We start from the raw sequence: 57,671 nt of genomic DNA, 5'->3' as shown, positions 1-57,671 counted from the left end.
TCTAGATATTATATGTCGTTCTATGTAAATATCATGAGCTTAATATTAGTTTTTTAAATATTTATAGTCAAAATGTAGTTAAGTTAATGCCAGTTCATTAATTTAAAAACACCGAATATATTTATGTATAGGTATGTTGTATTGAGTCAATAAGCAACTATTGAAAGCAAAAAACGATAAGTACAATTTATTAAACTGTAAAAACCTCCCAATTTTTCAAGGATAGATTATGAAACAGTTATATCGTGTACTTCCTATTGTACTAAGTGTGGGCTTATTTGGTTGTGGCAACTCTAATAATGCAGGCAATACAACTACGCAAGAAAACGCAACAACGACCAGTCCAACAGTGGCAGAAAACAAAGATACTTTTGTCAGCAAATTACCAGATGATGCTCCAGTAGTTAAAGTAGCAACGACAGGGACCATGCCTCCGTTTTCCTTTCAGGATGACTATGGAAATATGCAAGGTATTGATATTGATGCTATCCGTGCTATTGGAGAAGAGCAAGGTTTTAAAGTCGAGTTTTATAAAGAAACTTGGCAAGACATGTTTGATAGCGTAGAGACTGGCGGTCGTGACTTGGCGGTATCAGGTATCTCTTATAAAGACGATCGTAACGTAAAGTATGGCTTGTCCACACCTTACTTTTTTAACCCATCAGCCATGATGTACTCAAATAAAGACTTAGACTTGAAGCGTTTAGAGGACTTAGGAGGATTACATGTTGCTGGTATGGAAGGTGCAAAACCTGCAGAGCAACTAAAAGAAATTGGCAAATATGGTGAGCTTTCTACAAGAACCACAGCCTTTTTACTATTTGAAGACCTACTGCAAAACAAGGTCGACGTTATCCTACATGATTTGCCTATTTTGCAATACACCGCTAAAACCCATCCAGAGTATGACGTTACTATCGTACCGTATGAAGGTGAAGATACACCTTCAGCACAGCAGGTTGTACTAATGGCAAAGGATAACACTCAGCTTATCGACACTGTTAACGAAGGTATCACCAAACTTAAAGCAGAAGGGACCTTTAAGACAATCGAAGAGAAATGGTTAGGTGAAGCTCAATCTGACGCCCAAACTACTGAGCAAGCAAACTAAAGGACTTTCAACATGGCAACCACACATAATGTCGATAATAAGCGTTATCAAGGTCTGATTATATCAATTGCATTGTTCTTGTCGTTGATCGGTGCTTTGCTTGCGTTTACATTTTATACCTCAAGCTTATTAGAAAGAAACACAGTATTAATTGATCAAACCAACCAAGTTGCCAACAGTGCGCAGGCGGTGATCAAAGACTTGTTTGACTTGGATAATAGCTACGGTGAGGATACCAACTCTCCTCATATGCAGCGAGTTTTTGAGCGTTTAGAGCAGAATACTGGATTGATTACTAACTCTATTACGGCTATCGGACAAGGTGGTACGATTACTGATATCGATGGTGATACTTATGATTTACCGCAAGTTGATAGTAAGGCACAAGCCAACATCGTAGCAGCTAGTGAGCAATGGCAGCTTTTAGAACCTAAAATTCAAGCGTATCTAAAAGATGCTGATAATATTATGGTTGACTCTGCTGATGAGTTAACGCAAGCAGTCGAACAGGCAAAGACATCAAGTTTGCTTATTAACGACTCTTTAGACCAATTGACTGATGATGTATTTACGAGTGCTGAAAACCAAGCCAATACTATTCGTCTGGTTCAGATACTTGGTGTTGCAGCAATCTTTGCCTACTTTTTGATCTTTGTATTCTTCTTTGTACGTCGCCTACGTGAAACAGATGCTGAAGCATTAGCAGCACGTCGTGAAACCCAAGAGATTATGCAAACGGTTAATACCGGCCTGTTCTTGCTTGATAAAGACTTAAATATTGGTCAGCAGCATTCAAAGGCACTCAATAAGATTATTGGCTCTGATAGCTTAGCAGGAGAAAACTTTGCCAGCGTACTACGCGGCCGTATTTCTGATAAAGATCTAACGACCACACGCCAGTTCGTTGAGCAGCTATACAATCCACGTGTTAAAGAAAAACTGGTTAACGATCTAAACCCCCTACACAAAGTATTGCTACATAACACCACTAGTGAACAGGGTTTGGACAGCCGCTTCTTAGATTTTAGATTTTCACGAGTTTATGAAAATAAAGACATTGCTCGTATTTTGGTCAACGTTAACGATGTATCAGACGCTGTTCATCTAGAACAACGTTTAGAGAAAGAACGTTCACAAAATGACATGCAGATTGAGATGTTAACAACCATCTTAAATGTAAATCCAAAAATCATTAATGAGTTCATCACTAACACCAAAACGCATATTGAAAAAATCAACAATATCTTAAAAAATCCTGGCAGTACGCAATATGAGCTTGAGGTTAAATTAAACGCTATCTATCGTGAAATGCATAGCTTAAAAGGTGAGGCCTCAGCATTAAAGCTACACAGCTTTACTAAGATTGCATCAGAAGCAGAAGATCAGCTCAACGTGCTACAAAATCAGGGCAAGCTATCTGGTAATGACTTCCTGCCTTTAGCAGTACATTTGGATGATTTGCTCAGCTTGTCTAACACTATCGAGACATTGGGTGAGCGTATCAATCGTACAGCGCCAGCTAGCGCAGCATCAGATGTACATGAAGCAGTAGTCCAAAATCAAGCAACAGATCTGTCAATAGATGGTTCAGAAATTGCAGGCAATGAGATTGACTTGGATGAAGAAGCTGACGGTCATTTGCTCGATTATTATCATGATTTTGCACAAGATATCGCAGCAAGACAAGGCAAACAAGTACAACTTGATAGTGCTACTTTGGGACAAATCAAGATACCAGAGCACCTTAAAAAGACGGTAAAAGAAATCAGTATCCAGCTGCTACGTAATGCTGTGGTACACGGTATTGAAACGCCTGATGTGCGTCAATCAGCTGGCAAGTCTGCTGTCGGTACAATTGGTCTTGAGATGCAAAGTAGTGGTCAAGATTTTATTGTGACCTTACAAGATGATGGTCAAGGTATCGACTATGATGGTATTCGTGAAAAGTTAGTCAAGCAAGGTCGTTTCGATGTCGAAGAGGCAAAACAACTTGATCGTAATGGCCTGTTAAAACAGCTGTTTTCTTCTGGATTTTCTACGAAAGAAGATGCTGACGAAGATGGTGGTCGCGGTGTTGGTTTAGACATCATCAAAGCTCAAGTAAAAGAATATGATGGTAAGCTCAATGTAAATAGTGAGCACGGTAAGATGACACGTTTTGTCATTACGCTGCCTAACGCTTAATTAAGGATAATAAATACGTTATGTATAAACTAATGATTGTTGATGATTCCAATATCATTCGAAACCGCATCCAGCGGGCTTATGACTCAGGGAACTTTATGTTGGTTGCGTCGGCAACCAGCGGTGTTCAAGCTATTGAGAAGTTCAATACGCATCGTCCTGATGTCATTACTATGGATTTAACCATGCCACAGATGGATGGTCTTGAATGCATTGAAAAGATCATCGCTATTGATCCTGATGTACGAATTTTGGTGGTATCGGCATTGTCAGATAAATCTACGGGCATCGAAGCATTATCGCTTGGTGCTAGTGGGTTTTTATGTAAACCTTTTTCAGAAGAAGATCTCGTAGAGTCTTTATATGAGCTGGTGCAAGACTAATATCACCTAACGACCTAAGCAGATGTCATTATGAAAGAACAAAAGCTACAGATTTTTTTGAACATTATTAGTAACTATTTTAATCAGTTCGGTGGTTCAGAACTCATCGCTGATACGCCTTATTTGTTAGAAAACAAACAGCCAAAAGTTCACGACTATACAGGTGTGATTGGAATATCAGGCGTCCAAAAAGGTGTGGTGTATTTTTCAGCAACACGCGAGTTACTGACTTCTTTATTAAACAGTATGGGCGAAACTGAAAATAGTGAAGAGATTTACATGGATCTAGCTGGCGAAGTGGCTAATACTATCGCCGGTAATGCACGCAATGAGTTTGGAGCCGAGTTTCATATCTCTGTCCCATTCGTATTTAAAGGCGCACCGCAAAGTATTGTATTACCTAGCGATGAACGTTCCTTTATTATTCCTATTACTTGGCTATCGCAAGTTGGCGAAATTGTAGTTTGTCTGCAGGATTAATTATGTTGCTGACATGTGTTGGATATGGACAATAATATATTATGGTTAAAGTAGAAAAGTTAGGTGTGTTCCTAAGTTCGATTAATGCATTTTTTGCACAAATTGATGACGCACAAGTGGCTATTAACACCCCTTATTTGAATAACAACAAAAGCACTATCGGTTATGATTATAGCGGTGTTATCGAAATATCAGGTCCTCTTGAAGGCTGCGTTTATGTGAGCGCTCCCAGCAATATGCTGCGCCAAGTGATCAAAATAATGGGTGAGCCTGACTCATCGATTACAATGATGAAGGACTTACTTGGTGAAATGGCCAATACGATATCTGGTAATGCTCGTACCGAATTTGGTCCAGAGTTTATTATCTCACCGCCTCATATTGTTCAAGGTGCACCAAGTGTGTCTTATTTGCCAAAAGAGCGTCATAGTTATATTACCAATTTTACATGGCGTGGTTATGAAGCAGTCATAGGTATTTGTATCGCTTAAGCTAATCAATAAATTGGCCATCATCAAAAAACGACGTATACGCGTCGTTTTTTTATGCTTGTTTGATTTTTTGTGTTCTCTTAATAAGTCATTGGTTTTATTGTCTGTTATTTAAGTATGTAACACATATCGTCAAAGTAATTGTTTATAATTGATAGGCAGTTATGATAAAATACAGCGCAGCTATTTTTAGAATATACTTTTTTTAAGTAATAGCTTAATTTTTAAATCAACCAATGACACACACATCATGGTAAAAAATTACTGGGTGTTTGGTGACTTGATTAATTTGCATACAGTGGAGTATTACGACGTTGCATTGATATAGTGTGTAACGTAAGCAAATGCGTGTCGCTAAATAGGTAGTTTTTGTGATGTGGAGGCATAACCCAACCAATAGGATATTTAACATGGCTACAAACAATCCAACCAAAATTGAGATGCGCGACTTATTACAAGCTGGCGCTCACTTCGGTCACCAGACACGTTTTTGGAATCCAAAAATGGGTCCTTACATCTTTGGTGCACGCAACAAAATTCACATCATCAACCTAGAGCATACTGTCAAAGCATTTAATGAAGCATTGACTTATGTAAACGGCTTAGCTGCTAAGAAAAACAAAGTATTGTTTGTTGGTACTAAACGCGCTGCTAGCGGTATCATTCGTGAGCAAGCTAGACGCGCTGGTATGCCATATGTTGATCACCGCTGGTTAGGTGGTATGTTGACTAACTGGAAAACACTACGTCAGTCAATCACTCGTCTAAAAGAGCTTGAGAAGCAAAGCGAAGACGGTACGTTTGCTAAGCTTACTAAGCGTGAAGCGTTAGAGCGTACTCGTGATATGGAAAAACTTGAGCGTTCATTAGGTGGTATCAAAGATATGGGCGGCCTACCTGATGCAATCTTCGTCGTTGACGTCGATCATGAAGCGATCGCGATCAAAGAAGCTAAGAACCTAGGTATTCCAGTTATCGGTATTGTTGATACAAACTCTAATCCAGACAACGTTGATTATATTATTCCAGCAAACGACGATGCTATTCGCGCTGTGACTTTGTATGTATCTTCTATTGCTGATGCGATTATCGCTGGTAAAGAGTATGCACAGACTCAAGCTGGTGGCAAAGCTGACCAAGAGCAAACTGCACAGCAAGCTTCTACAACTGAAGAAGCACCAGCTGAAGATAACGCAGACGCTACAACGCCAGCAGAATAAATGACTGCTCGTTAAGGTCTAACGTTGAAAGGATATTTTGATAGTGTATCTGTCTATATCCCTATATTCATATCAGGTTATTAACAACATATAAGCTTACAATAGGCATGATGCAGTTTGACTCGTCATGCTTTGTTGTTGATGGATAGCTCTTTCACAACTAAGTATAACTGTCTATGTTTCCCTTGTTATACATAGCTCGTAAATAGTAAAACATCAGCGACGTTAAGCTCCTCATACATAACAATACTAAGGTAACTCTTATGTCAGAAGTAAAAGTATCTGCCAAAATGGTAAAAGAATTGCGTGACCGTACTGGTCTTGGCATGATGGAATGTAAAAAAGCCCTGCAAGAAGCAAATGGTGATGTCGAAGTTGCTATCGATAACTTGCGTAAGTCTGGTCAAGCGAAAGCGGCTAAGAAAGCAGGTAACATCGCAGCTGACGGTGCTATTATCATTGCTCAAGGTGACAAAAAAGCATTTTTGTTGGAAGTGAACTGCCAAACTGACTTTGTAGCAAAAGATGATAGCTTCACAGCGTTTGCAGAAAAAGTTGCAAACCTTGCTCTAGAAAACAACGTGACTGACGTAGCTAAAATCTCTGAATTGCCTTATGGTGACGGTCAAACAGTTGAAGAAGCACGTGTGTCTTTAGTACAGAAAATCGGTGAAAACATTCAGGTTCGCCGTGTTGAAACTATTGAAGGCGACAATATCGCATCATACCGTCACGGTCTACGTATCGGTGTTGTGGTATCGTATGAAGGCGGCAATGAAGAAACTGGCAAAAACCTTGCCATGCACATCGCAGCGTTCAACCCTGTTGCTGTCAATGATGAAGACGTCTCAGCTGACGTACTAGCACGCGAGAAAGACATTATCGAAGCAAAAGCTAAAGAATCTGGCAAGCCTGATAACATCGTTGAAAAAATGATCGAAGGTGGTCTACGTAAGTACCTAGACGAAGTAACCTTACTACGTCAACCATACGTCATGGACAATGACAAAAAAGTAGGCGATGTACTAAAAGCTGAGGGTGTAAAAGTACTTGGCTTTAAACGTCTAGAAGTTGGCGAAGGCATCGAGAAAAAGCAAGAAGACTTTGCTGCTGAAGTTGCTGCGACCCAAGCTGCTAACAAGTAAGCTTTAAAATATATTACAGGTCGAGGTGGATGCTAAATAAGCAATAAGTTTGTATTTAGCATCCACCAACTGACTGTATTTAGATCCTAAAATAAAAAAGCCCGCTAATAGATGAGCGGGCTTTTTTGTGTACAGGTTTTAATATTTAAATATATGTCTTATTTTTAACATCAGCGCAAAGCGGCGTAGGCGGAATTGGCATAACTGGCACTGCCACTGTTGTTGCTAGTGCCGTAACTGACAGTTTGTATCCCACCACTATTGTTGTTGCTATTAACAGTAGCATTATTAGCGCTCATAGTATTATCAGACAGACCTGAGTCGTTTTTATATAAGCTATGGTAACGACTCATCACTTTTTTGACGTAGTTGCGAGTTTCTTTAAAAGGTGGTATACCATTGTATTTATCGACGTTACCTTCTCCAGCATTGTAACCTGCTATCGCAAACTCTATATTGTTGTTAAAACGGCGCATAAGCCAAGCAATGTATTTAGCTGAGCCTTCAATATTGTCAGCAGGATTCCAAGGATTGCTGACTTTGAAGCGACTGGCAGTAGCAGGCATCAATTGCATAAGACCTTGCGCTCCCACAGGAGAACGAGCATTGGGATTAAAAGCTGACTCAGTGTGCATCATCGCTTTCATTAGGCCTGGATCAACGCCATGCCGAGTAGCAGAGGCACGAATATAGCTATCATAAGCATCGCGACTACCACTTTTGCTAGCAGAGCTACTGCCATAGCTATTACTACTACTATCACCGTCATACATCTTTGAATCTTTATAATAAGTCACTTTTACTTTTTTAGTAAACTTATCAAAATTACCAGTCGGATTGACGTTCGTAAGTAGAACTTGGCCACCCTTATCTTTATATATGTACATGTTACCAGCTTGAGCGGTAACCGAAAGGGTAGATAGAGTGATAGCAGTCAACATAAAAGGAGACAGAAAACGGTTAAATAGAGGGGCAATTTTTATCATAGAAAATATCACTTTTTATCGAATAACAGCAAATTACTCTGCTTATAGGCGTAGTGTTTTATTTAATAAGGCCATTATTAGTATCTAAAGATTGTCACACCAATGACTGCCATAAATAGCCAACAAAATTACGTCTAACCAAAATCACTTGCAATAGATACAAAAGATAATAGTTGCTTACTATATCATAAAATAACTTTTAACCCTATAACCTTGATCTAGAATAAACACTAAATATTTTTAATAAATATTTAGAAAAATCAAACATTAACGTTATCTTTATTTTGAATGAAACTGATAAATACGTTTACTTATAATCTGATTACAAGGCTATAAGGACAAGCGAAAGACAAACAGTTATATAGGTTTAGTCATTTCTGATAGACATAAGTTTTTAAGAATAAGACACATATCGGGTTTGCGAGTGACTGGTTTTAAAAGTGACTGAGTTTAAGGTTGATTAACCTTATATGCTTTATAAGCACCAAAATTTAGATGCCTAAGGCACTGATAAAGATAGGCACCCAAACTGCTGTTAGTAAACCGTTGACTGCCAGTCCAAAAGCAGCATAACGTCCAGCGGTATGACTGATTTGCCAAGCTTCTACTGTACCAAACGCATGAGCGGCCAATCCTAATGCTAAGCCTTTAGCACGGTCATCGTCTATACCACGAAACAAAAACCGAGCCAGCATGCCGCCTATTAAACCTGACACAATGATAATTAAGTTGGCCATTGCTAAAGGCGCTTTTATCAAATCTGCCACACTAAGGCCAATAGGGGTCGTTACAGAACGGGTGGCGAAGGCTAATAAGGTGTCATGGCTTAACGAAAATAGATAAGCCAATGACATGGGTAGGAGGGCGCCGACCACACTAGCGATGATTACAATGATGGTCAAGCTTTTAACAGGTAACCCTTTAAAGCTCATAGCGGCTAGTGGCACAGCCAACAATACGGTGACGTAACCTAATAAATGGTCAAAGACAGGTTTGGCAACACTATAATAATCATTGTAATTCCACCGTGAAATAAATAAAAATACAATGACTAAGACGAGTGCAGTAATGACCATTGGTAACCAAGATATCTTCCTTGCTAATACGCGAGCAATAACGTGTGCGGCTAAGGTGAGTAATATCGCTGCCAAGGTAGCCATCAATACACTATCAAAGCTCATGCTGTCTCTCCTAAGCCTATTATGGCTTTTTATGCTCAGTAATAGTGTCGTCATTGATACTTACATCACGACTTAACCAACGATTGGCAAGTAGGCCAAGCCCCCAAAGAGGTATCAGCGTACTAATCAACATGGTTAGCATGACCCCCCATAGCTCATCACCTAACGCAAAAAGCAGTAAACCTGCGCCAGCTGATATTGGCAAAAATGCAAAGCCACTATCAACCAGTAGCGTGTTACTGGCTCTGGTCAGCCAGTTAGGTAAACCTTTGAGTATCCGCCATGCTACAAGAATAAAAAACATCGCTACCAAGCCGACTATATTGGCTGCTTTTTCAATACCCGCCCACTGACAAACAACAACGGCTGTTTCACGGACAATAATGACCATAGATAGTGTAATTATTAATGCAATCCATGGCGGCATAGACGAGGAGTGGGTAGCTTTCATAAACAATCCTTGCCAAAATAGCAATCAGTCAGTGTTGGCAATAAGGTAGAAGTTGCATTGTTGGCACAGAAAAAAGCGTTATAGCATAGAGCAGTAAGTACTATACAAAGATAACCAGACGCTTTATTGACTTTGCGATTGATTATATACATATTGAATAAACTAATAAACCTCGCTGAATGCACAGATTTAACTGGTAAGGTTTGAGCACATTAATAAGGCAAAAATACTTGTTCGCCAAACAATAAAAATGACTTAAAAAGGCCTGTACACGCAAACATCGCAGATACAGGCCGTTTTTAGTCCAAGTCTACATACCTTGTTTAACTGGCTAAGATGATGAATCAGTCGTTGAGGAGTCATCAATATCAACAGGCTCATTGATATCTTGACCATCCGTATTTCCAAAACCATCATCACTATTAATAGTCGTTGCTTGCTCAGCGTTAATAGCTTCTTCAAATGGCTCAAGCGTAGGCATCAGCAGGGTTGCTTGTGCTAACGGTAAGACATCGATCGGTGACAAGTTTGCTTGCCCTAATATTTGCTTGAGCCTATCACTTGGCAGACGAATGGTTAAGCATTCATGTCCTGTATCATCGTAGCTTTCTGCTTGAATAACTCCCAACTCATAGAGTGTGTTTTTGAGCTGACCGGCATGATAAGGAAGCGTCAAGTCAAACGTTGTCAATGTGCCCGTCAATAGCTGTTGCACAGCAAGTGACAGCTCTTCCATACCTAAGTTATCTTTTGAAGACACATAAACGCGGTTGGGTTTACCTTCAGTTGCATAACCTATATGGGCAGGCTCATCGGTTAAATCGATCTTGTTATAAACATTGAGTACAGGAACATCGTTATCAATCTCAGCCAAGACATCTTTGACAGCTTGAATTTGCTCATGCATATCTTCGCTAGAGGAATCAATAACATGTAATAACAAATCGGCCTCTAGCGTCTCCTCTAAGGTTGCATGAAACGACTCTACTAACTCATGCGGCAGATGACGAACAAAACCTACCGTATCAACAAGCACGACCCGACCAACACCTTGCCAGTCTAAGCGGCGCAGCGTAGGGTCTAGGGTTGCAAAAAGCTGATCTGCGGCATAGATGTTTTCATCAACCAAACGGTTAAACAAGGTCGACTTACCGGCGTTGGTATAGCCAACCAAAGAGATGGTAGGTACATCCGACTTTTGACGTTTAGCGCGACCTTGAGCACGAGTTTGCTTTACTTTATCGAGCTTATTTTTCAGCTGATTGACGCGCGTCTGTAACAAACGGCGATCGGTCTCAAGCTGAGTCTCACCTGGCCCGCGCAGACCAATACCGCCCTTTTGGCGCTCCAAATGCGTCCAACCGCGTACCAAGCGAGTAGACAAGTGGTTTAACTGCGCAAGCTCCACTTGCAGCTTACCTTCATAAGTACGCGCACGCTGAGCAAAAATGTCTAAAATTAAACCCGTACGATCAAGGACGCGGCATTTTACTAGGGTCTCAATATTACGCTCTTGCGAGGGCGATAAATTGTGATTAAACAGGACAATATCAGCATCGTGTTCACGAACCAGCTCAGCGATTTCTTCAGCTTTACCGCTGCCAACGAAGTATTTGGCATCGGGTCTTGAACGTGACCCAGTGACTAGGGCCAGTCGATCAGCCCCTGCCGAATCTGCCAACAACTCAAATTCGCCTAGATCATCAGGATCTTGGATTTGACGAATGTCTAAATGTACGATAATGGCACGCTCGCCACCTGAGTGTCTTTCAAAATATTCCAAAAATTCTCACCTCTGAATAGAGTAAATAAACCGCTACTATTGTATAAAAATATAGCATGTCAGCAGCGTTCAGTTAAGGTCTATATGTGGTCTGATGTCTTGATATTAAAGCGTATAAAAATAATTAGCGATGATTTTATGTTACAGCGCTTTTAGGATGACTTGCTATCGATGATATTGTTATCTCAACTTTTTTAGCAATAAATATAAAAACGGCTGATAAAATGGTATTAAATCTTGAGAAAACGAAGAACGTACTGGTTCCAAAGTAGCATAAGAAGACTGAGTGAACAAATCGTCACTGACTCACAAAACTTTGTTATACTTACCTCGTTTTTTGGCTTAAGTTTGTCCTTCATATAAGGGTATTAATCTTTAGGCTGAATCAACATTTTCATTTATCTAAGTATTAATTTGTTCAGGTAATTGTTTAAACCGTTATCTAATCATGAGGGGCACAGATGAGCCAATCTAAATCAAAGTTTTCGCTCAGAAAGCAAGTGGGCCGCGGCAAAAAAATAGCTGGCATGACGACGACTATCGCAGGCGGTATGCGTACAGCACAGCGTATTGGTGCTTTTCGTGAACCACCACGTGAGACGCTACCACGCTATATTCAGACTTTTTGTCGCAAGATGGCAGGCTCTTTCGGTGTCAAGATTGTCCAGGTTGAGCCTGTGCCGCAGTATCACGGCCTATGGGTATCTAACCATGTTTCGTGGATGGATATCCCTGTAGTTGGTACAGTGAGTCCCGCTTTCTTTTTGTCAAAGGCAGAGATTGGCGATTGGCCTATCTTTGGTAAGCTTGTCCATGCAGCAGGCACAGTGTTCATTAAGCGTGGCTCTGGCGATGTAGGCTCAGTAACAACGCAAATTGCCAGTTTTTTAAATGAAGGTTTTTCAGTTATATTCTTTCCTGAAGCGACCACCACTGATGGCAAAAAAGTGAAGCGTATTCACGGTACTTTATTACAAGCAGCAATCGACGCGGATGTACCGATTCAACCGCTTGTACTATGCTATGTTAATCAAGATGGTACCTTAAGTGAAGCACTGCCTTATTATGGCAAGCTTACGATGAAAGACAGTATTAAACGGGTCCTTGATAGTAAAAACGTGACCGCTTATGTACTACCACTTGAACCATTAGATCCAAACGGCTGCAGTAAGAGTGAGCTGACCAACGAGCTACAAAAGCGTATGCAAGAGGGTTTGACTGAATTACACTCAAGAGTACTTAGCACGTCACCTAACGCTTAAGACTTTATGTCTAATCTTGATAGGGATAGCATAAGAAAAGGCGCAAATCGCCATCATTATAGCGATTTGCGCCTTTTGATGTCAGCGATAGATAACATCATATTAGTAGTGTAAATACTAGTATAAGCGGTTTATGGAGACGGATTAGGCTGACGCGTCTGTACCGCTTCTATGGCATCTAGTACATCAGTGGTTAAGGTCAAATGAATACTGTCAATATTTGACTTTAGCTGCTCAAGGTTGGTGGCCCCAATGATATTACTAGTGACAAATGAGCGTGAGTTAACAAAGGCCAGTGCCATCTGTGCCATATCTAAGCCTGCATCTGCGGCTATCTTAGCGTACTGGGCGGTTGCTTCTTGTGCTTGCTCATTAACATAGCGCTCAAAACGATCATATTTCGTCAGACGAGCGCCTTCTGGACGTTTACCATCCAAATACTTACCTGATAGGACGCCAAAGCCAAGCGGAGAGTAGGCGAGCAGACCAACGTTTGAGCGGTGTGCAATCTCCGCCATGCCTACTTCATATAAGCGGTTAAGTAGGCTGTACGGGTTTTGTACCGTAATCGGCGCTTTTAGTCCATTTTTATCCGCTTCCCATAAATAGCGCATTAGACCCCAAGCAGTATCATTCGATAGCCCATAAGCACGAATACGACCTTTTTTAATTTCATCATTTAAAGCACTGATGGTTTCCAAAAACGGCGTGAGGTCTTCTAGTGGCTGCGCTGCCATATCTTCAGTATAACCACGCTGTCCAAAGTAGTTGGATTGGCGTTCAGGCCAATGCAACTGGTAGATGTCGATATAATCTGTTTGTAGACGCTCAAGATTACTATCAATCGCGCTACTGATTTGCTCAGCATTAAAACGCGTTTGACCGTCACGCAAAAAGCTCATCGGTGACATTTTGCTGGCAAGTATGACCTTGTCACGCTGTTTGGTTTGGTTAAACCACGTACCGACGTAACGCTCTGTGTCACCTTGCTTATCTTTGTCTGGTGGTGATGGGTACATCTCAGCTGTATCCCAAAAGTTTACCCCTTCGCTGAGCGCCATGTCCATTTGCGCGTGTGCTTCAGTTTCAGTGTTCTGTTGGCCCCAAGTCATCGTACCTAGACAGATTTTAGAGACTTGTTCATCGATTTGTGGAAGCGTCTGATATTGCATATAAATGTCCTTTTGAAGATTGTTTTTGTTCTCTAGAGTACGTTTCATTATTACATTAGTTGGACGCCAGTCACCCCAGGTGGGGTAACTTTAAAAACTTTGACCTTAAACAGCACGGATTGACCAGCAAGAGGATGATTGAAGTCCACCTCTATCTCATCGTCATTGATGGTACTGATCGTACCTGGCAAGGTGTTTTTGCCTTTGTCTTCAAATTCGACCAACATGCCAACTTCTGGATTATCAGTGACTAAAGCGAACTGAGTGCGTCTAAAGAGCTGGATGTTTTCAGGATTCCATTCACCAAAAGCCTGCTCAGGCTCAAGATGGGCTGAGCGAGTGTCACCTGCACGTAGATTCATCAGTACCTGCTCAAAACCTGGCATTAAACTCTCATCGCCGATGGTAAGCTTGACAGGTGAATCACGATGAAAGGTTGAGTCAACGATGGTACCGTTCTCTAGAGACACTTCAAAATGAAGCTTAACAAGGCTGCCGTGAGTAATACGTGTGTCTTCATTTGGATTGATAAATTGGGAGTCAGTCATAATCAGGCGCCATTAGTCATAAAAGTAATGAGGAATTATTTGATGTGTATAGTGTAAGAAATGATAAGACAATTAACCATTAATGTAAGCGTTAATAATGTAACCTAAATAGTGTACAATATTTGACTGTTTAATACAGAGGCAAAAACAGATGGCAGATAGGCAACAGGGCACGATTAAAAAATGGCAAGACGATAAAGGTTTTGGCTTTATTAATACTGATAATGATGAGTCCGTATTTTTTCATATCAGTGAATTTAAAGCACAGCGTCGCCCTAAGATTGGTGAGTCTGTCATCTTTACGGTCGGGCAAGACGACCAAGGTCGTATGCAGGCAAGACAAGTACAAGAGCTTGAATATTTACAACAACAGATGGCGAAGAAAAACAGTCAAATCCGTAAACGTAATCAACAACGCACGGCACAAGCTGAGTTTGAGGATGGGCAAAAAAAACGTTTGCTCTTGGGTATCGGTTTTTATGGCGTGCTTATACTACTTGCATTGACCAGTGAGATAAGTTGGCTGGTGGTTGCATGGTATATAGCACTAGGATTTATTACTTATATAATGTATGCCAAAGATAAAGCCGCAGCCCAAAGTGGCGATTGGCGTACGCCTGAATCAACGCTGCACCTGCTTAGCATGCTTGGTGGCTGGGTCGGAGCGATGGTCGCACAGACGTATTTGCGACACAAATCACAAAAGCCTGAGTTTCGTATGACCTATTATCTGACGGTCATTATCAATTTAGCAGGGCTGCTCTTTGTCATCATGGGCGACAGCTTAGAGTTTTTAACCGAGTTATTGTAGAGCGTTGGTTTAAATTTGCGCCAGTATTCGCTCATAAACGGCTGCATCTGAGGCTGAAAAACAGCAAAAAATCACTTCACGTATTGAAAAATCATCCAGTGGTTCTAAACCGTTTTGCGCGTACTCTTTGACCGTATCAATTGCGACTTTGGCCGCTTTATCAATGGGGTAACCGTAGACGCCTGTACTAATAGATGGAAAGGCAATACTGGTGAGACCTTTTTGAGTTGCCAATTCTAAAGATTTTCGATAACAGCTGGCAAGTAGTGCTTGTTCGTTACTACGACCGCCATGCCAAACAGGGCCTACAGTATGAATCACATACTGGGAGGGCAAGTCAAATGCTGGACTGATTTTAGCATCGCCAGTCTGGCAGCCATTTAATGTACGGCAATACTCAAGTAGCTTAGGTCCCGCTGCCCGATGAATTGCACCATCGACACCGCCGCCACCAAGCAAACTTGAGTTGGCAGCATTAACAATGGCATCGACGTTTAAGGAGGTGATGTCCGCCTGTAATACTGACAAAGTCACAGCATTAGAGGGCTCAATATTAGGATTTTTAGAAGCAGAAATTTTCTTTTGATAAATAGGTCTTGATTGAGTGTTTGACATAGAAAAAACCTTTTTATTAGTTCAATAATATTATTTTATAACTTATTCTAAATTATTTTCCATCGTTTGCTTGTATGTTATATGGTTATAATAAGTTGTATTTTATCAGCTCAATTCTATAGATCTATAAACAACGAAACAGATAAATGGACTTTAATCATAACAAGGTAGATTATAATGATTACTCTGTACAAATATACTCAGCCAAGTCGAGCAGAGACTGTGATTTGGGCACTAAGCGAGCTTGACCTAGATTATGAAGTTAAAGAGATAGATGCCAAAAAGAGTGAACAAAGAAGTCCTGAGTTCCTAGCAATCAATCCTTTTGGAAAAATCCCAGCATTAATTCATAATGACAAAGTATTTACAGAATCTTTGGCTATCATTGAATACCTTAATGACTTGCATCCTGATAAACCACTCACACCTAACAAAGACGATGAGAGTTACGCAGAGAAAAACTATAAACTGCGTCAAGTCATCTCCTTTGGCATGATTGAGCTGGAAAGTTATCTATGGATATTGACCAAAATTAAAGTTTTACAAAACTTTGAGAGCTGGCCTGAGGGTACGGCTGATAACTGCATGAAGTGTATCCAAAATGCGCTACCCATTGCTTACGCTTGGTTAGACGGGCAGGACTATATAGCAGGGGACAGCTTTACGCTGGCAGACATTTATTATCATCAGCTGTTTTCATGGGTAAAAATGTTGGGAGGTGAATTACCCGAGCATATCAAGGCTTATCTTAAGAAGTTATCAAAGCGGGAAAAGTTTCATGGTAGGTAAAATAATAACGTATAGCAAGAGCAGCTCCAACACCTTAACTTATCGAAAATAACAGGTAAAAGAAAAGGTGGGTTACGTACTCGTAAACCCACCTGCCAAATCTAAAAACTATCTACGATTATAATTGCTAAACTTCACGCTTCTTTTCTAAAAACAGCATATCAATGACAATCAATGCCACGCCAATGCTAATACCCATATCAGCAATGTTAAATATCGGATAATGCCAGACATCCGCATTATGCACATGGATAAAATCAATCACATGACCATGTAGCAAGCGATCGATTAGATTACCAACCGCACCGCCAAGTACCAGTGCTAGACCTGTAGATAGCAGCTTGGCTTGGCGTGGGGCTTTTATCAGGTAGCCGATTAAAAACAGCGACATGATCAATGCAAGGCCCGCAAAAAACCACTTTTGCCAACCGCCAGCATCGGCCAAAAAGCTAAAAGCAGCGCCATAATTGTATGCTAAGGTCCAATTAAGAAACGGCTCGATAACGGGTACGGGCTCATGGAAAGTCAGCTTAGTTTCAGCTAGCCATTTTGTCCATTGATCAACGACAAGCACAGCAAGCGACAGCAAATACCACATAAAGGCACGACTGCCATTTGCGATAACTTTTGGTGTTTTAGTCAAGCGTCCTTTGGGCGTTGATGAACTACCCGTAGTTGCATGTGCAGGTTTGGGTGATCCGTCGGCCTCAACCTGTGGCGACTGGTTTTCAGTTGAGTCCGTTGGATTAGGCATAGTGACGCACCTCGCCATCGCCTGCGACGTTGGTTACGCAGCGCGCACATAATTCAGGGTGTGCTGGATCTGTACCGATGTCATCACGGATATGCCAGCAGCGCACACATTTTGTGCCAGTAGCCGCGCTCACATTGACAGTCAAGTCGGCTGATGAGCTGTCTTCTGTTTGCTTAGCATCGTTAGGCGCTTTAGCTATCGGAGCCAAAGTCGCTTTACTGGTAATCAATACAAACCGCAATTCTTCACCAAGTTTTGCTAGGCTCTCATGCATCGCGCCATCGGCATACAGGGTGACGTCAGCGGACAAATTAGCATTAATGATCTTATCGCCGCGTGCAGTCTCGATGTTTTTATTGACCATGTCTTTGGCTTGCATGATACGTTGCCAGTCCTCACTACTGATGGCACTGAGCTCGAATGCTGGGAACTCGTACCATTCTTGGGTAAACACATAGCCGGCGTCTTGCCCGTTTTTACCTTGCAATACTTCCCAAGCTTCTTGAGCAGTAAACGACAAAATCGGCGTAATCCAGCGAATGAGTGCATGAGCAATATGATAAATAGCGGTTTGCGCAGAGCGGCGCGGCTGTCCGTCAGTTTGAGTGGTGTACTGACGGTCTTTAATAATATCTAAATAGAAGCTGCCCAAGTCTTGCGAACAAAACGCGGCAATATGCTGGGTGACTTGGTGAAAGTCCATGGCATCATAAGCACTGACAATTTGTGCTTGTACCGCTTGCGTACGTTTAATAATAAATTTATCAAGGCTGACCAGCTCGTCCATAGCAATGCTATTAGTCTGAGGATTAAAGTCGTCGGTATTGGCAAGCAAAAAACGCAAGGTATTACGGATACGGCGATACATGTCGATTGCGCCTTTAAACACCGTCTTACCTGCGCTCATCTCATAGCGATAGTCGCTAGAGGCGATCCACAAACGCAGCATATCTGCGCCTGTTTTATTAATCTCGTCTTGTGGCGTAATGATATTGCCAAGTGACTTACTCATCTTGCGGCCGTTTTCATCAACGACAAAGCCGTGGGTCAATACTTGCTTAAACGGTGGGCGCTCGTACATTGCTTCAGACGTTAATAGTGAAGTCTGGAACCAACCGCGATGCTGATCAGAGCCTTCTAGATACATATCAGCGGGGTTGGTCAATTCATCACGCTGTTCAAGTACCGCAAAATGCGTCGTCCCTGAGTCAAACCAAACGTCTAAGGTGTCAGTAGACTTGTCGTAATCAGCAGCTTCATCGCCTAGATAGTCTTTACAGCTGGCATCAAACCAAGCTTCAACGCCACCTTTGGCGATGTTTTGTGCGGCCATCTCCATCAGCTCAAGCGTCTTTGGATGCAGCTCGCCTGTTTCTTTATGAGTAAAAAAGGCAATCGGTACGCCCCAGGTGCGCTGACGTGAGATGCACCAGTCAGGGCGACCTGTCATCATAGATTCAATGCGGTTTTGCCCCCAAGCTGGCGTCCAATTGACTGATGGGATATCGGCAAGCGCTCGCTCGCGTAAACCTTTGGTCTCCATGTTGATAAACCACTGCGGCGTTGCGCGAAAGATAATGGGCGACTTATGGCGCCAGCAATGCGGATAGCTGTGTTCAATCTTGGTATGACTAACGAGATGACCGTTGTCATGCAAAGTGGCGATGATCTTTGGATTGGCTTTATAAATGTGCTCACCGGCGAATACCGCCGCGCTGTCCAAATACACGCCCGTACCGCCCACTGGGTTTTCAACTGGTAAGTTATACTTAAGGCCCACGATATAATCGTCAAGACCGTGACCAGGAGCAGTATGTACCAGACCTGTACCACTATCGGTAGTCACGTGATCGCCTAAGATAAACGGTACTTGACGATCTACAATCAAGGGATGCTGAGCACGCAAGCCTTCAAGCTCGCGTCCTGATACGGTAGCCAATACGCCTTCATCACTGAGTTTAAGCTCGGTTAATGCGGTTTCAACCAGATCAGTCGCGAAGAGAAAATTACCTTTTTCAGTTGCGACTATACTATAGTCATGCTCAGGATGTACTGAAATCGCTTGGTTAGCAGGTAGCGTCCACGGCGTGGTTGTCCAAATGACAGCGGCAATGTTGCCATCAATTTCACTTAGCGCCGTAACCTTTTCGGTATCCAAAACATCAAAGCTGACATAGATAGCGTCAGAGACTTTATCTTGATATTCAACTTCTGCTTCAGCTAAGGCAGAGCTACAATCCAAGCACCAGTTCACAGGCTTCATGCCGCGGGTCACATGACCATTGTCGTATATTTTAGCCAGTGCGCGTACGATATTAGCTTCTTGCGCAAAGTTCATGGTTAGATAAGGGTTATCCCAATCACCAAATACCCCTAGACGCTTAAAGTCCGCTTTTTGCAATTCAATCTGCGTGCTTGCGTATTCACGACACAGACCACGGAATTCAGTGGCAGAGACTTTTTGTCCGACTTTACCGATTTTGGCTTCCACCTTTTGCTCGATAGGCAAACCATGACAGTCCCAACCGGGCACATAAGGCGCATCAAAGCCTGATAGCGTTTTTGATTTAACGATAATGTCTTTAAGCACTTTGTTGACTGCATGACCTAAATGAATCTGACCGTTTGCGTAGGGAGGGCCATCATGCAAAATATACTTGGTTGCGCCTATACGTGCTTGACGAATTTTACCGTACACATCGTCAGCTTCCCATGCTGCAAGCCAATCAGGTTCACGTTTGGCAAGATTTGCACGCATGGCAAAAGGTGTGTCAGCAAGATTTAGTGTGTCTTTATAGTCGATAGATTCGGTCATAGTCTTCGTCTTTGTCTCTATTTATACAGTGGAAAGATAAGGGTTGGGATGGAATATATTATGTGGTGACTTATAAACCAGCAGACAGGTTTAGCAAAATCAAAGCTACTCATTATAGGGTAAAAGAGGGACTAAAAATAGGGGCTATCATGCATGGGGCTAACCGACAACATCAAGCGATTATTAGGACAAAAATGGTGTGAAGGCTTGAGTTATAGTTAAGTATCTTGCCATGACAATAGGCTAAAAGGTTAGATTTCGGTGTAGCTTACAACAGAATGCCAGTATAGACCGCGCAGTCAGCAAACTGTTGTATGAATAGAAGAAAAGGTTTGGCATAAGAGACGGAGAATACCTGCAATATTATCATTTGGCTGTATCACAGGCTTTTTTATTCCTTCAAACAGGTATGATGGTTAAATGCTCTGCCAAATTGAAAAAAGGTTTTGTAGAAGTTTTAAAATCAAGTCCAGCCTCTAAATGATTTAAGTGCTGGTCAATCAATAGCAACAGACGTTCTTCATCTTTATCTTCAATAGCTTGAACTATCTCAAGATGCTCATCTTCAGCACAGTGGGATGAGCCAGCCATGTTGTACAAGCCGATAATTAGGGTGGTACGTAACGTCAGCTCACTCAAAAACCGCTCTAAAACTTGATTATCAGCGATCATCGCCAAACGCATGTGAAACGTACGTGATAAGCGCAGCTCAGCAGGCTTGTCTCCATTTGCACGTGCTTTGGCTTCAGTAGCTATGATAGCACGCATATCAACAATATCATCTGGCGTAATATTTTCGATCACTTTACGTGCCAGCATACGTTCAATCATTCGACGCGCTTCAAAGACATCACCAGCTTCTTTGGGCGAGGGCGTTGAGATAAATGCTCCTCGATTGGGCTGCAATTGCACCACATGCATCGTAGCAAGCGTAGAAAGTGCTCGCCTGACATTGGCTCTATTACAGTCAAACAAATCGCTTAGTACCTGTTCACCCAGCTTTGTTCCAGCAGGCAGCCGCTGCTCTGATACTGCCGCAGTGATTGAGTTAATAATCGTTTGCTCTGGCATCTCATCGATCCTAGAAGCTGTTTTTTCGGTTTTTATAACATTCATAGGCGCAATTATAGTGTGCTGCTGTTAGCTCTACAACAAATATTATAATTTTTTGATTGTTTTGTTAACAAAAATAGTTAACAATGTTTGTTAACAACTATTATTGTATACAAGCGGACAATAAAACACGAAAGCCAATAATGAAAAATGAAACCAATAGCAAAACTTACAGATAGGGAGTCGCTATGAAAATCTTAGTTATGAACCCAAACTCTACAACGTCTATGACAGACAAGATTGTAGAAAGCGCGCGTCAAAAAGTCAGCGTCGGCACGACCATTATTGGTGCTTCTGGTACAGATGCACCGGCTTCTATTCAAGGGCATCACGACGAAGCGATGTCTGTCCCTGGTTTAATCAGACGTTTGCAACAAGCAGAAGCAGAAGGCATCGATGGCGTAGTGGTTGCCTGTTTTGATGATCCAGGCATCGGCGCTTGCCGCGAAGTCTTTTCAGGACCAGTACTGGGAATCTGTGAAGCAGCAGTTAAGGCGGCAAGTATGATTTCGACATCGTTCAGTGTCGTAACCACTTTGCCGCGTTCAGTACCTGTTATTGAAGATCTTATCCATGGTTATGGCTTATCACATCGCTGCCGCCGTGTACGCTCGGCTGCCATACCAGTACTTGCGCTTGAAGAGCCAGGCTCTGGCGCGCGGGAAAAGGTCCGTGATGAGATTTTACGTGCGGTACATGAAGACAATTGTGAAGCTGTTGTTTTAGGCTGTGCAGGCATGGCAGATCTGACAGAATGGCTAACAAAAGAGACTGGCGTCCCTGTCATTGATGGTGTCACCGTGGCTACGCGCATGGTTGAGGCTTTGGTTGGCTGCGGTCTAAAAACAAGCAAAGTTGGCGCCTATGCGGCACCGATTCAGAATTAAAGAACTCACAATGAGTTAACCTACGATTAACCAATGAGCTTTCTCAAGGAAGGAGAACGTAATGGAAAATGCAAAAGCTACCGTCGCTGCGGCAGGAGTAAAAACCCTCGATACTAAAGCAGTTGGAGAGGAAAGTCTTGCACCGCAGACCACACGTATTATGGGGTCTTGGTCTTATTTATTTGCATGGTTGGGGGGATGTGTCTCCATTGGGACATTCACCGTTGGTTCAGGCCTGGTTGGCACGTTGAACCTGCTACAGGTGGTGTTGGCCATTGCCATTGGTTGTACTGTTATTGGGGCTGCGCTGATGATTAATGGCCGAGCGGGCCACAAATACGGCATACCGTTCATGGTTCAAACTCGCTCTGCCTTTGGGTTTTCTGGTAGCCGTATTCCGGCATTGGTACGGTCGGTACCAGCAGTTGTCTGGTTTGGTTTTCAAAGCTGGATCGGCGCTGGCGCTCTAAACTTAGTATCCGACACTTTGTTTGGCTATAACAACATTGTCGTATTCTTCGTAGGCTTTCAATTTTTACAAATTGGTTTATCTGTTCTTGGGTTCCATGGTATTAAATGGCTTGAAAACATCGGTTCGATTTTTATTATCGGTTCACTCGCTTATATGTTTTTTAGTGTTATTAACAAGTACGGTGATACGATTTCGACTAACCTTGTCAATGTCGAGGGCACATGGGGTACGCCATTTTGGGGTGCCACGATGTTGTTTTTAGGGGTCTATAGTACAATGATGCTCAACGTATCTGATTACTCGCGCGAGCTACGCGAAAATGTTGGGCTATTTCGTCAAGTTGTCATCTATGCCAACTCAATTTTGCCTGCAACGTTATTTATGGGGTTAATTGGTGTCATGGTTACCAGTGCGACGGGTGAAGTTGATCCTATTCAGGTATTTTCTAGCGCTGTCGATAATAAGCCTTTATTGATTATCACCATGCTTTTCATCGCTTTTGCGCAAGTCACGACCAATATTTTAAACAACGTCATTCCACCTGCTTATGCGTTAATGGACATATTCAACATTAAGTATAAAACCGCGGCTGTTATTGTAGGTTTACTAGCGTTCTGTACTTTCCCTTGGGAGCTGGTAAAAGACGAATCTGCTGCAGGTTTGAATCTATTTATCCAAACCTATTCAGCATTTTTAGGTCCAATATTTGCAATCTTGGTAGTAGATTTCTATTTCTTGCGTAAACAAAAACTCAACCTTGACAAGCTATATGATAAAGATGGGCCTTATAAAGGTGTGAATATGGCCGCAGTCATCGCTATGGTCATCGGTATCGTAGTCGCTTTGATGTTTTCGAGTATCTCTTGGTATGCAAGCTTGATTCCAGCAGGAGCTATCTATTGGATATTGATGCTTAAGATGCCTGCCGCACAGCGCTTTATGTCATAGTCAATGCGATTGATGTACTCAGTCTTTTTATATAAATCGTTAAACAGCCCCTATAGTAGAGAGCTCTATTATAGGGGCTGTTGCGTTGGGCAGTGAGTTCCTGCATGATAACCTTTATGGTTCATTGTTAGGCTGTATTTATAACACTGACCCTGTACCACTTATTTTCTATAGTTAAATACACCACTCTACTGTCATCAAGGAAGATGAAATTATGAAAATAGGAATTCCAAAAGAGATAAAAAACAACGAAAATCGGGTCGGCTTAACGCCAAATGGAGTCAGTGTCCTAGTCGATGATGGTCACGATGTGCTCGTTGAAAAGGAGGCTGGCATAGGCTCACAGTTTACTGACGATGATTATAAAGAAGCGGGCGCGACCATCGTTGATGATGCGGCAACAGCATGGGACGTAGAACTGGTTATCAAAGTAAAAGAGCCGCAAACAGATGAGCATCGATATCTCACCCAAGACTTAATCCTATTTACCTACCTGCATTTAGCAAATGAGCCTGAGCTTGCCAAAGTATTAATCGACAACAAAGTGACCGCGATTGCTTATGAGACAGTCCAGCTAATGGATAATTCATTGCCACTACTCACACCGATGAGTGAGATTGCTGGACGCATGAGTACACAAATTGGTGCGCAGTTTTTGCAAACTTTTTATGGTGGTAAAGGGGTGTTACTTGGCGGAGTCCCTGGCATTCAAAAGGGCAGGGTAACTATTATTGGTGGCGGAGTATCTGGTACGGAAGCTGCCAAAATTGCCGTTGGGCTACGTGCTGATGTTACTATTTTAGACTTAGATCCTCAGCGGTTAAAAGAGCTATCCGAGATGTTCGGTAATAACGTACAAACTTTAGTATCTAATAAGGTCAATATCGCAAAGAGTGTCAAGGTGAGTGATTTGGTCATTGGTGCCGTATTGATTCCAGGCGCAGCGACCCCCAAACTGGTGACTGAGGAGATGATCGAATCTATGGACGATGGCGGTGTCATCATCGATATTGCAGTCGATCAAGGCGGGGTCTTTGAAACCACAGATCGTATCACCACTCATGACAGTCCCACATACATAAAGCACGGTATCGTCCACTATGCGGTGGCAAACATTCCTGGCGCTGTTCCACGTACTTCTACCATGGCATTGTCTAACGTCACCTTAACATACATACAAGCACTTGCTAACAAAGGCTATCAAAAAGCCTGTCTTGATGATGCAGCTTTGGCAAAAGGCGTCAATACCATGCAAGGCTATATGACCTATGAAGCGGTTGCTAAGGCGCTAGACTATGAGTACAAAGCGCTGGATGAGCTGATTGGTTAATTTTTTAAGAACATGGTGACTGTTATACTCATTATGTGCCGCACTGCAATATAAAAAATCAGTAATTTTAATAATGTTTTCAGTGATTTAAATTGACGTCAAATATTCGTTATTATATGGTGGATGATAGAGACTAATCAATGACACCAACCAGTAAAAGGATAATAGGCATGGAGCTTTACGATTTAGAGGTATCAGGGAATTGCTACAAGATTCGGCTGTTCTTAGCATTGATAAAACAACCTTATACGCTGCATTCAGTAGATTTTTTGGGAGGTGAGCACAAGAACGAGACGTCTATTGAACGAAATGCGTTTGGTGAAGTGCCAGTGTTGATCGATGGTGATTTGACTCTCAGAGATTCGCAAGCCATTTTGGTTTATCTTGCTAGAAAGTTCGATAGAACAGACTGGTATCCAACAACGCCTGCTGAGGAGGCCAAAGTTGTTCAATGGTTAATGGTCGCTGAGAGTGAGATTGCAAGAGGCCCCAATGATGCACGGCTGCATGATAAGTTTGGTTACGAGCTTGATATTGATATGGCTCGGAATAAGTCAGCTCGTGTTCTAGATATTTTAAACAAACATCTATCAGACCGTGATTGGTTAGAGCTTGACCGGCCAACATTAGCAGATTTAGCGTGCTTTCCTTATGTGGCACTTAGCGAGGAAGGCGGCGTATCATTGAAGCCTTATCCGGCAATAACAGACTGGATAGAGCGTATAAAAGCGCTACCAGATTTTGTCAGTATGCCTGGAATATAAGGCGACACTTTTTATAAGAACAAACTATTTACGTAGGGCTACGGGTATAAATAAGTTAAATCCTCATAAATAAATACAGGCAGCTTTGGTCAAAAGTTGGTGCTAAGCCACAACCTTAATTTAAGAGACCAAAGCGGCTGAATGCCTGTCAACCCTTGCGTCATCTCGCCATCTTTTAAGACCACATAAGAGGGCGTTACTTGTCCTTGCCACTCGGCAAAAATATTGCCGTCTTGGTCATTAACCGTTGTAAAACTATAATCATGCTCGTTAAGGTAGCTGTCAAGTTCTTGATTAGAACCTGACTTAATTGCGACAGTGACTACTGGATAGTCATTAGACGCTGCAAGTTTGTCTATCGTTGGCGAAGTCACACTACAAACCGGACACCATGTACCCCAGAAATATACCAGTGCTGGCTTATCTGCACTCATAGCAGCCAAATTAACGGGTTGGCCTTGATAGTCCGTCAATTGTAGCTGTGGGTTGGCTGGCATGACGGGCTGTCGCCACCAGTTAATCGCAGTATAGATGACCAAAAAGACAAAACCATATAATAATACGGTTTTGAGTACGGATAATAACCTCTGTTTTGGAGTCTTTTTAGGTTTTATTTTGGTCTTTTTAACATCTGTAATCATAGTGTCTGCTTATTACATATTTACTTAAATAGAGGGCTTAAACAACAGGCTTTTAAAAAAATATTTAGACAAAAATAAACGGCTGTATAGTCAGCCGTATTATTCAAATAATAATGATTAAATTAAAGTAGCAATTTATCAATATATACAGTGGTTTGTTGACGCTACTGAATGGCGTTAGTGAGATTTTTTCGCACGTCCTTGCAGTGCATCGCCCAATAATACGCTACCAGAATTTTCATGACGTTCGTCGTCGCTCAGTTTACTGGCAGAAACTTTCGATTTTCTCTTCCATTTTAAGCTAAATAAATCATCACGGCGATCGATTAAGTTGTGTACTGAACCTTCATTACGCACGTAAGTAAGCTTATCCAAGTTCAAATCAGAGAAGAACACCATCTCTGTGTTTGGGGTGGTCTCTGCCATAATCGCATCGTGAGGGAACGCAAAATCTGAAGGCGAAAAGATAGACGACTGAGCATACTGAATATCTAGACTTTCAACCTGTGGCAAGTTACCAACTGAGCCGCAAATCATAACGTAACATTCGTTTTCGATTGCACGCGCTTGAGCGCAATGACGTACCCTTAGGTATCCGTTTTGGGTATCTGTCCAAAACGGTACGAACAAGATATCCATATCATCAAGCGCCATCAAGCGAGCAAGTTCAGGAAATTCAATATCGTAACAGACTAGGATACCGATACGGCCAGCGTCGGTGTCAAATACTTTGACCTCATCGCCACCTTCAATAACCCAAGCACTACGCTCATGTGGCGTAATATGGATTTTGCGCTGCTCTTCAACGGTGCCATCACGGCGACATAAATAGCTGACATTATATAAAGTGTCATTTTCATCGAGCAATGGCATCGACCCACTAATGACATTGACGTTATAACTGACAGCTAAATGCGAGATCTCGTTTCTAAACCATTCGGTGTAACCGGCCAAAAACCGGATAGCGACGTTTTGATCTGTTGATTCGCATAATCCCATCAATGGCGCATTAAAAAACTCTGGCAAGCAAGCAAAATCAGAGTTGTAATCTGCCATTATATCGACGAAGAACTCAACTTGTTGTAATAGCTCTTCTGGTGACTCAACTTCACGCATCTGCCACTGAATACCGCCAATACGTACCTCAGATTTGCGCGTATTAGGCTTGTAGTCTTTGGGCTCATAATAAATATTGGCCCACTCAAGTAAGGTTGCAAAACCTTTAGATTGCTTATCATCTGGTAGATAAGCAGTCAAAATACGCTTGACGATAAAGCCGTTAGACAACTGAAACGATAACGCTGGATCATGAATCTCACGTGATTCAACAGCATCAATATATTCACCAGGGGTGAGGTCTTGATGGTCATGGTATTTTGGAATACGACCACCCGCCAAAATGGCACGAAAGTTGAGCTGACGACACAGCTCTTTACGAGCGTCATATAACCGACGACCCAAACGATAACCGCGATACTCAGGATCGATTAATGCATCTAAACCATAGATAGCATCGCCTTCAGGGTTGTCTTTGATGATTTCTTTTTGTCCGATCAAATCATCATAAGTATGCGGGTTAGAAAACTTAGCATAATCAACACGCATAGATAGTACGATACCGATCAACTGATCATGATCAAATAACGCAATCTGCCCTTCTGGAAAAGCATCAATCAAGGTGTGTATCGTGGTTTTTGACCATGCGCCGCCTAAATTTGCATAGACGCGATCCATTAACGCTTTTAATTGGGAGTAATCTTTTTTCTTAATTTCGGCAATCGTTAAATGAAAGTCGTCTAGTTTTTCAATTTTGCTCATAATATTCCTGTTTTGGATATTTGGGATGTCAGATAATAAGTTTTACAGATGAATAAGGCTTTAGAATATTGATAATACTGAATTTTTGTGTAACAAAACTCATAAAAACATACCTATTGCTTCGTTTAATCGTTACAATATTTAATTGTCGTACTTACAACGAGTTATTATAGCCACAGTGATTATTTGGTATGCTTTTTTGCGGTAGCATGTTCCTTAAGGGATGTCATTTTATCAACTAGGATAACTAATGACAGTCTGGCATGGTAAATATTTACTACGTTTTTGTGAATTGTATGATTCGGCTCATTTAAATGTGAGTTTTGAATATTTTACTATCGATACAAAAGCGCTATTTTTAGGATTTTGCATGTCTTTGCAACAGGGTGATACAACTGATTTATTAGAGAATATAGAAGAGTCAGCACTTATTCAGCTGGTGTATGTGAGTAGCATCACTTTTAAAAGTCGCATAAATACTCTCATATTTGATGAAGTAGAAAAGCACGCGCGCGATCACAACGAAGACCATGGCATCACTGGTATCTTATGTTATGGCAATGGTCAGTTTTTACAATGTATTGAAGGTAGCAAAAAAGAAGTACTCAGTTTACAAACCCGTATTTTTGCAGACTTGCGACATAAAAACGTTAAAGTCCTCTTAGTTCAAGCTATTGATAAGCGTAGCTTTATGGATTGGCGTATGCGCTTATTGTTTTTAGAGCGCTGGTTATGGTCGCCTGCAACCAAACAACAAGCTGCGCTGTTAGCACCATATCTGCCTTTTAGTCCGCATGGTTGGTCTCCCAAGCGCACAGAGCAATTCTTACAAATTATCAGAAATTTTGATACCCCGCCTCATATCAAAGCGGCAGGCATTACTTATAATGCGCTGGGTAATATGGTTCAACACATTGCAGCGCCTCATCAAGCATTTTTGATTGTCCAAAGCTTCTTGTGCGTACTGGTCGCTGCAGCGCTGATACTTTTGTATTTGTAAGCTACTGTATTCGTAAAAGGCTGTAATTATAAAAAGCGAGCAGTTACATATCGAAAATCTTACCCCGATTCATAATATTGTTTGGATCGAACACTTTTTTGATTTCTCGCAAGTAGTCAATCTCAGTCTCGCTGCGACTATAGTGAAGATAAGGTTTTTTGGTCATGCCGACCCCATGTTCAGCAGATACCGAACCGCCATATTTTTGTACGGTCTCAAACACATATTTATTAACAATCTGACATTCATTAAAGAAGTCATCTTTGGTCATATTCTCAGGTTTGAGGATATTGAGATGCAAATTGCCATCGCCAATATGACCGAACCAACACACTTCAAAGTCAGGATAATTGCTGCTGACAATATGATCAATCTCAGCGATAAAATCAGGTACATGACTGATTAATACCGATACATCATTTTTATATGGTGTGAATACGGAGATGGTCTCAGAGATATATTCACGCAGTTTCCATAACTCTGCCGCCTGTGCCATGCTTTGGCTCATGACCCCATCAACGACCCAGCCTTGCTCCATGCAATGCTCAAATATCGCCATCGCTTTATCCATAATCGGTTCATAAGGCGCTTCAAACTCAAGCAGCGTATAAAACTTGGTACGCGACTCAAACGGCTCTTGGACCTGACCATGTGCCATCAATTTGTCCACTGCCACATCATCAAAGAACTCAAAGGCAGTTAGATCAATCTTCGCTTGAAAAGCAGACAATACATTCATCACATCGTTAAAGCTGTCCATGCCAAGTACCATGACGTTCAACTCTTGCGGCAGACGCTCAAGTTTGATCTGTGCATGAGTGACTAAGCCTAGCGTACCTTCACTACCGATAAACAGCTGGCGCAAATCATAGCCAGTGGCGTTTTTGATCATACCGCGGTTCAACTGCAAGATATCACCTTTGCCTGTGACAACAGTCAAGCCCATAATCCATTGACGAGTCATACCATAACGAATAACCTTGATACCGCCAGCATTGGTGCCGATATTACCGCCCATTTGACTAGAGCCTGCTGAAGCAAAGTCAACGGGGTAGTATAGATCTTTTGATTCGGCAAATTGTTGTAGCTGCTGAGTGACTACGCCCGCTTCAATTTCGACCAGACGATCAGCAGGATAGAATTGTCCAATTTGGTTCATCTTATCCATACTAACGACAATCTCACCGTTGGCCGCGACCGCGCCAGCAGACAATCCAGTCCGTCCACCACTTGGCGTTAGCACGACGTTGTGCTCATTGGCAAGTAGTACGACGGCTTGTACTTGCTCAGTTGTTTTTGGAAAGACAATAGCGGTTGGGGCAGGCGCAAAATGCTTGGTCCAGTCTTTGCCCCAATGCTCCAAGCTTTCGCTATCGGTTTTAATTTGAGTGTCTTCGAAATTGTGCTCATTTACCAAGCTATTCAGAATGGTCTCGAGCTTATCAGTATCGGTAACAGTTGTAGTCTGAGATGCAAATGGCGTCATAGTGAAGTCTCTGTATAAACGTTAGCGCTACACCTTTTTTCTTAACCATAAGCCTTTTAGATAGATCGGTTAAGTATAGACAGGCAATATTATGGGCGCTTAAAGGCGGTAAGTAGTAAGTAGAGCAGTGTAAATAAGGTTCAAAGAGTAACGCTCACTATAGCATAAAAAGTTTTCAGGCTTGATAAGTAATAATTCATCTAATCAGCTAACATCACCGTTAAATTTTGTGTAAGATAACCGGACTGTTTACGTTTCTTCTAGCATAGATTATTTTTAATAAGACAATCATAGGACAGTCCTCATATGGCATTATCATTACAAAAAGACAAAATCCGGTTTTTATTACTTGAAGGTGTACACGAGAACGCCTTAAAGGTTTTAGACAATGCCGGTTATAAAAATATCGACTATCTTAGTCATGCGCTCGATAAAAATGAGCTGATTGAAAAAATCAAAGACGCCCATTTTATTGGAATTCGTTCACGTACGCAGCTGACTCGTGAAGTCCTTGAGCATGCCGAAAAGCTGATCGGTATTGGCTGCTTTTGTATCGGTACCAATCAAGTCGATCTTGAAGCAGCTCGTGAATTTGGTATTCCAGTCTTTAATGCGCCATACTCAAACACACGCTCGGTGGCTGAGCTAGTATTGGCAGAAGCCATCATGCTGTATCGCGGCATCCCTGAAAAAAACGCTACCGTCCATCGCGGCGGCTGGGGCAAGTCTGCCACCAACTCACATGAAGTGCGTGGTAAGACAATCGGTATCGTCGGCTATGGCTCTATCGGCTCGCAGCTGTCTGTGTTGGCTGAAAGTTTCGGTATGAAAGTTATCTATCATGACGTAGTGACCAAACTGCCGCTGGGTAACGCGCATCAAGTAAGCAGCTTAAACGAGCTCCTGTCTACTGCTGATATCGTGACTTTGCATGTGCCGGATGAGCCAAGCACACGCTATATGATGAAAGCTGAGCAGTTCGCGCAGATGAAAGAAGGTAGCTACTTTATCAATGCGGCACGCGGCACCTGCGTTGAGATTGATGATCTGGCTGCAGTACTTGAATCAGGTAAAGTCTTGGGTGCTGCTATTGACGTATTCCCAAAAGAGCCAAAGTCTGCTGATGAAGAGTTTGAGTCGCCATTACGTAAATTTGACAATGTCATTTTAACCCCGCATATCGGTGGTTCGACGCAAGAAGCTCAAGCCAATATCGGCTTAGAAGTGGCAGACAAGTTTGTGCGATACTCTGACCAAGGGGACACCATCACGGCTGTGAACTTCCCAGAAGTTTCTATTCCCTTCAAAGAAGGCACACATCGTTTGCTACACATTCATAAAAACGTGCCAGGTGTCCTATCGCAAATTAACCGTCTATTTGCAGAAGCTCACATCAACATCTTAGCGCAGAGTCTGATGACTGAAGGTGATGTAGGCTACTTGGTAATGGATGTTGATTACAATGATTCTGATGCTGCTCTTGATCAATTAAAAGATGTAGAAGAGACCATTCGTATCCGTATCCTATTTTAGTATTGGTGCTTTTTAGATATAAGGTTATACCGCTTAGATAGACTAAACTTGTATCTAACCTTGTTGGTTAACGCTGTAGCAAATAGCAAATGACTCTTTTGAAGTTGTTTGCTATTTTTTTTATTTGTTTGGTAATGTTAATGTTGGTGAGGTTACATCCAACATACATGTTCACTTGAAAATTAACTTTTTCTTTACAATAGTTTTAATCTGACAATTTATACTATACAGCTGAAATCGTAATTGAACTTATCATTTTAAGATCAATGAAGTTTTTTATAAAATCGATTCATTACACATCGTGGTCAAAGCATTAAAAGAAATAGAAGTTTTATTCAATTAATATCGTAATTACTTTATAAATGAAGGAGAGGGTATGAAAATCAACATGGTAAAAGCAGCAGCATTAGGTGGCGTATTAGCCATGTCAGCGACGGCAAGTTACGCTGCAGCTGACCAAGAGAGTTATCAGTTATCAAGTCACATTTTAGATATCAGCACTGGTAAGCCTGCACCAAACGTCAATGTGAAATTGATGATGCAAGATGGTGGTAAGTGGAAAGTGCTCAATGAACAAAAAACGGATAATAATGGTCGTATTGGTAATTTCTTACCTAACGCAGATAATGCCGATCATAAAGGAACGTATAAACTGCTTTTTGAAACTAAGCCTTACTTTATGAACCAAGGTTTAGAGACTTTCTATCCTTATGTTGAAGTCAATTTTAATATTGAAGACAATAACCATTATCATGTGCCAATCACGCTATCGGCCTATGGTTACAGCACTTATCGTGGTAGCTAATAAAAATGCTAACAACAAAAAAGAGGCCAATTGAGCCTCTTTTTTTGTTATGAGCTTTACTGACAGAGCATTTAACCTAACTTGTCTGAATCAGCAGAGTCTGACGAATGACGCGCTTCAGTCTTAGCCACTTTACGTTTTTCAATCACCTCAATGACATCACTACCAATATGGGCTTCACCGCGTTGTTTCGCTAACTGCATCTGATGCTCACGCTCACGAAAACGCGCTCTTTGCTCATCGGTCGCTTTATCAATACAGTGCGGACATGACTCACCTTTGATATAGGCGATGCTTTGCATATCATCTTGAGTAATAGGCATACGGCAAGCAAAGCATTGCTCATATTCGCCTTTTTCTAGGTTGTGATTGACTGAGACGCGGTTGTCAAAGACAAAGCAGTCACCCTTCCACATAGAATCGCTGGCGGGTACTTCTTCAAGATATTTCAAAATACCACCTTCTAGATGATAGACCTCTTCAAACCCTTGCTCACGCATATAGGCGGTGGATTTTTCGCAGCGAATACCGCCAGTACAAAACATCGCCACTTTTTTGTGTTTGGCTGGGTCGAGCTCTTTCGCTACGTATTCCGGAAACTCTCGAAAAGTCTCGGTGTTTGGATTGATTGCATTTTGAAAAGTACCGATTTGTACTTCATAGTCGTTACGGGTATCGATTAGGATGACATCAGGGTCTGAGATCAGCTCATTCCATTCACTTGGCTTCACGTAGCGTCCAACTGACTGTAATGGATCGATATTTTCTACGCCCATCGTAACGATCTCTTTTTTTAGCTTGACCTTGGTGCGGTAAAAAGGCTGCGTATTGGTATAAGACTCTTTAAAAGTAAAAGTGCCGATTGCTTCGATACTACGCAGATAGTCTAGGACAGTATCGATACCTTGGCGGCTGCCAGAAATCGTACCGTTAATGCCTTCACTTGCGAGCAATAGTGTGCCTTTGACGTCGTTGTTAAGCATGGTATTTAGAATTGGCTCACGGTGTTGCTCAAAGTCATCAAAGCGTGTGAACTTATAAAGAGCAGCTACGACGATATTGTTAGTCACGCTATCGTAGGCGGGCGCTGACTTACTATTGTCTGTAGTGGTGTCTTGGATAGTACTGTGTTTGGTATTGCTATCTTGAGTGGTACTCATGTGTTTCTCCTGCTGGCTAGGTCGCAAACCTAGTGCAATAAGGTAGATTTAAATTGTGATGGTATAACACTAGCAAGATTGTGGAATTGGCTAGTGCGAGCGTAGTGTAGCAAATTTGACGCATATTTTGAACGTTTTATAAAGCTAAGTGATATAAATTAAGAGAGCTTTTACCTACTTATTACCCAGCTATAGAGGTAGACTACTTAGATACAGCTATCACATAATGTCAATGGAGATGACACATGAATAATCTTTCTACCAATTCTACTACTAGTTCTTCCGTAAACTTGCCTATTAGTCGCTATCCAGTACCATCATTAGAGAGCCTGCCTACTGATATTTTAGAACGCATTCTTGCGGTGCAAGAAAAAGCCAAATTTATTCCCAATGTGTTTTTAGCGTTGGCGTATCGCCCAGCAGAGTTCAGAGCGTTTTTTGCCTATTATGATGCTGTCATGGAGCGAGAAGGCAGCACGCTAAGTCCAGCTGAAAAGGAGATGATCATCGTCGCAACCAGCGCCGCCAATGGTTGTCAGTATTGTGTCATTGCCCACGGTGCGCTACTGCGTGTGTTCTCTAAAGAACCACTACTGGCAGATCAAATAGCAGTCAATTACCTGCACGCGCCCATCAGTCTGCGGCAAAAAGAGATGCTAGCGTTTTCGATTAAGCTCTGTCGTACACCAGAGCTTATTCAAGACTCAGATTATGCAGCACTCAAAAAGCATGGTTATGATGACGAGGACATTTTAGATATCACGGGTATTACCGCGTTTTTTGGTTTATCTAATAGAATGGCAATTGTAATGAACATGCAGTCCAATGAAGAGTTTTATACGATGGCTCGCATGCCGAGGGAGTAGAAGCTATCTAATTTACTTAATTATTTATTGTTAGGTAGACACAAAAAATCCAGCTTAAAGGCTGGATTTTTTATTATCAACTTTTTATCTGTTGAAGTTAATTATCTTATAGCTTATTTGCTTTGGAACCAACGATCGGCTTGACTGCGAGCACTAGCAATGTCTGAGCTTGATAGGTTTAATGCTAATTGACCAATTTTACCACGAGCTTTATTACGTACTTTTTCGTCTAGCATGCCATCACGAGCAGCCAAATCATACCATTTATAGGCATCGACCAGATTTTTTTGCTTCTCATCTAGCAGTGCAAGCGTATAGCTGGCACGATTGTCGCCACGCATCGCGGCTTTCTCTAACCATACACGAGCCTGTTGTAAGTTTGGCTTCACGCCTTCACCGCGCAAATACATGATAGCTAAGTTTAACTGAGCAGGAGCAACCCCTTGCTGAGCCGCTTTGGTGTACCACTGAATTGCCTGCTGGGTATTTTGAGCAATACCTTCACCTTTTTGCAAGCGCTTGGCCAGATAAAACTGGGCATGATCGCTACCTTGAGCGGCACGGTTAGACAGCTCGCTAACAGGCATTAGCTCAAAACGTGACGTATCAAGTGGTACGTTTGAGATTAGCTCAGCGTTAGCCAATCCGGCACAAGAGAACAAAGCAGTAAACAAGGCGGCTTTTAATAATTTCATAGCAGCTCCAAAATTGGGCAGTTGATAAGCAGTGGATAAAGTTTATCGCCAACACTTATGTTATAAGGCGACACTATCGCAGATTATATTTTGCAGTATGAACTTACCTAGTTGTTAGCAAAGTTATATCAACCATGGATATAAGCTTTATCGTTTACGCTAAATCAACAGATAAGCAGTTGTAATAGGGGTGTCATCGACACTATTTTGCTAGCTTACCACCCAAAGTTACGAAACTCAAATACTAATTACTCATTTTAACGTCGTTTTGCGCATTATAGAATGTAACAAAATCATACGGTTATTAAGCTGTAAGAATGAATATACAGAATAAAATACTTATTTAGCTACTAATAAACTGAATTACAGTCCTTTAATATAATAAATTTAAATAGATTTTTGTTTGGTTACTCGGTAGATGGCGACATCTGCTAACAAGTTAGGCGCCTGTCTTATTAGAGTTGACATTAAAGGGGAGGGGCCTTTATCTGAGTCACTAACAGCAAAACGGCTAAGAATATGAATATCATGTTTGGCACACAATTGCTCAAAATCTTTGAACGTGCATAGATGAATGTTTGGTGTATCGTACCATTCATAAGGTAGGGCTTCTGAAACTGGCATTAAACCTTTGAACCCCAAATGAATACGGTTTTGCCAATGGGCAAAGTTGGGGAAGGTAATCACAGCTTCACGTGCGACCCGTAGCATGTCAAGTAATAGTACATCAGGGGCTTTGACCGCCTGTAACGCTCGTGCCATAACAACAGTGTCAAAACTGTTATCAGCGAAACGAGCCAGCCCGTCATTTAGGTCTTGTTCGATAATGGACAGACCTTTACTGATAGCATCGTTAATCTTATCTTCGTCAATCTCAAGTCCGTAGCCAGTAACGCTACGTTTTTTTTGTAAATGAGCAAGTAGATCGCCATTACCACAGCCCAAATCTAATACATGTGAGTGGGGCGAAATCCAGCGCTCAGCCAACTGATGATCCATTCTCATAAGCGCTCTCCTTTGGTTATCGAGTTGCTCGTTATAAACGGTGCCGTTAAAAAGCCTTTGACTGCGCCCATGTAACGTGGGATATCAAATAAAAACGAATCATGACCGTGCGGCGCATCAACGTCAATATAACTGACTGGTTTGCCCGTGGCCATTAATGCATTTACAATCTCTTGTGAGCGTTCAGGGGCAAAACGCCAATCGGTAGTAAATGATACGACCAAGTATTGACATTTGGTATGAGAAAATGCTGCTTTAAGAGCGGTAAGTTCTTGATGATTGCCACTCTCACTGCCATCTTGAGAGATAAGATCGTCTTCAACCACGCTTTTAGTAGTATCGATAGATGCCGCAATTGAATCTTCAAGCTGTACTGTCGACGCCAAATCTTGCGGTTGTGTTGATGGATAGTCGCGCGTTGGATCAAAATAATCTAACGCTTTGGTCATAAGTAAGTAGGTGTTGGCATCGAAGTTTTTACTAAAGCGCTCGCCTTGATAGCGCAAGTAGCTCTCGACCTGAAACTCGACATCATAGCCATACATAAATTTGCCTGATTTTAGGTCTCGGCCAAATTTGGCTTTCATGGCATCTTCAGTCAGATAAGTAATATGACCCACCATTCGTGCAAGGATAAGCCCGCGACGAGGATAGGTGCCTGCTTGTATATAACGGCCGTCGTTAAAATCAGGGTCAGAGAGGATGGACTGACGAGCGACTTCATTAAAAGCAATATTTTGCGCAGATAGCTTTGGTGTACTAGCAATAACGACGCAGCGTTTTAGTCTGTCTGGATAATCAACTGACCATTGTAGCGCCTGCATCCCGCCCATAGAACCACCGACGATAGCGTGCCAAACATTGATGCCTAAACGGTCTGAGAGCATTGCTTGAGTTTTTACCCAGTCTTTGATAGTGATTAGTGGAAAGTCAGGGCCATAGACTTGTGGCTCACTGCCATCGGCTTGATCAAGAGTATCAGGGTTGATGGTCGTTGGGCCCGTGGAGCCAAAACAGCTACCGATGTTATTGACACACACCACAAAAAACTGGTTGGTATCAATGGCTTTATTAGGGCCAATCATATTGTCCCACCAGCCCGATTTTTTGTCGTCAACGCTATAATAGCCCGCTGCATGGTGACTGCCTGATAGGGCATGACAAATCAAAATGGCATTTGATTTATCCTTATTAAGTGTGCCATAGGTCTCGACCATTAAGTCAAAAGACGGCAGGGTACGATTGCATTCTAAGGTAAGCGGTTCGGCAAAATGGAATTTTTCGGGTGTGACGATTCCTACTGAGCCAACCATGTCGACTGAGCGATTCGAATCGAATTTATCCTTGGGAAGTTGGTCACTGGTACTATCAGGGCGTGCGTTCAAAGCTACCTCGCAAGACAACGATCATCAATAAAAAAAAGACAAGATGAAGACTATTTTTCTATACTGTTTTTAAAATGAGCTTGCCTATTGTATGGCGATGCGCGTAGGAGTACAACCTCCATGCGCCGTCTTTATTTGACGCGCGTAGCAAATTGTATAAAGGCCGCCTTTGCTATGCGTTTTTTTACGATAAAATGCTACACTAATCAGATATTAAATAAATATCGTCTTAACAATCCTCCTTTATTACTTATGAATAACATACAGCCTTTATGAAACCTAAACTGCCGCCACGTATCGCCGTCTTATTAGTCAACCTTGGGACACCTGATGAGCCGACAGCGCCTGCTGTCCGTCGTTACCTTAAACAGTTTTTATCTGACCCTCGCGTCATTGAGATTCCTAAGTTTTTGTGGGCCATCATTCTCAACTTGTTTGTCTTGCCCAGTCGTCCTAAGCGCGTGGCAGAAGCTTATGCCAGTATTTGGGATGGCGACTCGCCTATGCGCAACATCTTAAATGAACAAGTCGCTAAGCTTGAGCCGCGCTTGGCAAAAGACGCGGCGCCGTATCGCGTATCTGTGCATTCAGCGATGAGCTACGGCAATCCAGGACTGCCTGATGTCATGGATAAATTGCGTGCTGATGGTGTCGACCATTTTGTGATGTTGCCGCTATTTCCACAGTATTCAGCAACTTCAACAGGTGCAGTCTATGATGCCATCACAAAATGGACGCAAAAACAGCGCAATTTGCCCAATATCACGATTGTCAAAGACTACTTTGCTCATCCTTTATATATTAAAGCCTTAGCCGATAGCATTCGTCATTTTCAGGCGACACATGGCAAACCTGAAAAGCTGATGTTTAGCTTTCATGGTATTCCGCAGCCCTATGCTGATAAAGGCGATCCCTATCCAAGCCGATGCAAATGCACCGCCGCGCAGGTGGCGCAGGCGTTGGGTCTTGCCGATGATGAATGGATCATAAGCTTTCAATCACGTTTTGGTAAGCAGGAATGGGTGAAGCCGTATACCGATGTGGTACTTGATGAGTGGGCGAAGTCAGGAGTCAAATCGGTACAGATTTTAAGTCCCGCATTTTCAGCTGATTGCCTTGAAACCCTAGAGGAGCTGGCGATTGAAAACCGTGATAACTTTCTTAATGCAGGCGGACAAGAGTACCATTATATTCCAGCGCTAAACATAGATGAGGCGCACATCGACTTATTAGAAGCCATGAGCGCACCTCTAGTTAAAGGCTGGGCGGGTACGCTTGATGGTTGGGTATAACCTAAATATCCCAATACAAAGACAAAAAAATACCGGACATTGATACTGTTCGGTATTTTTGACTGAGGTTTGCTCGTTATAGATCATCACTATTGCTGTGCTCAGCAGCATCTTTATCAGCGATATCGACGATATCAGGATAGTCACCATCATCTAGATTGTCTTGTACAAGGACATTATCAATAGTGGCTTCATCAACGTTTTGACGATGTATCGGAGTAAGCCCTTCAGTTGCCGCGCTGCCTACTTCAGTATTACTAAAGCCTGCTTCGTTATCAATCACATCGTCGTCGTCAAAGGTATGCAGCATGGGATTGTCCATATCCACTTGCTGATTATTGTCACCATCAATGCGATCTTGTGCGTCTGGAAGTGGGGTTTTTGAATTATCCATAAGTCATTCCTTAATTTTTTATGATAGGTTGAATGTTGTCAATATTGTGCAGCTTTAAGAGGTTTACTGCCAGTAGTAAGGTGTCACAGCATGTTCAAAAAATGTAAGGTAAGCCGACTGATGAGATCGTCATGATGAAAAACAATAAGCGACCAATAATAGTAGCGTTGATAAGTGCCAGCGTCAGTTTGGGCGCTTGTGATCGCCTGCCTACTAGCAATATAACAGCTGTAGACGATACTGACGAGTTTGCAAAGCAGTCAATCGTGATTGATACCAAGCTACCTGCCGCGACCACTATTATAGATTGCGCGCAATTGACACCCAAGCAAACCGTCCATGTAAAAGATCATAGTGCTTTAAACCAAAGCTGTGATCTAACAGAAAAATCAGTACGTTTCGTCCTTAGTCAATCAGACAGCTCACTTGACTGTCAGGGAGCTGCGCTTAGTACAATGGCTGATGATCAATCAACAGCCAGTGCAATTACGATTAAACCTAAGACGGATAATGCTATCGAAGATATTGCCGTTGCCAATTGTCATGTAGATGGCTATGGTCATGCGCTACATATTCGCCAATATAGCCAACCAAATCAGCGCTACGTTCGCGGCTTTATCGATCCTGCTGCCAATCGGAGGCTTGCTCCAAGAAATATTCGTGTAATCAACGTTACTAGTCGCAACAGTATTAACAGTGGTATGTTCGTCGGCGATCACGTACATGATGTCACTTTTAATAAAGTACATATTCAAAATGCAGGCACCGTGGGGTTATATTTAGAATTTGGTAGCCGCGATAATGTGATTAAAAATTCTGTGTTTATCGGTAATGGTTTTCGCACGTTTAAGCCCAATCGTGAAGCCATCGCGGTGGATTCTTCAAGCAATAATCGCATTGAGAATAATCGATTTATCCATAATGGCGCAGGCAGTATATTGCTGTATCGCAATTGCTTTGAGCATGCTGATGATCCAACGCGGGGTAATCATTTTAAACGTACAGAATCGAGCCGTGACAATATTATTCGCGGTAATGTTTTTCAAGATGAACCAGTGGGCATATGGGTGGCATCAAGGCAGTCGCGTAATCTTAAAGGTTTTGCGTGCGGTGCATATTTGATTAAAGAGACGCCTTTTGCCAGCTATCACTTAGACAGTGCTAAAAACAATCAGATTATCAATAATCGTTTTGAACAAGTCGAGAAGGGCGTTGTTGTGGAGGATGATGGCACGCTTATTAGTAGTAATCAATTCGCCGCTGACGTTACTTTGCCTATTAATATTGGCTCAAAAGTTCGCGAAGACAGCGCAGCAGGGCCAACCAAAAACACGCTTATTAAAAACAATACCTTCACCGATAAAACCATCGAGCAAGCAGTTGATATTCGAGCGGCAAGCAAAACGGCCACTCAGATTGAGTAGCCGTCAGGATAATACGATAAGCTGTTGGTAAATGAACTATGCTCTATTTGGCACCCACTTTGGTATTTACCCAGCGTATGATTGGGTCGGGCGTGACTTGTGAGAGTGCCTGAAAGACTTTAGCTGGCAAGCCAACAGCATAGTGCGTACCTTTTATTTTACGATTAGGGCTGGTGGTTAACTTGCACAACGTTTTTGCCACGTCATTGACGTTTAGATTGATACCTAAGCGATCAATGCTTGTCACCTCAATATCTTTTGTCATATCAGACTTAACCCAAAGCGGCATGACGTCTATGACTTTGATACCGAGCTTTTGATATTCAATATTAAGGCCTTCGGTGAGACCACGGACAAAAAATTTACTGGCTGCATAATTGGCAACTTCAGGCTGACCATAAATAGCAGACGCTGAAGACACATTGACAATTTTACCATTGTTGCTATCAGCCAAATAAGGCGCAAGCTTATGACAGCCAATGAGTACGCCTTTGCAATTGACATCGATTAAAGACAGCTGCTGCTGCAAATCAGTCGCGGGCAAAGCACCACTGACCAGCACACCTGCGTTGTTGATTAACGCGTCAATACTGCCAAAATTATCAATCATTTGACTGATGACGTCTTCCCATGAGTCAGGCTGGGTCACGTCAAGCTGACCAGTTATGATACGTTTTTGTTTCATTGCTTTTTTAAAAGCTTTATCTTTGGTTGCGTCTTCAAGCGTATTAGTATTGGTTGCAAATAGACCAACGCTATGACCTTTTGCTGCCAGCTTTTTGGCAGTGGCCAAACCAATACCACGCGATGCACCAGTGATTAATATATTCATAATGAGTGACTTAATAATGAGCAATAATGAGTAAAGCGAGGTACAACGCTAAGTCACGATATTTAGCAACACCCTTAGTATAGGTATCAATAAAGTCGGCACCGTTATAAACACTGCTATTGTCCCTCGAGCTTATATTGAGTATAGCAAATTAATAACCAAAGTTAATCGCTAAGGTAGATACCACGGTCAACTCTACTTGCTATTGTCTTGCGGTTTTTAAATCTAGGTTTTCTGCTGTCTGAGTTTCAAAATCGGCTAACTTAAATTTCCACACATAAAACAAAGCAATACCATAAATAGCAGTTTCTGCTAACTCTTCAATGATACCGCCAACGGCATAAGGGAAAACAATCGCATTCTCGCCCATATACTGTATTATCGCCAGTATGACTACGAAGACATATAATGCTACATCGACATCTTTTAAGACGGCTTTGAGATAACGCCATGAATAAACGAGCAACCCAACGATGACAAGATAGACAACGGTCAGCACACCATCTTCCCACCAGTCATAAGAATGACCAAGCAGCGAAAAGTCGCTTGAAATAAGCAGTTCTGGTAAGTAGTTTAGCTCTCGGCGAAGCACAGCAAAAAATACGAGCACTGATGCGAGCCAAAAATAACGACTTTGCTTGCTCTGACTTTGTACTACATACTGGGCAGAGCGTAGCAAGCAGACAATAATAAGTATAAGACCGGGTATTTCGATGATGCCATCTGTAGCCAAAATAAAGGGCTCCTGGTTTTGCAAAAAATAAAAAAGTGAACCCAAGGGCTCACTTTAGACCATCAGTTATAAAAACGTAGGTGAAGTATATTATACGTTCAGCTAATAAAAAACAGCATTTCAAAATATAACTAACTGGTCACCAGTCATTTTAGGACTCATCTTATTAAAGATCGACTTTCACTAGAGCAAAAGCTTGATGCTTAAAAGAGTAGAAAAATAATGGCCTTTATCTACAGGTAGTGATGTTAGTTTTGATGTAAGCTGGTACGCTCGCGCAAAGTGTTATTCTTCTACCAGTTCCCGCTGTCTAATAATCACCCGTTGCATCAACGTATTAAACTGTTTTTGTTCTTCCTCAGTCAAGACTGACAGCGACTGTTGGTTGACCTGTCTGGCACAATTAATGGCTTTGGTTTCAAGCGACCTAGCTTTTTTCGTCAGCAAGATGTGTTTAACCCGTGCATCTTTTTTATCCGCTACACGCGTGATCAATCCATCGCGTTCCATTCTATTGAGAGTATTGGCAATTGTCGCCTGCGCTAAATTACCTAGCTGTACCAAATCATTTTGCGTTATACCATCTTGTTGCCACAGCTCAAGCAGAATGGGGAAGTGAGCTGTACTAATACCTAACGGTTTTATCTGTTCATTGAGCAAAATGGCGTACAACCTAGCAAGATGATTAGCAAGATACCCTGTAGATTCAGTTTTGAAGGTCATGATCTATTCTCTATATAAGTATATTCTGAACAAGATATTTTCTAATATGATATAAACATAGCTTGCTATGTATTTATATAGCATGCTATGTTTATATTCAATTATGAAGCGATTAGATTGAGTTTGCGTCTAAAAGTTTAGAGCTTTTAAAGTGTTGTTAACGCTATTTGGTAAATAGTTTGTCGCTAACGCCATGCTACTAAAAACACTGCTGGAGAATAACAATGGATCGTCGATATTTAGTCAAAATTCATGCTACCACTGGTTTTTTAGGGTTTTTCTTTATTCTAAGCTTTTGGTTAAGTACGCTTATCAGTGAGCTATTTATGTCTTATGAAACCATTGCTATGGTGAAGCAAAGCATTCTCTACGCTTTCATCTTTTTTATTCCAACCATGATAATTGCAGGCGTGTCGGGTAGCAAGCTTAGCGTCAAAGTGAAACATCCCAATGTATTGGCTAAGAAAAAACGCATGCCATTTATTGTTATAAATGGACTGATTATACTATTACCGTCGGCATTTTATTTAAGCTATTTGGCAAGCTTGGGCCGCTTTGGTAGCACGTTTTATATCGTACAGGGCATCGAGCTGATAGTAGGAGCCGCAAACTTGACGCTTATGGGGCTTAATATCCGTGACGGGCTTGGTATTCGTAGAAGAAAAAGAGCGGTGTAAGTCTGTCTATGTTAGTGAAGTGGCCTTTAGAATATACGTTCTAAATTTAAATGTATCAACGAGTAGAGTAAATGGAGTGGTTTGTTCAGCTTTTTCTACGAGCACTGAACAAACCAACTGATCCTCTACCAACATTAAACTCTAATGCGCCTCATCCCAATTCTGACCACTATCAGTCTCAACTAATAACGGCACAGCAAAGTCTACATGCCAACCCTTTTCAACCGCAGTGGTCGTCAAGACATCTTGCATGGCATCAGTAATGAGTTGGCTAATCTCTTCTACCTTATCGCTATCTACTTCAAACACCAGTTCATCGTGGACTTGTAGTAACATTTTTGCCTGCTCTTTAGGCAGTACTTTATCGACAGCAATCATAGCGAGTTTAATCAAATCAGCAGCTGAGCCTTGGAGTGGCGCGTTAATCGCAGCACGTTCGGCGCCTTGTTTGACCATGCGGTTGCTATGATTGATATCAGGCGTATAAAGTTTACGACCCAGTATAGTCTCGACATAACCACGATTGACAGCACTGGCACGTGTATCAACCATATATTGCTTAACCCCCGGATAGCGATCAAAGTACATATCGATATAATCTTGTGCCTCACCGCGGCTCATTTGGAGTTGTTTTGCCAGCCCAAAGGCGCTCATACCATAGAGTAGACCAAAGTTAATGGCTTTGGCATTGCGGCGCTCAGTGGCAGTGACATCAGCGACATCTTTGCCAAGCACCTCCGCAGCAGTCGCAGCGTGAATATCCAGCCCTTCTTTAAAAGCGTGGGTTAAGTTGGCGTCTTCTGAGAAGTGTGCCATGAGGCGCAGCTCAACCTGTGAGTAATCCGCTGCCAAAATAACGCGTCCTTTTGGGGCAATAAAAGCTTGGCGAATCAAGCGACCTGTCACCGTACGAATTGGTATGTTTTGTAAATTAGGATCAGTTGATGATAGACGTCCGGTACTGGTCAATGCCTGATGGTAGCTAGTATGCACACGATCAGTCTCGTTATCGGCTACGGCATCAAGTGCATCGGTATAGGTGCTTTTAAGCTTAGATAAGCCGCGATATTCTAGTACGATTTCTACTAATGGGTGATCAATCTTCGATAATATAGCTTCACCAGTAGAGTACTGTCCTGACTTGGTTTTTTTACCACCAGGGACGCCAAGCTTATCAAATAGCATCTCACCGAGCTGCTTTGGTGAGCCTAAGTTAAATTCTTCGCCAGCAATTTCATAAGCGCGTTTTTCTAGAGCGATAATTTCTTCATCAAAACGTTTTGATAGCTCATTCAAGAATGAACGCTTAATCAAAATACCGTTTGCTTCCATTTGACAGAGTATTTGGGCTGTTGGAATCTCTAGCTCGTACAGTAGTTTGGCGTTGTTGTCATCCTCAGCAAGTTGCTTATGAAATAGATCAAAGAGCTGATAAGTAATGTCGGCATCTTCACAAGCATAATCGCTGGCAATATCAATGGCCACTTGATCAAAGCTAACTTGCTTAGCGCCTTTGCCAGCGACATCTTCATAACTGATGGTTTGTGTTTGCAAATAGTGACGTGCAAGATCATCCATACCATGACGAGTAACCGCAGCATTGATAACGTAGCTTGCGAGCATAGTATCCATCGCCCAATTATTGGGTGACTCATGTAACGCACCGACCAGATCAATATCATAATGACTCAGGATATGCGCGTCGTATTTTAGATGTTGACCAATCTTGCCAATGTTTGGATTTTCTAAAATGGGTTTAAGTCGCGACAGCACCGTATCGCGATCAAGTTGCTTTTCGATCAGCTCATCACCTTCTAAGCGATGCGTGAGCGGGACATAATAAGCCTCATGGGCCTGCATGGCAAAAGATAAGCCGACAATTTCGGCTTGTCGCCAATAAATACTAGTCGTCTCGGTATCGATAACGAAATGCGCTGCGTTTGTAAGCTGCTCAAGTAGGCTCTCAAAAGCGGGCATGTCGAGAATGGTATGCCAGGCTTTGTCATGGCTTTTACTGTCTTTAATGTTTTCAATTGTGCTTGATTGCAGTGATTTTGCGACTTGCGCTTGCGACTCAGCATCGGCCTGACTGTCAGCGATGCTTGCGCTACCATTGGCAGGATGGTTTGGGTGATCAAGAGAGGCCAACTCATTTTTAAATTCAAGCTCACTATACAGCTTGCGCAGCTCATCGATATGGGCGCAGGGGTCAGTATTTATTATAAGGTCTGTCCAATCTTGTCCGATGGCCAAGTCGGTCACAATGGTCGCAAGCTTTGCATTGAACGGAATATCATCGGCATATTCGACCAAATTTTTACCAGCGCGGCCTTTAATTTCAGCAACGTTTTTGAGCATTGTATCGATATTGCCGTATTTATTAAGCAAGTCTTTGGCGGTTTTTTTACCGATACCTGGCACGCCTTTGATGCCGTCTGATGAGTCGCCCATCAAGGTCAAAAAGTCAATCATCTGATGAGGCTCAATCCCGAACTTCTCTATCACGCCTGCACTATCAGTGATTTTGCCTGTAAAGCTATCTTCCAATATCACACAATCATTGATCAGCTGCATCATATCCTTGTCACCAGTCGAGATGACCACGTGATGGCCTTGCTCAACCGCGCGATAGGCAAGGGTGCCGATAATATCATCGGCTTCTGCGCCTTCTATACGCAATAAAGGAATCCCAAGCGCCGCTACCAGATGATGAATATAAGGAATTTGCTCAACCAACTCAATATCAATGGGCGGGCGCGCCGCCTTGTATTCAGCAGACATAGCATGGCGAAAGGTCGGAGATTTGGTATCAAAACAAACGGCCATATGCGTTGGATGATAGCGTCGCATAAGTTTCAGCAAAGCGTTTAGTGTGCCGCGTATGGCATTGGTTATCAGGCCTTGCGAGTTTTGCATGGTCTTTGGCAGTGCATGGTAGGTACGAAACAGATAGTACGAGCCATCTACTAAGATAAATGGCGGCTGGTCTTTATCTACATGACTGGTATCCATGGTCGCCACATTGGGCATATTGTCAAAATTTGGTAGCGTATTAGGATTAATAGGTGAGTGCGAATTGTGGTCATTATCGGTCATAGAGGTCACTTATCAGCTATTGGATAAAATCAAAAAATATGAACCATTATAACGATAAAATCAGCGCGTGCCGAATGGCTTAAAAGTTAAAATGTATATGACCATAAGCATTATTTAAATCTAAATTGTAGAGACAACAAAGCCCAGACTTGCTGGGCTTTGCTATAATAGATATGTTTATCAATTCATCATATGTATTAGCTTTTTACTTCAGACGTCACTTCGATGTCGATATTACCTTTGGTAGCCTTTGAATAAGGACAAACTTCGTTGGCTTTTTGTACTAGCTTTTGAACCTCATCAGCTGATAAGTCAGTACTATCAGCGATAACATGAATTTTAACTGCTAGTTTATAGTCATGGTTGTCGCCTTGTAGTAAGTCTACTGAGGTTTCAGTCGTTGAAGCGAAACTGGCTTCTTCCATTTTCTTAACCACTCCTAAAGCGCTATCGAAACAGGCAGCATAGCCCATCGCTAATAGTTGTTCAGGATTATTACCTTCCTTGTTACCGCCAGGAGGTGCCATGTTTATCTCAAGATCACTATCGCTGAGTTTGGCTGTACCCATACGGCCGCCAGTAACAGTTGCTTTGGTAGAATATAGAGTTTTCATAATTGTCCTTTTTCCTTGGTTTTTATAGTAAATGCATCGTATTAGCCATACAACTCATTTAGCATAGCAAATCTTTGGTGCGGCTCTATATAGCAGTGGTAACCCTATACTATGAATTTGTAAGCAAGTCTTTTGGTTTAGTAAATGAAATACTGACCACATGTGGAGGTAGCTTAACGATTAGTGTAAGCTAATAGTAGCCGTCAAATGAGAAGAAATTAGGCGATAGCCACTCACTATACATTTGGTGAAATAGTATTTAATAACGCTCCATTACCGACAAATAAGGATATCTGGCGATGAAAAAAGCGCATAAACAACTTCTTGCACCGCTTGCTATTTCTTTATTAGCGATTGGGCTTGTTGGGTGTGACGAGGAAGACAATGGCATTTTTGGCTCAGGCAATAACAATGAGTTGACGCTGGCAAGTTTTGATAAAGGTATTGATCGCCAGACTGGAAGGGAAGCTGTGGCTCGTATTGATACCGAATATAGCGATGGTGAGCGTGATATTGATGTAACCAACATTATAGGAAGCTTTAATGCGCAAAACATCAATGATTTAGAACGATCAATTGTGCTATCAGACAATTTTGAGGGCACACTTGAAGATCGCTATATCGAAGTCAATGGGCGAAACGTCAGACAGCCAGTTTATGAGACAAATAGTAGTAATAAATTTAATTACGAAACGAGCTATAGAACACTAGATTTGTCTGGAGTCAGCGCTGGTAGTTATAGTCTTGGCAGTAGTCTGACTAGTAGCCGAGGGATTCTCACTGATTTGAATAATTATCCAAACATTCCGCCAAATATAGAGTTTCCAACAGGTTCTGTCTGTTATATCCCTGTGACGACCAGTGACCGCTCGTTTTTTGTTTTCAATGATAAGGACAGAACCCGTTACGACGATCTTGATGATTGGGTCGATATGACTGAAAATCGTTTTAGCGATAATCGAAATTTCAGTACCACTCGCTCAAATACCGGTATCAATAGTCAATTAAAAACTGCGCAGATCAGGTATTTTGCCTTTGACAATGAACCAGAATATATATTCAGAGCTGTTGATTATGACGACCGTATCTATGAAGCCGATTACATTGACAGTAATGCACCGCGCCCCAACGAAAACAGCAGACGCGGGGTGGTTGATTGCACTTTAGTGAATGAGATAGCAGCTGACTTCTTAGAAGACCAAATCAGACGCTACTATTAATAGCTGTTTTGGCATTTGCACAAACGTTGATTATGTACTATCGACGATGACATCAGTTATGTGCAGCCTGCCATGCACTCATTGAACCAAGATAGATATCGAGATTATCAAAGCCTTGGCTTGCAAGCCATCCTGCTGCGACTGTCGCCCGTGCGCCACTACCGCACATCAACGTATAGTGCTGGTTTTTATCAAGTTTACGCCATTCCTCATTGAGATGACCGACATAGATATGTTCAGATCCTTCAATGGCAGCAGAAGCTCTTTCATCAGCATCGCGGACGTCAAGCAGGGTCCAGTCGTCTTTATTAGCGTTGAGCCTTTCTTTAACCTCAACGGTATCGATCATAGGTGTTGATTGTATCTTTTGACCTTGTGCGGCAGCAGGCACCACACCGACATAGCCACCGACGATATTATCAAGAGCGATGCGTACCAAATGCTCCATGGCGGTAGCAAGCTGCTCTTCATTGGCGGCAATCAGTGCTATGCTTTCGCCATCAGAGATAAACCAACCAGCAAAAGCGGAGATCATCCCCACCGGCAGGCTCATAGCACCAGGCAGATGACCGGCAGCATAAGCCATCGGCTCTCGAATATCGATGAGATGATCCGCGTCACAGGTTTTAAGCTCATCAAGCGACAGATGACGCGGACGCATTACACGCGGCGCGGCGTCACCACCCTCCATATTAAGCCGTTCCATCAAGCGAAAATAAGGGGGTTGATAGTGATTTTCGTTGATTTTGACATCGATAAATTCGTCACGACTTTCAATCTGCAAGCGCGGATTATTCAGTCTTTCATGGCCGACACTTGAAAACTCACGCGCAGCCATACCTGAGCCGCACACTGACCCAGCCCCATGAGCAGGATAAATAAGGGCTTGATCACCAAGCGCTAAGATTTTTTGTAATGAGTCATAGAGCAGACCTGCCACTTCCTTACGGCGATTGGGATAAAAGTCCGTACGCCCAACATCGCCCACGAATAGCGCATCACCAGTAAAAACCCCGACAGCCTTTTTTGGATAGGCGCTATCAAATAATACAAAGCTAATATGATCATCAGTGTGACCAGGTGTCTCTAAGACGCGAATCTCAAGCTGACCGATGGCAAAGCAGTCATTCTCATGAGTTGTTTGCGCATAAGCGATAGGTTTTTCAGGGTTTGGCCCATGCAATACTTTCGCACCAGTCAATTCTGCTAAAATTGGTGCACCAGAAACCAAGTCTTCATTACGGTGTGTCTCAAAGATATGGGTAATTTTCAGCCCAGCAGCACGTGCTTTTTCGACATAAATGTCACAGTCGCGGCGTGGGTCAATGACTGCTGCTTCTCCATTTGAGCCCACCAGATAAGACAAATGAGCGAGTCCAGGCGTCTTTATTTTCTCAAGTAGCATAATGATTCCCTTATAAATATTGGTGGCTACATATCATTAAAGTAACTGTATTCAATAGCTGTGTTTAATAATTGTATTCAATATCTGGATATAACATCTATATTAAATTCTGTCTTTTTAAAAGAGTAGCAAATAAATATTATCGACACAGTATCAAGTTATATATTATAAGTAGGTGTATTGTTTCAGCGTATCAGTACCTTAAGCAAAAATAGCATCCAAACCATAAATCGGCTACAATAAGCGCATTAAATTTTCACCTCCATCTGTATTACCTTCTGTTTTTCCTTTCCAAAATTTAACGATAAGTTATTCATTATGAGCGCAGATTCTAAACCTTCAGCCACTAAGTTACCTCCTGCCAAGCTTGCTCGCGAAGTCGCCAAACGCCGCACCTTTGCCATTATTTCGCATCCTGATGCGGGTAAGACTACTATGACCGAAAAGCTACTGTTATGGGGTCAAGCGATCCAAGTGGTCGGTGAAGTCAAAGGCCGCAAAACCGATCGTCATGCAACCTCTGATTGGATGAGTATGGAGCAAGAGCGCGGCATCTCTATTACGACCTCAGTCATGCAGTTCCCTTATAAAGATCACATGGTCAATCTACTAGATACCCCCGGTCACGCTGATTTTAGTGAAGATACTTATCGTACTTTGACCGCCGTTGATAGTGCGCTGATGATGGTCGATGGTGCAAAAGGGGTGGAGGAGCGTACTATCAAACTGATGGAAGTTTGCCGGATGCGTGATACGCCAATCATCTCGTTCGTCAATAAGCTGGATCGTCAGATTCGCGAACCGCTTGAGCTGCTTAGTGAAATTGAGAGTGTACTAAAAATCAAATGCGTGCCTGTGACGTGGCCTATTGGTATGGGTCAAGATTTCGTTGGGGTATATCACTTAACCGAAAACAAAACCTATCTTTATGAAAAAGGTCATGGAGGTGATATGAGCGTCGCTGAAACGCGGGACGGTTATGACTATCCCGATATACGCGAGCGCTTGGGTGAGCTGATGTTTAATGCTTTTGAAGAGTCACTTGAGCTGGTACAAATGGCGCTAGAGGACTTCAGTGTTGAGGAGTTTTTGACAGGCGAGATGACACCAGTCCTGTTCGGTACAGCGCTAGGCAACTTTGGGGTCAATATGGTACTGGATACTTTAGTCAAATATGCCCCATCGCCCAAAGCGCATCCGACTCATGAGCGCGAAGTGGCAGCGACTGAAACTGAATTCAGCGGCTTTGTCTTTAAAATTCAGGCCAATATGGATCCGCGTCACCGTGACCGCATTGCGTTCTTACGGGTTTGCTCAGGCAAGTACGAGAAAGGTATGAAAATGAAGCATGTGCGTCTGGGCAAAGACGTGCGGATTGCTGATGCCCTGACTTTTCTTGCAGGTGACCGTGAAGCATTAGAAGAAGCCTATCCAGGTGATATTATTGGCTTACACAATCACGGTACGATCTCTATCGGCGACAGCTTTACCGAAGGCGAGGAGTTAAACTTTACCGGTATTCCACATTTTGCGCCCGAACTGTTTCGCCGTGTGGTACTAAAAGACCCATTAAAATCTAAAGCACTGCAAAAGGGTTTACAGCAGCTTAGTGAGGAAGGAGCTACTCAGGTCTTTATGCCGCAGATTAATAACGATTTAATCTTAGGCGCAGTGGGTGTGCTCCAGTTTGAAGTGGTCGCGCATCGACTAAAAGAAGAATATAAAGTGCAGTGTACTTTTGAACCCGTCTCCATCGCCACAGTACGCTGGATTCACTGTGACGATGAAGTGGCGCTGGCAAAATTTAAGAAAAAAGCGCATGATCAGTTGTCGATAGATGGCGGTGGCTACTTAACATATTTGGCACCATCGCGTGTTAACTTGCAACTGATGCAAGATCGCTATCCAGAAGTGACTTTTAGCAATACTCGCGAGCACTAAAATCAATGATGCTAGAAGGTATTATTTAGTTCCATAATTCATTTTAAAAGACACGCTGGCCGTGTCTTTTTTGTTTGTATGATTTATTGAAAGTATTAGGCCATGTTATTAAAAACTGATCGCTAAAACAGTGTTCCTACAATAATAGATGTTGATTACGGTAGAATACCTATAAATGTCGTCTATTAATTAAAGAGGATATATGTCAATAGCTACTTATTATCATGTGATAAAGCATTCACAATTTAATAAAAATATAAATAAAATCAAAGGTATAAAGCCGATCGCTACTTTTGGCGTTGCCATCTTATTGAGTGCTTTTAGTTTATCTACCAATGCGACTACTTTGATCAGTGCAACAGACTATCTTGATTGTAATCTACCAAAACACTTACAAGAACGCTGTATTAAACGTGGAAACTGTCCAAAAATTGACATCAAATATCTTAAAACCAATCACGACTGGCTAAACGGGGTTGTTAATGGACGTATTAACGATCTAATTGTGAACAGTAAAATGTCTGAGTCGGCATCTATCAACAATAAAAGTAGTCAAGCCGATGTTAGAGCAGCTATTGATGACTTTGCAGCCTCACAATTTGCTGATTTGCCTGCAGATAGCGTTTTTACTTATCGTTTAATGATAGAGCCTAAATATATAGGACATGTAGATAACTTCGAGTTATTTGAGATACATTCCTATGTATTTACAGGCGGTGCCCATGGAATGCCGTACAGCGAATATCTCGTATTTGATTCCACAACGAAGCAACAGGTGCAGCTGGTAGACATGTTGCAAAAGGGCAAAAAGTCAGATTTTGAGGCATTGGCGTACGATGCTTATAAGCAGTGGGTCGGTACAGTTGCCAGCGATACTCATGATTATGAGCAAAGCTGGCCTTTCGTGTTCAGTGACAACATAACTTTAACGGATAAAGGCATCGATATTCGTTACCAGCATTACTCTATCGGTCCTTATGCCTACGGTATGCCAGTGCTAAGTATCCCGTATGATAAGCTAAACACCAGTATTAAGCCCTATTTCATGCCACAGTAAAATAAAGACAAACAACAACTTCTGGTATGACCAAAGATGGTATTTGGTCATATTTTCAAAAATTTATAATAAGGAGTCGCAAGATGACGAACAACTTAGATGACAACAACCTGCTAAAGACTAAAGAAGAGACAACGACTTGGCAGCTTAACGCAATGACTGAAGCATTGGGTGATTTAACACTGACGGTTGATGACAGTTTGTCCATCGGACGCGGTAACGACAATGATGTCGTACTTGGTAGTAAGGCAGTATCACGCAATCATGCGTTGCTTAGTGTCTTAAATGGAGATTTGTATATTAAAGATTTGGACTCATCAAACGGGACATTTATCAACGATGAGCGCATTGAGGGCAATAAGTCTACTCATCTTAATACAAACGATACGGTTGGTTTTGCAAGTTTTGTTTTTAAGGTTGCTGCCCCGCAGGTAGATACTGATCCGGTCACTCCAGTAGCAGCCGCGCCAGCTGAGCCTGTGACCAAGCAAAGCACGGCGACAGACAAAGATGACGTATTGACTGAAAGCGCAGTAGATGAGACAGCTGTCAATGAGGAGCCAGTGGTCAAAGATACTATAGTCACAGAAGTACTCTCATCTACCACTAGTGAATCCGCAGAAACACCAACTAATACAGCAACAGAAACTACTTCTCAATCTATTTCAGCACCGAGTGCGGCCGCAGCTAAGGAGCCAATGATGTCTAATGATAAGTCTAAAGAGACGCTAAACCATGAGCCAACAGTTAATGAGCCAATAACAAAACAGCCAACTGCGCATCAAGAGCCAGATGATGCTCCAGAGCATGATAAGACGACTAAAACTACTTTACAAGAAGAGTCAGATCCAGATGTACTACGCGCCAAACAAGCCGCCTCAGCGCAGTTTTCTGGTACTGCCAATCTAGGTCAGGGTCGCGATCTGGGAACTGAAGGCAATAATGCAATGGATCAAGCTGTCAACAATCCTGCTAATACAGGGCATCCAGAGAAAAAACCAAGCGGTAGTTGGTTTATATGGGTATTTATCGTCATTATTATCATCGGAATTGCTCTATGGTTATTTAACATGGGCGGCGTTTAATCGCTTATATAGTTTGCTAGTTGGCACCAATCAGTTATGGAAGGCGCCTTATAACTAAAGAGACGAGTCGAACAGTACAGTAGTGCTAAATAATACTAACGCTGGCCAGTTTTGTTATACTGGCTGGCTATACTGCAGCTAAATTTGGTCCATCCTCATTTCTTGACAGGTTTATGCTCTATTTATTTCAACGACGAGCATGTACTGTCTTTTTGCTACCGCTATTTTTATCTTTTGCCTATTTGGTGTTAAGAGACTTTTTACTATGATGACTTTTGAAGAATATAACGCATTTAAAACACAAGGTTATAGTCATGCCCCCCTTGTCAAAAAGCGCTTAATGGATGCTCAAACACCAGTTTCGGTGTTTTCTAGAGTACGTGATTTAAGCGGTTCAGCTTATTTGTTTGAGTCAGTTGTAGGCGGTGAGCGTTGGGCGCGTTATTCTATGATTGGTTTGGGTAGCGATTTAATCTTACAGTACACAGACGGTTATATGACCATCAAAAGAGACGATCAGATTGTTAGTGACGCAGTCGATGATCCATTTGACTATATTAGAAAGCTTATGGCGCAGTATAAAATGCCCACACCAAATGAGATCGAAGCACTACCAAGCTTTAGTGGCGGGCTGGTGGGCTACTTCGGCTATGACATGATACGCGTTATTGAACCAAGCGTTGGGTTGTCTGATGCGCCAAACCCTATGTCGCTACCTGATATGTGGTTAATGCTCTCGATGAGTGTCATCGTCTTTGATAATTTAGAAAACACTTTGTCCATCATTGTTTATGCAGATTGTAATGATAAGGATGGCTATGGTGCAGCGATTCGAGAGCTTGAGAAAATCGAAGATAAGCTGGCTGAGATGCCAGACTTGAGTACGCCCATCATGCCCACACCAAAATTTGAATCGCAAACTGGACAAGAGAAGTATTGCAATGATGTCAATAAGATAAAAAACTATATATTAGAAGGGGACGTTATGCAGGTCGTTCCCGCTCAGCGTTTAACTGCGGACTATAAAGGAGACTCGCTGGCGGTGTATCGAGCGCTAAGATTTTTAAATCCGTCACCTTATTTGTTTTTAGTACATGGCTATACGCTTGATGACCACAAGCGTTTTGACATTATTGGCGCCTCTCCTGAGATTCTATCACGTATCGAAGATGGGACAGTGACAGTGCGTCCACTGGCAGGCACACGTAAACGCGGTCAAGATGAAGCAGAAGATCTAGCACTTGAAATAGAGCTACTGGCTGATAAAAAAGAAATCGCTGAGCACTTGATGCTAATTGATCTTGGTCGTAATGATATCGGCCGTGTCTGCGAGTATGGCAGTGTCAAAGTTACCGAAAAGATGTTTGTAGAGCGCTATTCGCAAGTGATGCACATTGCCTCTAACGTCGAAGGTAGAATACTAGCTGACAAAGACGCGCTGGATGTATTCTGTGCGACTTTTCCAGCAGGTACACTATCAGGCGCACCTAAAATTCGTGCCATGCAAGTGATTGACGAGGTCGAACCAGTACGTCGAACTGTGTTTGGCGGCTCAGTGGGTTATCTGGGTTGGCATGGCAACATGGATACTGCGATTGCTATACGTACGGCGGTGATGCGCCGCGGTAAGATACATATTCAAGCAGGGGCAGGGGTAGTTGCTGATTCAGTGCCAGAAGCAGAGTGGGACGAAACTAATAAAAAAGCACTGGCATTGGTCAAGGCGGTAAAGATGGCTTGTGATGGGTTACGTATTCATTAGTACGACTTGGTTAAAGACCAGCTGTCTGGTATTATTAAACCCATGCTATTTGATTGATACTTAGCTTAATGAAAAAAGACGAGATGTGTTGTGGCTACAATGAAAGTGCGGCATAAATCGTAACCAGTATTTTTATAAAAAAATCCAATGCAATCAAGTGCTTGAAAATTTTTATTAAAATAAGTGTAAAAAAAATAAAAAAGGGCTTGCGTCTGTCAAAATATTTGATAGAATAGCCACCACTTTGAGAGAACAAGCCGACTTAGCTCAGTTGGTAGAGCAACTGACTTGTAATCAGTAGGTCGCCAGTTCGATCCCGGCAGTCGGCACCATCTCTTTCAAAGTAGCTTTTTATAAATCTGCTTTACATCAAAGTCTGTTTATTCAAAGCAACCTAAGGTGGGATTGGGGAGCGGTCAAACCCAACAGACTGTAAATCTGTCGCGAAAGCTTCGAAGGTTCGAATCCTTCTCCCACCACCATATTTCTGTAGTTTGTCATAACGCCAAGCATACTCGTTATACATAATTACTCTTTATATTTATAATACTGTTTTGTATTCATACTATAAGAGTCACTTTGCATAAGAGTCATTGCGGGTGTGGTATAATGGTAACACCTTAGCCTTCCAAGCTAATGACGCGGGTTCGATTCCCGCCACCCGCTCCATATATACACCAACGCAAAAATTACCAATAAATCATCACGACAATCAGTATATTATTACTGTATCGTGATATTTTTTTTAGTACAGCTTATAGGCTGGCTAAGATATGCTCATATAGCTCAGCGGTAGAGCACTCCCTTGGTAAGGGAGAGGTCTCGAGTTCAATTCTCGATATGAGCTCCATTTATTGATTATGCTTTTTGTGTTTGCTTCGCTACTTTTAAATAATGTTACGTCGATATCAACCATACAGAATGTTGAAAATTAATAGACTGTCGAAAATTCTAAAGTTAGTGTGGCGGATTAAGATTTAAAGGTGACACTGAGGTGTTGCCTTTTAGTGCTGTCAGTACATTGATAATAACATTGTGAGTACATCAGTTATTCAACATAAACTGATCACATGTACTGAATAGACTGAAAATGTTAGTATAGTGTTCGAATCGTATCTCTATACTGATAGTAAAAGTTTGTTAGATTTATCCTAGCGTCAACGGTTTGATGGTTTTAACTCTGTCATAAACCGTCAAATAGCTATTTACCGATCTTGCTGTTTATTATTTTTTAAGCATAAAGATTCATCAATAAAGAGGAACTACCCATGGCAAAGGCCAAGTTTGAACGCAACAAGCCCCACGTCAACGTCGGCACCATCGGACA

Annotated in this window: 50 protein-coding genes and 4 tRNA genes; 30 read left to right on the top strand and 24 right to left on the bottom strand. The window is 42.1% G+C overall.

Translation table 11 applies throughout. The features are described from left to right. Positions 1–229 precede the first annotated feature (229 nt). The 7 genes from Q0890_RS04520 (at position 230) to tsf (ending at position 7,014) form a co-directional block, all read left to right on the top strand. Positions 230–1,111 (top strand): ABC transporter substrate-binding protein, encoded by an 882-nt coding sequence (locus tag Q0890_RS04520; protein ID WP_299218112.1) that lies wholly within the window; start codon positions 230–232, stop codon positions 1,109–1,111. A gap of 12 nt (positions 1,112–1,123) precedes the next feature. After that, complete coding sequence (locus Q0890_RS04515) at positions 1,124–3,295, top strand: ATP-binding protein (protein WP_299218110.1); 2,172 nt, start codon at positions 1,124–1,126, stop codon at positions 3,293–3,295. Positions 3,296–3,315: 20 nt separating this feature from the next. Beyond that, positions 3,316–3,678 (top strand): response regulator, encoded by a 363-nt coding sequence (locus Q0890_RS04510; RefSeq protein WP_299218108.1) that lies wholly within the window; start codon positions 3,316–3,318, stop codon positions 3,676–3,678. Between the two features lie 30 nt (positions 3,679–3,708). Next, on the top strand, positions 3,709–4,158 hold the full coding sequence (locus tag Q0890_RS04505) for a chemotaxis protein CheX (protein WP_299218107.1): 450 nt from the start codon (positions 3,709–3,711) through the stop codon (positions 4,156–4,158). A 41-nt stretch (positions 4,159–4,199) separates the two neighbouring features. Then, on the top strand, positions 4,200–4,649 hold the full coding sequence (locus Q0890_RS04500) for a chemotaxis protein CheX (RefSeq protein ID WP_299218105.1): 450 nt from the start codon (positions 4,200–4,202) through the stop codon (positions 4,647–4,649). 410 nt (positions 4,650–5,059) lie between these two features. Then, a complete protein-coding gene (gene rpsB, locus Q0890_RS04495) occupies positions 5,060–5,869 on the top strand; it encodes a 30S ribosomal protein S2 (protein ID WP_299218103.1) in 810 nt (269 codons plus the stop codon). Between the two features lie 263 nt (positions 5,870–6,132). Beyond that, positions 6,133–7,014 carry a translation elongation factor Ts gene (gene tsf / locus Q0890_RS04490; RefSeq protein WP_299218101.1) on the top strand — a complete coding sequence of 294 codons (882 nt, stop codon included), beginning with the start codon at positions 6,133–6,135 and terminating at the stop codon, positions 7,012–7,014. A 170-nt stretch (positions 7,015–7,184) separates the two neighbouring features. On the opposite strand, the gene Q0890_RS04485 is transcribed toward tsf, so the two are convergent. From Q0890_RS04485 to hflX, 4 genes are all read right to left on the bottom strand, one after another. Continuing rightward, positions 7,185–8,000, bottom strand: coding sequence for a lytic transglycosylase domain-containing protein (locus tag Q0890_RS04485; protein ID WP_299218099.1), 816 nt, complete (start codon positions 7,998–8,000; stop codon positions 7,185–7,187). Positions 8,001–8,491: 491 nt separating this feature from the next. Further along, positions 8,492–9,181: an LrgB family protein gene (locus Q0890_RS04480; protein WP_299218097.1), complete on the bottom strand. Its 690-nt coding sequence runs from the start codon at positions 9,179–9,181 to the stop codon at positions 8,492–8,494. A gap of 19 nt (positions 9,182–9,200) precedes the next feature. Then, complete coding sequence (locus Q0890_RS04475) at positions 9,201–9,632, bottom strand: CidA/LrgA family protein (protein ID WP_299218095.1); 432 nt, start codon at positions 9,630–9,632, stop codon at positions 9,201–9,203. A gap of 331 nt (positions 9,633–9,963) precedes the next feature. Next, positions 9,964–11,415 carry a ribosome rescue GTPase HflX gene (gene hflX / locus Q0890_RS04470; protein ID WP_299218093.1) on the bottom strand — a complete coding sequence of 484 codons (1,452 nt, stop codon included), beginning with the start codon at positions 11,413–11,415 and terminating at the stop codon, positions 9,964–9,966. 461 nt (positions 11,416–11,876) lie between these two features. On the opposite strand from hflX, the gene Q0890_RS04465 reads away from it, so the two are divergent. Continuing rightward, a complete protein-coding gene (locus tag Q0890_RS04465) occupies positions 11,877–12,677 on the top strand; it encodes a 1-acyl-sn-glycerol-3-phosphate acyltransferase (RefSeq protein ID WP_299218091.1) in 801 nt (266 codons plus the stop codon). Positions 12,678–12,808: 131 nt separating this feature from the next. Here the strand turns inward: Q0890_RS04465 and Q0890_RS04460 are convergent, their stop codons facing one another. Together Q0890_RS04460 and Q0890_RS04455 are read right to left on the bottom strand one after the other, a co-directional pair. Continuing rightward, a complete protein-coding gene (locus Q0890_RS04460; RefSeq protein ID WP_299218090.1) occupies positions 12,809–13,849 on the bottom strand; it encodes an aldo/keto reductase in 1,041 nt (346 codons plus the stop codon). A gap of 50 nt (positions 13,850–13,899) precedes the next feature. Further along, the gene (locus Q0890_RS04455; RefSeq protein ID WP_299218088.1) at positions 13,900–14,397 is read right to left on the bottom strand and encodes a peptidylprolyl isomerase; all 498 of its coding nucleotides are present in this window, start codon (positions 14,395–14,397) and stop codon (positions 13,900–13,902) included. A 151-nt stretch (positions 14,398–14,548) separates the two neighbouring features. On the opposite strand from Q0890_RS04455, the gene Q0890_RS04450 reads away from it, so the two are divergent. Next, the gene (locus Q0890_RS04450; RefSeq protein WP_299218086.1) at positions 14,549–15,208 is read left to right on the top strand and encodes a DUF1294 domain-containing protein; all 660 of its coding nucleotides are present in this window, start codon (positions 14,549–14,551) and stop codon (positions 15,206–15,208) included. 9 nt (positions 15,209–15,217) lie between these two features. On the opposite strand, the gene Q0890_RS04445 is transcribed toward Q0890_RS04450, so the two are convergent. Further along, a complete protein-coding gene (locus tag Q0890_RS04445) occupies positions 15,218–15,823 on the bottom strand; it encodes an O-acetyl-ADP-ribose deacetylase (protein ID WP_299218084.1) in 606 nt (201 codons plus the stop codon). Positions 15,824–16,000: 177 nt separating this feature from the next. Between Q0890_RS04445 and Q0890_RS04440 the strand changes: the two genes are divergently transcribed. Beyond that, positions 16,001–16,612 (top strand): glutathione S-transferase family protein, encoded by a 612-nt coding sequence (locus tag Q0890_RS04440; protein WP_299218082.1) that lies wholly within the window; start codon positions 16,001–16,003, stop codon positions 16,610–16,612. Positions 16,613–16,739: 127 nt separating this feature from the next. Here the strand turns inward: Q0890_RS04440 and lspA are convergent, their stop codons facing one another. The 3 genes from lspA to Q0890_RS04425 all read right to left on the bottom strand — a co-directional run bounded on the left by lspA (position 16,740) and on the right by Q0890_RS04425 (position 21,252). Next, entirely contained in the window at positions 16,740–17,366 is a 627-nt protein-coding gene (gene lspA / locus Q0890_RS04435) for a signal peptidase II (protein ID WP_299218080.1), read from the bottom strand. Next, a complete protein-coding gene (gene ileS / locus Q0890_RS04430) occupies positions 17,359–20,181 on the bottom strand; it encodes an isoleucine--tRNA ligase (RefSeq protein ID WP_299218078.1) in 2,823 nt (940 codons plus the stop codon). The genes lspA and ileS overlap by 8 nt, the downstream gene beginning before the upstream one ends. Positions 20,182–20,580: 399 nt before the next feature. Then, positions 20,581–21,252, bottom strand: coding sequence for a GntR family transcriptional regulator (locus Q0890_RS04425; protein WP_299218076.1), 672 nt, complete (start codon positions 21,250–21,252; stop codon positions 20,581–20,583). Between the two features lie 230 nt (positions 21,253–21,482). On the opposite strand from Q0890_RS04425, the gene Q0890_RS04420 reads away from it, so the two are divergent. From Q0890_RS04420 to Q0890_RS04405, 4 genes are all read left to right on the top strand, one after another. Beyond that, complete coding sequence (locus Q0890_RS04420) at positions 21,483–22,181, top strand: aspartate/glutamate racemase family protein (protein ID WP_299218075.1); 699 nt, start codon at positions 21,483–21,485, stop codon at positions 22,179–22,181. A 61-nt stretch (positions 22,182–22,242) separates the two neighbouring features. Beyond that, positions 22,243–23,601 carry an NCS1 family transporter gene (locus Q0890_RS04415; RefSeq protein WP_299218073.1) on the top strand — a complete coding sequence of 453 codons (1,359 nt, stop codon included), beginning with the start codon at positions 22,243–22,245 and terminating at the stop codon, positions 23,599–23,601. A gap of 214 nt (positions 23,602–23,815) precedes the next feature. Beyond that, on the top strand, positions 23,816–24,931 hold the full coding sequence (gene ald, locus Q0890_RS04410; RefSeq protein WP_299218071.1) for an alanine dehydrogenase: 1,116 nt from the start codon (positions 23,816–23,818) through the stop codon (positions 24,929–24,931). Positions 24,932–25,101: 170 nt separating this feature from the next. Further along, the gene (locus Q0890_RS04405; protein WP_299218069.1) at positions 25,102–25,695 is read left to right on the top strand and encodes a glutathione S-transferase family protein; all 594 of its coding nucleotides are present in this window, start codon (positions 25,102–25,104) and stop codon (positions 25,693–25,695) included. An 89-nt stretch (positions 25,696–25,784) separates the two neighbouring features. Here Q0890_RS04405 and Q0890_RS04400 read toward each other — a convergent pair whose 3' ends face one another. Beyond that, a complete protein-coding gene (locus tag Q0890_RS04400; RefSeq protein WP_299218068.1) occupies positions 25,785–26,336 on the bottom strand; it encodes a protein disulfide oxidoreductase in 552 nt (183 codons plus the stop codon). Positions 26,337–26,513: 177 nt separating this feature from the next. Beyond that, the gene (locus Q0890_RS04395) at positions 26,514–28,154 is read right to left on the bottom strand and encodes a carbon-nitrogen hydrolase family protein (protein WP_299218066.1); all 1,641 of its coding nucleotides are present in this window, start codon (positions 28,152–28,154) and stop codon (positions 26,514–26,516) included. A gap of 370 nt (positions 28,155–28,524) precedes the next feature. Between Q0890_RS04395 and Q0890_RS04390 the strand changes: the two genes are divergently transcribed. Next, positions 28,525–29,154 carry a BLUF domain-containing protein gene (locus Q0890_RS04390; RefSeq protein WP_299218064.1) on the top strand — a complete coding sequence of 210 codons (630 nt, stop codon included), beginning with the start codon at positions 28,525–28,527 and terminating at the stop codon, positions 29,152–29,154. Between the two features lie 43 nt (positions 29,155–29,197). On the opposite strand, the gene Q0890_RS04385 is transcribed toward Q0890_RS04390, so the two are convergent. Beyond that, positions 29,198–30,640, bottom strand: coding sequence for an FAD-binding oxidoreductase (locus Q0890_RS04385; RefSeq protein WP_299218062.1), 1,443 nt, complete (start codon positions 30,638–30,640; stop codon positions 29,198–29,200). 306 nt (positions 30,641–30,946) lie between these two features. Here Q0890_RS04385 and serA point away from each other — a divergent pair, with 306 nt between their 5' ends. Continuing rightward, positions 30,947–32,173 carry a phosphoglycerate dehydrogenase gene (serA, locus tag Q0890_RS04380; RefSeq protein WP_299218060.1) on the top strand — a complete coding sequence of 409 codons (1,227 nt, stop codon included), beginning with the start codon at positions 30,947–30,949 and terminating at the stop codon, positions 32,171–32,173. Positions 32,174–32,549: 376 nt separating this feature from the next. Then, positions 32,550–32,978 carry a hydroxyisourate hydrolase gene (uraH, locus tag Q0890_RS04375; protein ID WP_299218059.1) on the top strand — a complete coding sequence of 143 codons (429 nt, stop codon included), beginning with the start codon at positions 32,550–32,552 and terminating at the stop codon, positions 32,976–32,978. 71 nt (positions 32,979–33,049) lie between these two features. On the opposite strand, the gene Q0890_RS04370 is transcribed toward uraH, so the two are convergent. Beyond that, positions 33,050–34,048: a rhodanese-related sulfurtransferase gene (locus Q0890_RS04370; RefSeq protein WP_299218963.1), complete on the bottom strand. Its 999-nt coding sequence runs from the start codon at positions 34,046–34,048 to the stop codon at positions 33,050–33,052. Positions 34,049–34,383: 335 nt separating this feature from the next. On the opposite strand from Q0890_RS04370, the gene Q0890_RS04365 reads away from it, so the two are divergent. Then, complete coding sequence (locus Q0890_RS04365; RefSeq protein WP_299218057.1) at positions 34,384–35,004, top strand: peroxidase-related enzyme; 621 nt, start codon at positions 34,384–34,386, stop codon at positions 35,002–35,004. Between the two features lie 113 nt (positions 35,005–35,117). Here the strand turns inward: Q0890_RS04365 and Q0890_RS04360 are convergent, their stop codons facing one another. The 3 genes from Q0890_RS04360 to Q0890_RS04350 all read right to left on the bottom strand — a co-directional run bounded on the left by Q0890_RS04360 (position 35,118) and on the right by Q0890_RS04350 (position 38,017). Continuing rightward, positions 35,118–35,699, bottom strand: coding sequence for a tetratricopeptide repeat protein (locus Q0890_RS04360; protein WP_299218056.1), 582 nt, complete (start codon positions 35,697–35,699; stop codon positions 35,118–35,120). Positions 35,700–36,086: 387 nt separating this feature from the next. Beyond that, positions 36,087–36,704 carry a methionine biosynthesis protein MetW gene (metW, locus tag Q0890_RS04355; protein ID WP_299218054.1) on the bottom strand — a complete coding sequence of 206 codons (618 nt, stop codon included), beginning with the start codon at positions 36,702–36,704 and terminating at the stop codon, positions 36,087–36,089. Continuing rightward, positions 36,701–38,017 (bottom strand): homoserine O-acetyltransferase, encoded by a 1,317-nt coding sequence (locus tag Q0890_RS04350; protein WP_299218961.1) that lies wholly within the window; start codon positions 38,015–38,017, stop codon positions 36,701–36,703. Before Q0890_RS04350 ends, metW begins: the two co-directional genes overlap by 4 nt. A gap of 344 nt (positions 38,018–38,361) precedes the next feature. Between Q0890_RS04350 and hemH the strand changes: the two genes are divergently transcribed. Then, complete coding sequence (gene hemH, locus Q0890_RS04345) at positions 38,362–39,381, top strand: ferrochelatase (RefSeq protein WP_299218052.1); 1,020 nt, start codon at positions 38,362–38,364, stop codon at positions 39,379–39,381. Between the two features lie 76 nt (positions 39,382–39,457). Here the strand turns inward: hemH and Q0890_RS04340 are convergent, their stop codons facing one another. Continuing rightward, the gene (locus Q0890_RS04340) at positions 39,458–39,775 is read right to left on the bottom strand and encodes a hypothetical protein (protein WP_299218050.1); all 318 of its coding nucleotides are present in this window, start codon (positions 39,773–39,775) and stop codon (positions 39,458–39,460) included. 131 nt (positions 39,776–39,906) lie between these two features. Between Q0890_RS04340 and Q0890_RS04335 the strand changes: the two genes are divergently transcribed. Further along, positions 39,907–41,199: a right-handed parallel beta-helix repeat-containing protein gene (locus Q0890_RS04335; RefSeq protein ID WP_299218048.1), complete on the top strand. Its 1,293-nt coding sequence runs from the start codon at positions 39,907–39,909 to the stop codon at positions 41,197–41,199. Between the two features lie 43 nt (positions 41,200–41,242). On the opposite strand, the gene Q0890_RS04330 is transcribed toward Q0890_RS04335, so the two are convergent. From Q0890_RS04330 to Q0890_RS04320, 3 genes are all read right to left on the bottom strand, one after another. After that, positions 41,243–42,031, bottom strand: a complete 789-nt coding sequence (locus Q0890_RS04330) for an SDR family NAD(P)-dependent oxidoreductase (protein ID WP_299218046.1) — start codon at positions 42,029–42,031, stop codon at positions 41,243–41,245. 202 nt (positions 42,032–42,233) lie between these two features. Continuing rightward, positions 42,234–42,764, bottom strand: a complete 531-nt coding sequence (locus Q0890_RS04325; protein ID WP_299218044.1) for a hypothetical protein — start codon at positions 42,762–42,764, stop codon at positions 42,234–42,236. Positions 42,765–43,049: 285 nt separating this feature from the next. Continuing rightward, positions 43,050–43,487, bottom strand: a complete 438-nt coding sequence (locus Q0890_RS04320; RefSeq protein ID WP_299218043.1) for a MarR family transcriptional regulator — start codon at positions 43,485–43,487, stop codon at positions 43,050–43,052. Between the two features lie 224 nt (positions 43,488–43,711). On the opposite strand from Q0890_RS04320, the gene Q0890_RS04315 reads away from it, so the two are divergent. Next, positions 43,712–44,164 carry a hypothetical protein gene (locus Q0890_RS04315; RefSeq protein ID WP_299218041.1) on the top strand — a complete coding sequence of 151 codons (453 nt, stop codon included), beginning with the start codon at positions 43,712–43,714 and terminating at the stop codon, positions 44,162–44,164. Positions 44,165–44,305: 141 nt separating this feature from the next. On the opposite strand, the gene polA is transcribed toward Q0890_RS04315, so the two are convergent. Continuing rightward, positions 44,306–47,260 carry a DNA polymerase I gene (gene polA / locus Q0890_RS04310; protein WP_299218040.1) on the bottom strand — a complete coding sequence of 985 codons (2,955 nt, stop codon included), beginning with the start codon at positions 47,258–47,260 and terminating at the stop codon, positions 44,306–44,308. 197 nt (positions 47,261–47,457) lie between these two features. Continuing rightward, positions 47,458–47,874, bottom strand: a complete 417-nt coding sequence (locus Q0890_RS04305) for an Ohr family peroxiredoxin (RefSeq protein WP_299218039.1) — start codon at positions 47,872–47,874, stop codon at positions 47,458–47,460. Between the two features lie 299 nt (positions 47,875–48,173). Here Q0890_RS04305 and Q0890_RS04300 point away from each other — a divergent pair, with 299 nt between their 5' ends. Continuing rightward, positions 48,174–49,094: a hypothetical protein gene (locus Q0890_RS04300; RefSeq protein WP_299218037.1), complete on the top strand. Its 921-nt coding sequence runs from the start codon at positions 48,174–48,176 to the stop codon at positions 49,092–49,094. A gap of 52 nt (positions 49,095–49,146) precedes the next feature. Here Q0890_RS04300 and Q0890_RS04295 read toward each other — a convergent pair whose 3' ends face one another. Next, positions 49,147–50,499 carry a rhodanese-like domain-containing protein gene (locus Q0890_RS04295; protein ID WP_299218035.1) on the bottom strand — a complete coding sequence of 451 codons (1,353 nt, stop codon included), beginning with the start codon at positions 50,497–50,499 and terminating at the stop codon, positions 49,147–49,149. Positions 50,500–50,817: 318 nt separating this feature from the next. On the opposite strand from Q0890_RS04295, the gene Q0890_RS04290 reads away from it, so the two are divergent. The 8 genes from Q0890_RS04290 (at position 50,818) to Q0890_RS04255 (ending at position 57,194) form a co-directional block, all read left to right on the top strand. Beyond that, a complete protein-coding gene (locus Q0890_RS04290) occupies positions 50,818–52,440 on the top strand; it encodes a peptide chain release factor 3 (protein WP_299218033.1) in 1,623 nt (540 codons plus the stop codon). A 202-nt stretch (positions 52,441–52,642) separates the two neighbouring features. Beyond that, positions 52,643–53,497 carry an RsiV family protein gene (locus Q0890_RS04285; RefSeq protein WP_299218032.1) on the top strand — a complete coding sequence of 285 codons (855 nt, stop codon included), beginning with the start codon at positions 52,643–52,645 and terminating at the stop codon, positions 53,495–53,497. Positions 53,498–53,580: 83 nt separating this feature from the next. Beyond that, positions 53,581–54,582, top strand: a complete 1,002-nt coding sequence (locus Q0890_RS04280) for an FHA domain-containing protein (RefSeq protein ID WP_299218030.1) — start codon at positions 53,581–53,583, stop codon at positions 54,580–54,582. Positions 54,583–54,847: 265 nt separating this feature from the next. After that, the gene (locus Q0890_RS04275; protein WP_299218028.1) at positions 54,848–56,344 is read left to right on the top strand and encodes an anthranilate synthase component I family protein; all 1,497 of its coding nucleotides are present in this window, start codon (positions 54,848–54,850) and stop codon (positions 56,342–56,344) included. A gap of 256 nt (positions 56,345–56,600) precedes the next feature. Then, positions 56,601–56,676, top strand: a tRNA-Thr gene (locus Q0890_RS04270). Positions 56,677–56,742: 66 nt separating this feature from the next. After that, positions 56,743–56,826: transfer RNA gene (locus tag Q0890_RS04265), tRNA-Tyr, on the top strand. Between the two features lie 113 nt (positions 56,827–56,939). Beyond that, a tRNA-Gly gene (locus Q0890_RS04260) sits at positions 56,940–57,013 on the top strand. A 106-nt stretch (positions 57,014–57,119) separates the two neighbouring features. Further along, positions 57,120–57,194, top strand: a tRNA-Thr gene (locus Q0890_RS04255). The last annotated feature ends 477 nt before the right edge of the window (positions 57,195–57,671 follow it).

The sequence above is a fragment of the uncultured Psychrobacter sp. genome (assembly GCF_947488565.1).
Taxonomy (GTDB): Bacteria; Pseudomonadota; Gammaproteobacteria; order Pseudomonadales; family Moraxellaceae; genus Psychrobacter; species Psychrobacter saeujeotis.
Note: the sequence above shows the minus strand (reverse complement) of the source record. Positions and strands in the feature narration are given on the sequence as shown.

Coding starts and splice junctions, on each gene's coding strand:
- Q0890_RS04520 (WP_299218112.1), top strand. CDS start 230: ATGAAACAGTTATATCGTGTACTTCCTATTGTACTAAGTGTGGGCTTA.
- Q0890_RS04515 (WP_299218110.1), top strand. CDS start 1,124: ATGGCAACCACACATAATGTCGATAATAAGCGTTATCAAGGTCTGATT.
- Q0890_RS04510 (WP_299218108.1), top strand. CDS start 3,316: ATGTATAAACTAATGATTGTTGATGATTCCAATATCATTCGAAACCGC.
- Q0890_RS04505 (WP_299218107.1), top strand. CDS start 3,709: ATGAAAGAACAAAAGCTACAGATTTTTTTGAACATTATTAGTAACTAT.
- Q0890_RS04500 (WP_299218105.1), top strand. CDS start 4,200: ATGGTTAAAGTAGAAAAGTTAGGTGTGTTCCTAAGTTCGATTAATGCA.
- rpsB (WP_299218103.1), top strand. CDS start 5,060: ATGGCTACAAACAATCCAACCAAAATTGAGATGCGCGACTTATTACAA.
- tsf (WP_299218101.1), top strand. CDS start 6,133: ATGTCAGAAGTAAAAGTATCTGCCAAAATGGTAAAAGAATTGCGTGAC.
- Q0890_RS04485 (WP_299218099.1), bottom strand. CDS start 8,000: ATGATAAAAATTGCCCCTCTATTTAACCGTTTTCTGTCTCCTTTTATG.
- Q0890_RS04480 (WP_299218097.1), bottom strand. CDS start 9,181: ATGAGCTTTGATAGTGTATTGATGGCTACCTTGGCAGCGATATTACTC.
- Q0890_RS04475 (WP_299218095.1), bottom strand. CDS start 9,632: ATGAAAGCTACCCACTCCTCGTCTATGCCGCCATGGATTGCATTAATA.
- Q0890_RS04465 (WP_299218091.1), top strand. CDS start 11,877: ATGAGCCAATCTAAATCAAAGTTTTCGCTCAGAAAGCAAGTGGGCCGC.
- Q0890_RS04460 (WP_299218090.1), bottom strand. CDS start 13,849: ATGCAATATCAGACGCTTCCACAAATCGATGAACAAGTCTCTAAAATC.
- Q0890_RS04455 (WP_299218088.1), bottom strand. CDS start 14,397: ATGACTGACTCCCAATTTATCAATCCAAATGAAGACACACGTATTACT.
- Q0890_RS04450 (WP_299218086.1), top strand. CDS start 14,549: ATGGCAGATAGGCAACAGGGCACGATTAAAAAATGGCAAGACGATAAA.
- Q0890_RS04445 (WP_299218084.1), bottom strand. CDS start 15,823: ATGTCAAACACTCAATCAAGACCTATTTATCAAAAGAAAATTTCTGCT.
- Q0890_RS04440 (WP_299218082.1), top strand. CDS start 16,001: ATGATTACTCTGTACAAATATACTCAGCCAAGTCGAGCAGAGACTGTG.
- lspA (WP_299218080.1), bottom strand. CDS start 17,366: ATGCCTAATCCAACGGACTCAACTGAAAACCAGTCGCCACAGGTTGAG.
- ileS (WP_299218078.1), bottom strand. CDS start 20,181: ATGACCGAATCTATCGACTATAAAGACACACTAAATCTTGCTGACACA.
- Q0890_RS04425 (WP_299218076.1), bottom strand. CDS start 21,252: ATGCCAGAGCAAACGATTATTAACTCAATCACTGCGGCAGTATCAGAG.
- Q0890_RS04420 (WP_299218075.1), top strand. CDS start 21,483: ATGAAAATCTTAGTTATGAACCCAAACTCTACAACGTCTATGACAGAC.
- Q0890_RS04415 (WP_299218073.1), top strand. CDS start 22,243: ATGGAAAATGCAAAAGCTACCGTCGCTGCGGCAGGAGTAAAAACCCTC.
- ald (WP_299218071.1), top strand. CDS start 23,816: ATGAAAATAGGAATTCCAAAAGAGATAAAAAACAACGAAAATCGGGTC.
- Q0890_RS04405 (WP_299218069.1), top strand. CDS start 25,102: ATGGAGCTTTACGATTTAGAGGTATCAGGGAATTGCTACAAGATTCGG.
- Q0890_RS04400 (WP_299218068.1), bottom strand. CDS start 26,336: ATGATTACAGATGTTAAAAAGACCAAAATAAAACCTAAAAAGACTCCA.
- Q0890_RS04395 (WP_299218066.1), bottom strand. CDS start 28,154: ATGAGCAAAATTGAAAAACTAGACGACTTTCATTTAACGATTGCCGAA.
- Q0890_RS04390 (WP_299218064.1), top strand. CDS start 28,525: ATGTCTTTGCAACAGGGTGATACAACTGATTTATTAGAGAATATAGAA.
- Q0890_RS04385 (WP_299218062.1), bottom strand. CDS start 30,640: ATGACGCCATTTGCATCTCAGACTACAACTGTTACCGATACTGATAAG.
- serA (WP_299218060.1), top strand. CDS start 30,947: ATGGCATTATCATTACAAAAAGACAAAATCCGGTTTTTATTACTTGAA.
- uraH (WP_299218059.1), top strand. CDS start 32,550: ATGAAAATCAACATGGTAAAAGCAGCAGCATTAGGTGGCGTATTAGCC.
- Q0890_RS04365 (WP_299218057.1), top strand. CDS start 34,384: ATGAATAATCTTTCTACCAATTCTACTACTAGTTCTTCCGTAAACTTG.
- Q0890_RS04360 (WP_299218056.1), bottom strand. CDS start 35,699: ATGAAATTATTAAAAGCCGCCTTGTTTACTGCTTTGTTCTCTTGTGCC.
- metW (WP_299218054.1), bottom strand. CDS start 36,704: ATGAGAATGGATCATCAGTTGGCTGAGCGCTGGATTTCGCCCCACTCA.
- Q0890_RS04350 (WP_299218961.1), bottom strand. CDS start 38,017: ATGGTTGGCTCAGTAGGAATCGTCACACCCGAAAAATTCCATTTTGCC.
- hemH (WP_299218052.1), top strand. CDS start 38,362: ATGAAACCTAAACTGCCGCCACGTATCGCCGTCTTATTAGTCAACCTT.
- Q0890_RS04340 (WP_299218050.1), bottom strand. CDS start 39,775: ATGGATAATTCAAAAACCCCACTTCCAGACGCACAAGATCGCATTGAT.
- Q0890_RS04335 (WP_299218048.1), top strand. CDS start 39,907: ATGATGAAAAACAATAAGCGACCAATAATAGTAGCGTTGATAAGTGCC.
- Q0890_RS04330 (WP_299218046.1), bottom strand. CDS start 42,031: ATGAATATATTAATCACTGGTGCATCGCGTGGTATTGGTTTGGCCACT.
- Q0890_RS04320 (WP_299218043.1), bottom strand. CDS start 43,487: ATGACCTTCAAAACTGAATCTACAGGGTATCTTGCTAATCATCTTGCT.
- Q0890_RS04315 (WP_299218041.1), top strand. CDS start 43,712: ATGGATCGTCGATATTTAGTCAAAATTCATGCTACCACTGGTTTTTTA.
- polA (WP_299218040.1), bottom strand. CDS start 47,260: ATGACCGATAATGACCACAATTCGCACTCACCTATTAATCCTAATACG.
- Q0890_RS04305 (WP_299218039.1), bottom strand. CDS start 47,874: ATGAAAACTCTATATTCTACCAAAGCAACTGTTACTGGCGGCCGTATG.
- Q0890_RS04300 (WP_299218037.1), top strand. CDS start 48,174: ATGAAAAAAGCGCATAAACAACTTCTTGCACCGCTTGCTATTTCTTTA.
- Q0890_RS04295 (WP_299218035.1), bottom strand. CDS start 50,499: ATGCTACTTGAGAAAATAAAGACGCCTGGACTCGCTCATTTGTCTTAT.
- Q0890_RS04290 (WP_299218033.1), top strand. CDS start 50,818: ATGAGCGCAGATTCTAAACCTTCAGCCACTAAGTTACCTCCTGCCAAG.
- Q0890_RS04285 (WP_299218032.1), top strand. CDS start 52,643: ATGTCAATAGCTACTTATTATCATGTGATAAAGCATTCACAATTTAAT.
- Q0890_RS04280 (WP_299218030.1), top strand. CDS start 53,581: ATGACGAACAACTTAGATGACAACAACCTGCTAAAGACTAAAGAAGAG.
- Q0890_RS04275 (WP_299218028.1), top strand. CDS start 54,848: ATGATGACTTTTGAAGAATATAACGCATTTAAAACACAAGGTTATAGT.